This window comes from Citrobacter sp. MGH104 (genome assembly GCF_001034485.1).
GTDB lineage: Bacteria > Pseudomonadota > Gammaproteobacteria > Enterobacterales > Enterobacteriaceae > Citrobacter > Citrobacter freundii.
The window spans coordinates 3,534,350-3,590,648 of the sequence record NZ_KQ089818.1 but is presented as its reverse complement, the minus strand read 5'-3'; the positions used below and the strand labels follow the sequence as shown (position 1 = coordinate 3,590,648).

The 56,299-nt window shown below is 49.2% G+C and carries 58 protein-coding genes and 6 pseudogenes (2 of these 64 cut by a window edge); 30 read left to right on the top strand and 34 right to left on the bottom strand.

All coding sequences use genetic code 11. The annotated features are described in order from the left end of the window. On the bottom strand, positions 1–489 hold the beginning of the coding sequence (locus SK34_RS16935) for an MFS transporter (protein WP_032949099.1). 891 nt of this gene lie to the left of the window's left edge; the window shows 489 of its 1,380 coding nt (coding positions 1–489); its start codon is at positions 487–489; the stop codon falls past the left edge of the window. A 26-nt stretch (positions 490–515) separates the two neighbouring features. Next, a complete protein-coding gene (locus tag SK34_RS16930; RefSeq protein WP_044700068.1) occupies positions 516–1,592 on the bottom strand; it encodes a zinc-binding dehydrogenase in 1,077 nt (358 codons plus the stop codon). A gap of 296 nt (positions 1,593–1,888) precedes the next feature. Between SK34_RS16930 and SK34_RS16925 the strand changes: the two genes are divergently transcribed. Continuing rightward, the gene (locus SK34_RS16925; RefSeq protein WP_048233569.1) at positions 1,889–3,142 is read left to right on the top strand and encodes a chitinase ChiD; all 1,254 of its coding nucleotides are present in this window, start codon (positions 1,889–1,891) and stop codon (positions 3,140–3,142) included. Between the two features lie 93 nt (positions 3,143–3,235). Continuing rightward, positions 3,236–3,580 carry an HNH nuclease YajD gene (gene yajD / locus SK34_RS16920; RefSeq protein WP_003832478.1) on the top strand — a complete coding sequence of 115 codons (345 nt, stop codon included), beginning with the start codon at positions 3,236–3,238 and terminating at the stop codon, positions 3,578–3,580. Positions 3,581–3,624: 44 nt separating this feature from the next. Here the strand turns inward: yajD and SK34_RS16915 are convergent, their stop codons facing one another. After that, positions 3,625–3,900, bottom strand: coding sequence for a YeaC family protein (locus SK34_RS16915; protein ID WP_003030693.1), 276 nt, complete (start codon positions 3,898–3,900; stop codon positions 3,625–3,627). 42 nt (positions 3,901–3,942) lie between these two features. Next, the gene (msrB, locus tag SK34_RS16910; RefSeq protein ID WP_003846657.1) at positions 3,943–4,356 is read right to left on the bottom strand and encodes a peptide-methionine (R)-S-oxide reductase MsrB; all 414 of its coding nucleotides are present in this window, start codon (positions 4,354–4,356) and stop codon (positions 3,943–3,945) included. Between the two features lie 341 nt (positions 4,357–4,697). On the opposite strand from msrB, the gene gapA reads away from it, so the two are divergent. Both gapA and SK34_RS16900 read left to right on the top strand, forming a co-directional pair. Beyond that, on the top strand, positions 4,698–5,693 hold the full coding sequence (gapA, locus tag SK34_RS16905; RefSeq protein ID WP_003030697.1) for a glyceraldehyde-3-phosphate dehydrogenase: 996 nt from the start codon (positions 4,698–4,700) through the stop codon (positions 5,691–5,693). Between the two features lie 83 nt (positions 5,694–5,776). Next, positions 5,777–6,661: a D-hexose-6-phosphate mutarotase gene (locus tag SK34_RS16900; protein WP_003846660.1), complete on the top strand. Its 885-nt coding sequence runs from the start codon at positions 5,777–5,779 to the stop codon at positions 6,659–6,661. A gap of 196 nt (positions 6,662–6,857) precedes the next feature. On the opposite strand, the gene SK34_RS16895 is transcribed toward SK34_RS16900, so the two are convergent. Together SK34_RS16895 and SK34_RS16890 are read right to left on the bottom strand one after the other, a co-directional pair. Then, on the bottom strand, positions 6,858–7,712 hold the full coding sequence (locus tag SK34_RS16895) for an aldo/keto reductase (RefSeq protein WP_003846662.1): 855 nt from the start codon (positions 7,710–7,712) through the stop codon (positions 6,858–6,860). A 159-nt stretch (positions 7,713–7,871) separates the two neighbouring features. Continuing rightward, entirely contained in the window at positions 7,872–8,618 is a 747-nt protein-coding gene (locus SK34_RS16890; RefSeq protein ID WP_003030706.1) for a MipA/OmpV family protein, read from the bottom strand. Between the two features lie 433 nt (positions 8,619–9,051). On the opposite strand from SK34_RS16890, the gene yeaG reads away from it, so the two are divergent. Beyond that, complete coding sequence (yeaG, locus tag SK34_RS16885; protein WP_003030707.1) at positions 9,052–10,986, top strand: protein kinase YeaG; 1,935 nt, start codon at positions 9,052–9,054, stop codon at positions 10,984–10,986. 121 nt (positions 10,987–11,107) lie between these two features. Beyond that, the gene (locus SK34_RS16880) at positions 11,108–12,391 is read left to right on the top strand and encodes a YeaH/YhbH family protein (protein WP_003030708.1); all 1,284 of its coding nucleotides are present in this window, start codon (positions 11,108–11,110) and stop codon (positions 12,389–12,391) included. 65 nt (positions 12,392–12,456) lie between these two features. Here SK34_RS16880 and SK34_RS16875 read toward each other — a convergent pair whose 3' ends face one another. After that, complete coding sequence (locus tag SK34_RS16875) at positions 12,457–13,227, bottom strand: class I SAM-dependent methyltransferase (RefSeq protein WP_048233567.1); 771 nt, start codon at positions 13,225–13,227, stop codon at positions 12,457–12,459. Between the two features lie 163 nt (positions 13,228–13,390). Between SK34_RS16875 and dgcJ the strand changes: the two genes are divergently transcribed. The 3 genes from dgcJ (at position 13,391) to SK34_RS16860 (ending at position 16,013) form a co-directional block, all read left to right on the top strand. Then, complete coding sequence (dgcJ, locus tag SK34_RS16870) at positions 13,391–14,881, top strand: diguanylate cyclase DgcJ (RefSeq protein WP_003840869.1); 1,491 nt, start codon at positions 13,391–13,393, stop codon at positions 14,879–14,881. A gap of 43 nt (positions 14,882–14,924) precedes the next feature. After that, positions 14,925–15,428: a YbaK/prolyl-tRNA synthetase associated domain-containing protein gene (locus SK34_RS16865; RefSeq protein ID WP_003030712.1), complete on the top strand. Its 504-nt coding sequence runs from the start codon at positions 14,925–14,927 to the stop codon at positions 15,426–15,428. Between the two features lie 138 nt (positions 15,429–15,566). Then, entirely contained in the window at positions 15,567–16,013 is a 447-nt protein-coding gene (locus SK34_RS16860; protein ID WP_003832453.1) for a DUF441 domain-containing protein, read from the top strand. Here the strand turns inward: SK34_RS16860 and SK34_RS16855 are convergent. Then, positions 15,996–16,788: pseudogene (locus SK34_RS16855) on the bottom strand (AraC family transcriptional regulator); the annotation flags it as partial. The gene SK34_RS16860 and the pseudogene SK34_RS16855 sit on opposite strands and share 18 nt — an antisense overlap. Positions 16,789–16,887: 99 nt before the next feature. Between SK34_RS16855 and SK34_RS16850 the strand changes: the two are divergent. Beyond that, the gene (locus SK34_RS16850) at positions 16,888–18,075 is read left to right on the top strand and encodes a CynX/NimT family MFS transporter (protein WP_046670553.1); all 1,188 of its coding nucleotides are present in this window, start codon (positions 16,888–16,890) and stop codon (positions 18,073–18,075) included. Positions 18,076–18,111: 36 nt separating this feature from the next. Here SK34_RS16850 and SK34_RS16845 read toward each other — a convergent pair whose 3' ends face one another. Further along, positions 18,112–18,819, bottom strand: a complete 708-nt coding sequence (locus SK34_RS16845) for a CTP synthase C-terminal region-related (seleno)protein (protein ID WP_048233565.1) — start codon at positions 18,817–18,819, stop codon at positions 18,112–18,114. A gap of 177 nt (positions 18,820–18,996) precedes the next feature. Between SK34_RS16845 and SK34_RS16840 the strand changes: the two genes are divergently transcribed. Continuing rightward, positions 18,997–19,344: a DUF488 domain-containing protein gene (locus SK34_RS16840; protein WP_003030722.1), complete on the top strand. Its 348-nt coding sequence runs from the start codon at positions 18,997–18,999 to the stop codon at positions 19,342–19,344. 7 nt (positions 19,345–19,351) lie between these two features. Here the strand turns inward: SK34_RS16840 and SK34_RS16835 are convergent, their stop codons facing one another. Beyond that, entirely contained in the window at positions 19,352–19,600 is a 249-nt protein-coding gene (locus tag SK34_RS16835; protein ID WP_003840866.1) for a putative hemolysin, read from the bottom strand. 186 nt (positions 19,601–19,786) lie between these two features. Here SK34_RS16835 and SK34_RS16830 point away from each other — a divergent pair, with 186 nt between their 5' ends. Genes SK34_RS16830 through yoaJ form a run of 3 tightly spaced genes read left to right on the top strand, consistent with a single transcriptional unit; the run spans position 19,787 to position 21,035 of the window. Beyond that, positions 19,787–20,812 carry a sensor domain-containing diguanylate cyclase gene (locus tag SK34_RS16830; RefSeq protein ID WP_032936130.1) on the top strand — a complete coding sequence of 342 codons (1,026 nt, stop codon included), beginning with the start codon at positions 19,787–19,789 and terminating at the stop codon, positions 20,810–20,812. Positions 20,813–20,859: 47 nt separating this feature from the next. Next, complete coding sequence (locus SK34_RS24695) at positions 20,860–20,958, top strand: YoaK family small membrane protein (protein WP_156178940.1); 99 nt, start codon at positions 20,860–20,862, stop codon at positions 20,956–20,958. A gap of 2 nt (positions 20,959–20,960) precedes the next feature. Next, positions 20,961–21,035, top strand: coding sequence for a protein YoaJ (gene yoaJ / locus SK34_RS24690; protein ID WP_099530266.1), 75 nt, complete (start codon positions 20,961–20,963; stop codon positions 21,033–21,035). Between the two features lie 49 nt (positions 21,036–21,084). On the opposite strand, the gene SK34_RS16825 is transcribed toward yoaJ, so the two are convergent. Beyond that, positions 21,085–21,333 (bottom strand): GlsB/YeaQ/YmgE family stress response membrane protein, encoded by a 249-nt coding sequence (locus tag SK34_RS16825; RefSeq protein ID WP_003030729.1) that lies wholly within the window; start codon positions 21,331–21,333, stop codon positions 21,085–21,087. 359 nt (positions 21,334–21,692) lie between these two features. Between SK34_RS16825 and fdhF the strand changes: the two genes are divergently transcribed. Beyond that, positions 21,693–23,840 carry a formate dehydrogenase subunit alpha gene (gene fdhF, locus SK34_RS16820; protein WP_046670785.1) on the top strand — a complete coding sequence of 716 codons (2,148 nt, stop codon included), beginning with the start codon at positions 21,693–21,695 and terminating at the stop codon, positions 23,838–23,840. Positions 23,841–23,892: 52 nt separating this feature from the next. On the opposite strand, the gene SK34_RS16815 is transcribed toward fdhF, so the two are convergent. The 10 genes from SK34_RS16815 to SK34_RS16770 all read right to left on the bottom strand — a co-directional run bounded on the left by SK34_RS16815 (position 23,893) and on the right by SK34_RS16770 (position 31,753). Further along, positions 23,893–24,537, bottom strand: a complete 645-nt coding sequence (locus SK34_RS16815; RefSeq protein ID WP_003840864.1) for a hypothetical protein — start codon at positions 24,535–24,537, stop codon at positions 23,893–23,895. Between the two features lie 216 nt (positions 24,538–24,753). Beyond that, positions 24,754–24,936: a DUF1869 domain-containing protein gene (locus SK34_RS16810; protein WP_003840863.1), complete on the bottom strand. Its 183-nt coding sequence runs from the start codon at positions 24,934–24,936 to the stop codon at positions 24,754–24,756. A gap of 3 nt (positions 24,937–24,939) precedes the next feature. Further along, on the bottom strand, positions 24,940–25,302 hold the full coding sequence (yeaR, locus tag SK34_RS16805) for a DUF1971 domain-containing protein YeaR (RefSeq protein ID WP_003030735.1): 363 nt from the start codon (positions 25,300–25,302) through the stop codon (positions 24,940–24,942). Positions 25,303–25,476: 174 nt separating this feature from the next. Further along, entirely contained in the window at positions 25,477–26,115 is a 639-nt protein-coding gene (leuE, locus tag SK34_RS16800) for a leucine efflux protein LeuE (RefSeq protein ID WP_003840862.1), read from the bottom strand. Between the two features lie 139 nt (positions 26,116–26,254). Next, positions 26,255–26,905 carry a metal-binding protein ZinT gene (gene zinT / locus SK34_RS16795; protein WP_003840861.1) on the bottom strand — a complete coding sequence of 217 codons (651 nt, stop codon included), beginning with the start codon at positions 26,903–26,905 and terminating at the stop codon, positions 26,255–26,257. A gap of 87 nt (positions 26,906–26,992) precedes the next feature. Beyond that, the gene (locus SK34_RS16790; protein ID WP_048233563.1) at positions 26,993–27,583 is read right to left on the bottom strand and encodes an ATP-binding cassette domain-containing protein; all 591 of its coding nucleotides are present in this window, start codon (positions 27,581–27,583) and stop codon (positions 26,993–26,995) included. Further along, entirely contained in the window at positions 27,567–28,361 is a 795-nt protein-coding gene (locus SK34_RS16785) for an ATP-binding cassette domain-containing protein (RefSeq protein WP_003846680.1), read from the bottom strand. The genes SK34_RS16790 and SK34_RS16785 overlap by 17 nt, the downstream gene beginning before the upstream one ends. Then, positions 28,355–29,167 carry an ABC transporter permease gene (locus SK34_RS16780; RefSeq protein ID WP_044700048.1) on the bottom strand — a complete coding sequence of 271 codons (813 nt, stop codon included), beginning with the start codon at positions 29,165–29,167 and terminating at the stop codon, positions 28,355–28,357. Before SK34_RS16780 ends, SK34_RS16785 begins: the two co-directional genes overlap by 7 nt. Beyond that, positions 29,157–30,131, bottom strand: a complete 975-nt coding sequence (locus tag SK34_RS16775) for an ABC transporter permease (protein ID WP_046670781.1) — start codon at positions 30,129–30,131, stop codon at positions 29,157–29,159. The genes SK34_RS16780 and SK34_RS16775 overlap by 11 nt, the downstream gene beginning before the upstream one ends. Next, the gene (locus SK34_RS16770; RefSeq protein WP_048233562.1) at positions 30,131–31,753 is read right to left on the bottom strand and encodes an ABC transporter substrate-binding protein; all 1,623 of its coding nucleotides are present in this window, start codon (positions 31,751–31,753) and stop codon (positions 30,131–30,133) included. Before SK34_RS16770 ends, SK34_RS16775 begins: the two co-directional genes overlap by 1 nt. Positions 31,754–32,148: 395 nt before the next feature. Here SK34_RS16770 and SK34_RS16765 point away from each other — a divergent pair, with 395 nt between their 5' ends. Together SK34_RS16765 and waaZ are read left to right on the top strand one after the other, a co-directional pair. After that, positions 32,149–34,236, top strand: a complete 2,088-nt coding sequence (locus tag SK34_RS16765) for a TonB-dependent receptor (RefSeq protein ID WP_032936136.1) — start codon at positions 32,149–32,151, stop codon at positions 34,234–34,236. Positions 34,237–34,659: 423 nt separating this feature from the next. Further along, entirely contained in the window at positions 34,660–35,436 is a 777-nt protein-coding gene (gene waaZ, locus SK34_RS16760; RefSeq protein ID WP_003846683.1) for a 3-deoxy-D-manno-oct-2-ulosonate III transferase WaaZ, read from the top strand. Between the two features lie 31 nt (positions 35,437–35,467). On the opposite strand, the gene SK34_RS16755 is transcribed toward waaZ, so the two are convergent. Together SK34_RS16755 and SK34_RS24115 are read right to left on the bottom strand one after the other, a co-directional pair. After that, positions 35,468–35,665, bottom strand: a complete 198-nt coding sequence (locus tag SK34_RS16755; protein WP_003846684.1) for a hypothetical protein — start codon at positions 35,663–35,665, stop codon at positions 35,468–35,470. Positions 35,666–35,834: 169 nt separating this feature from the next. After that, positions 35,835–37,357: pseudogene (locus SK34_RS24115) on the bottom strand (EAL domain-containing protein). A 239-nt stretch (positions 37,358–37,596) separates the two neighbouring features. On the opposite strand from SK34_RS24115, the gene SK34_RS16745 reads away from it, so the two are divergent. Together SK34_RS16745 and SK34_RS25200 are read left to right on the top strand one after the other, a co-directional pair. After that, complete coding sequence (locus SK34_RS16745) at positions 37,597–37,869, top strand: hypothetical protein (RefSeq protein ID WP_032949082.1); 273 nt, start codon at positions 37,597–37,599, stop codon at positions 37,867–37,869. A gap of 105 nt (positions 37,870–37,974) precedes the next feature. After that, positions 37,975–38,075 (top strand): annotated as a pseudogene (locus SK34_RS25200) (cytochrome b); the annotation flags it as partial. Positions 38,076–38,135: 60 nt separating this feature from the next. Here SK34_RS25200 and SK34_RS16740 read toward each other — a convergent pair. From SK34_RS16740 to SK34_RS16725, 5 genes and pseudogenes are all read right to left on the bottom strand, one after another. Then, complete coding sequence (locus tag SK34_RS16740) at positions 38,136–38,390, bottom strand: hypothetical protein (protein ID WP_048233848.1); 255 nt, start codon at positions 38,388–38,390, stop codon at positions 38,136–38,138. A 502-nt stretch (positions 38,391–38,892) separates the two neighbouring features. Next, a pseudogene (locus tag SK34_RS24110) lies at positions 38,893–39,057 on the bottom strand (isocitrate/isopropylmalate family dehydrogenase); the annotation flags it as partial. Positions 39,058–39,349: 292 nt separating this feature from the next. After that, on the bottom strand, positions 39,350–39,775 hold the full coding sequence (gene arsC / locus SK34_RS16735) for a glutaredoxin-dependent arsenate reductase (protein WP_003030760.1): 426 nt from the start codon (positions 39,773–39,775) through the stop codon (positions 39,350–39,352). A gap of 12 nt (positions 39,776–39,787) precedes the next feature. Further along, the gene (locus tag SK34_RS16730) at positions 39,788–41,077 is read right to left on the bottom strand and encodes an arsenic transporter (protein ID WP_048233559.1); all 1,290 of its coding nucleotides are present in this window, start codon (positions 41,075–41,077) and stop codon (positions 39,788–39,790) included. Between the two features lie 44 nt (positions 41,078–41,121). After that, complete coding sequence (locus SK34_RS16725) at positions 41,122–41,442, bottom strand: transcriptional regulator (RefSeq protein ID WP_003030762.1); 321 nt, start codon at positions 41,440–41,442, stop codon at positions 41,122–41,124. Positions 41,443–41,527: 85 nt separating this feature from the next. Here SK34_RS16725 and arsH point away from each other — a divergent pair, with 85 nt between their 5' ends. Next, the gene (arsH, locus tag SK34_RS16720) at positions 41,528–42,226 is read left to right on the top strand and encodes an arsenical resistance protein ArsH (RefSeq protein WP_016150087.1); all 699 of its coding nucleotides are present in this window, start codon (positions 41,528–41,530) and stop codon (positions 42,224–42,226) included. A gap of 112 nt (positions 42,227–42,338) precedes the next feature. Here the strand turns inward: arsH and SK34_RS24105 are convergent. Beyond that, positions 42,339–42,535, bottom strand: a pseudogene (locus SK34_RS24105) (S24 family peptidase); the annotation flags it as partial. A 78-nt stretch (positions 42,536–42,613) separates the two neighbouring features. On the opposite strand from SK34_RS24105, the gene SK34_RS16715 reads away from it, so the two are divergent. Beyond that, positions 42,614–42,856 carry a DinI family protein gene (locus tag SK34_RS16715; protein WP_003840850.1) on the top strand — a complete coding sequence of 81 codons (243 nt, stop codon included), beginning with the start codon at positions 42,614–42,616 and terminating at the stop codon, positions 42,854–42,856. Between the two features lie 174 nt (positions 42,857–43,030). Next, the gene (locus SK34_RS16710; RefSeq protein ID WP_003030767.1) at positions 43,031–43,540 is read left to right on the top strand and encodes a DedA family protein; all 510 of its coding nucleotides are present in this window, start codon (positions 43,031–43,033) and stop codon (positions 43,538–43,540) included. Positions 43,541–43,675: 135 nt separating this feature from the next. On the opposite strand, the gene icd is transcribed toward SK34_RS16710, so the two are convergent. After that, positions 43,676–44,926: an NADP-dependent isocitrate dehydrogenase gene (gene icd, locus SK34_RS16705; RefSeq protein WP_003841892.1), complete on the bottom strand. Its 1,251-nt coding sequence runs from the start codon at positions 44,924–44,926 to the stop codon at positions 43,676–43,678. Positions 44,927–45,128: 202 nt separating this feature from the next. Here icd and rluE point away from each other — a divergent pair, with 202 nt between their 5' ends. The 8 genes and pseudogenes from rluE to SK34_RS16665 form a co-directional block, all read left to right on the top strand. Beyond that, a complete protein-coding gene (gene rluE, locus SK34_RS16700) occupies positions 45,129–45,746 on the top strand; it encodes a 23S rRNA pseudouridine(2457) synthase RluE (RefSeq protein ID WP_048233556.1) in 618 nt (205 codons plus the stop codon). 34 nt (positions 45,747–45,780) lie between these two features. Beyond that, a complete protein-coding gene (locus SK34_RS16695; RefSeq protein WP_053064282.1) occupies positions 45,781–46,713 on the top strand; it encodes a hypothetical protein in 933 nt (310 codons plus the stop codon). A gap of 9 nt (positions 46,714–46,722) precedes the next feature. Continuing rightward, complete coding sequence (locus SK34_RS16690; protein WP_048233554.1) at positions 46,723–47,184, top strand: NUDIX hydrolase; 462 nt, start codon at positions 46,723–46,725, stop codon at positions 47,182–47,184. A 53-nt stretch (positions 47,185–47,237) separates the two neighbouring features. Further along, positions 47,238–48,344 (top strand): tRNA 2-thiouridine(34) synthase MnmA, encoded by a 1,107-nt coding sequence (gene mnmA / locus SK34_RS16685; protein WP_003832402.1) that lies wholly within the window; start codon positions 47,238–47,240, stop codon positions 48,342–48,344. A 34-nt stretch (positions 48,345–48,378) separates the two neighbouring features. Further along, positions 48,379–49,020: a high frequency lysogenization protein HflD gene (hflD, locus tag SK34_RS16680; protein ID WP_003841885.1), complete on the top strand. Its 642-nt coding sequence runs from the start codon at positions 48,379–48,381 to the stop codon at positions 49,018–49,020. A 3-nt stretch (positions 49,021–49,023) separates the two neighbouring features. Then, complete coding sequence (gene purB, locus SK34_RS16675; RefSeq protein WP_048233552.1) at positions 49,024–50,394, top strand: adenylosuccinate lyase; 1,371 nt, start codon at positions 49,024–49,026, stop codon at positions 50,392–50,394. A 559-nt stretch (positions 50,395–50,953) separates the two neighbouring features. Continuing rightward, entirely contained in the window at positions 50,954–51,403 is a 450-nt protein-coding gene (gene aac(6')-If / locus SK34_RS16670; protein WP_048233550.1) for an aminoglycoside N-acetyltransferase AAC(6')-If, read from the top strand. A 117-nt stretch (positions 51,404–51,520) separates the two neighbouring features. Next, positions 51,521–51,700 (top strand): annotated as a pseudogene (locus tag SK34_RS16665) (DinI-like family protein); the annotation flags it as partial. A gap of 167 nt (positions 51,701–51,867) precedes the next feature. On the opposite strand, the gene SK34_RS16660 reads toward SK34_RS16665, so the two are convergent. The 4 genes from SK34_RS16660 to gpJ all read right to left on the bottom strand — a co-directional run. Next, positions 51,868–52,242 carry a CDI toxin immunity protein gene (locus SK34_RS16660; RefSeq protein WP_016150400.1) on the bottom strand — a complete coding sequence of 125 codons (375 nt, stop codon included), beginning with the start codon at positions 52,240–52,242 and terminating at the stop codon, positions 51,868–51,870. A 233-nt stretch (positions 52,243–52,475) separates the two neighbouring features. After that, positions 52,476–53,057: a tail fiber assembly protein gene (locus tag SK34_RS16655; RefSeq protein ID WP_048233548.1), complete on the bottom strand. Its 582-nt coding sequence runs from the start codon at positions 53,055–53,057 to the stop codon at positions 52,476–52,478. Further along, positions 53,057–55,777, bottom strand: a complete 2,721-nt coding sequence (locus tag SK34_RS16650; RefSeq protein ID WP_048233547.1) for a phage tail protein — start codon at positions 55,775–55,777, stop codon at positions 53,057–53,059. Before SK34_RS16650 ends, SK34_RS16655 begins: the two co-directional genes overlap by 1 nt. 40 nt (positions 55,778–55,817) lie before the next feature. Further along, a protein-coding gene (gene gpJ, locus SK34_RS16645) for a phage attachment tail tip protein J (RefSeq protein ID WP_048233545.1) crosses the window boundary here: on the bottom strand, positions 55,818–56,299 show its 3' end. Its footprint extends 2,923 nt past the window's final position; 482 of the gene's 3,405 nt are visible here — the last part of the coding sequence; its start codon lies off the right edge, out of view; its stop codon occupies positions 55,818–55,820.

The window sequence follows — 56,299 nt, the reverse complement described above, 5'->3', positions numbered from 1 at the left end:
ACAGAGTGGATAAGACCAGTTGCCGATAAACGAGACCCGACTCGACCATGTACCACGATTTCTGCCAGGCATATATTCGGTAAACCCGGCAAATAAGGTCACTAACAGCGCGCCTAATCCAACTCCCATTACAAAACGGCAGGCGATCAGAAAGGTCATATTGGGTGAAAACGCACCCACGATCATAGAAATAATATGAATCGCTTCATATAGAATAAATGCGTTTTTACGCCCGATTTTATCGCCAATAATTCCCCCACCGAGCGCGCCGAGAAACATTCCAGCCGTCGTAATGGCAGAGAACGTGGCGGTGGTGGAATTATCAGTCCAGCCAAGTTCTTTTAACTGCGCGAGAATTAATCCGCCGACGGCATTACTCCAGCAAACCAGTAATCCGAAGGCAACCATCGCAAACATTGACGTATGCCAGCGACAGTCAGGTAGCCTGTCCAGTCTGGCGCCGCAGTGCGGTTTTGCTATTTGTTCCATGCGATAACGTCCTTTTAATAAACATGTTATTCATCAAAGTCGTAAGTCATGATGACTTTAATCGCGGTTTTATTGACCATGGCGTCAAATCCTTCGCGCCATTGCGACAGGCCGATACGGTGAGTGATCATCGGTTTGACCTTGATCGCTCCGCTGGCCAGCAGGCGTATGGCGTTGCGCCAGGATGTAGAATCGTAGGCCATATGGCCAATGATGCTTTTGTTCCACGCGGTGATGTCGTTGATGGAGAAATCGAGAGGTTTAAAGCCCATGCCGACGCGAACGACTTCACCATTCGGGCGCAGCATTTCGATCGATTGTTTCAGAGCTATATTGGCACCAGAGCATTCAATGACTAGCCCCAGATTGTCTTTACCGCAGATTTCCTGGCAACGTGCAACCACATCTTCGGTCGAACCGTTAACGACAGCTGTCGCGCCCAGGTCTTTGGCGATGGGGAAGCGTACGGCAACATCCTCTTCCAGCCCGACCATCACAATATTAACGGCCCCCATAATGCGCGCCATTTGCACGGAAAAGAGCCCTAATGGGCCGGTGCCGAAAACCACGACGTCCTGGCCGGGAAGGAATTTGGATTGCTGAGCAATAGATTTGTAGGCGTTACAGATAGGATCCAGCACCGCCGCTTCTTCATAATCAACGCCTTGTGGGATTTCCCACAGCGCATGGCGGTGAATTTTGAGGATTTCCCCCGGCACCAGGCAATATTTAGAGAACCCTCCGCCCCATGTGTTGTTGTCGAGACCTAAGTTCACTTTTTCTGTACAACACAGAAAATCGCCTTGTTCGCAGGCCGGGCAAACACCGCAGACATGTCCACTATTGTCAGAAACCACCCGCTGACCGACTTTCCAGTCCTTAACTTTGTCGCCAACGCGGACAATTTTACCGGCGAACTCATGGCCGCGGATGGAGTTAAATTGATCAGATCCGCTATCAACATTGTAGTGTTTCATGTCCGCGCCGCAGATAGCCGCCGCTTTGATTTCAATCACGATGTCATCCGGGCCACAAACTGGTTCCGGTACATCAATCATCTTATAGCCGCCAAAGGCCTTGCCAAATCTTGCCAGTGCTTTCATTGAATTTTCCTTTGTGTTCAGTTTTGCATCAGTGACAATCATACTTATCCATATAATTTTTGAGGTCAACATCAAATCTTTAAAACACAGATTATTATCTGCATTTCACAACCAAGATCACAAATAAATGCAAAGATGAATTGAAAACCAAGTGAACCTGGCAGCCGCTTCGCTAAAATGGCGTGAACCCCTTCGCATTTTTCCTGTTATGAAACTGTTAACCTGCGGATGCTTTTTTTTTCGCCACGCCATTTCCGTGGCGTGTTTACTTGTTTAAATGTCAAAGAGGAACACCGATGAAACTATTGCCTTTGTTGGCAGCATTACCCTTGCTCTGCGCCAGCGTTGTTTCCGCCAATTCACTGATGTCAGTTGGCTACTTTAATGGCGGTGGCGACGTCACTGCCGGTCCTGGCGGCGACATCAATAAACTGGATGTTCGCCAGATAACTCATCTCAACTATTCGTTTGGCCTTGTCTACAACAACGAAAAAGACGAGACCAATGACGCCTTAAAAGACGCCAGCAAACTGCATCAAATTTGGCTTTCACAGAAAGTGCAGGATGATTTGCTGAAAATTCCACAGCTGCGTAAACAAAATCCAAACCTGAAAGTGTTACTTTCCGTCGGCGGTTGGGGAGCGCGTGGATTCTCTGGTGCGGCGGCAACGAAGGATACGCGCGCAGTGTTTATTCAGTCTGCGCAAGAGATAATTGCGAAATATGGTCTGGATGGCATCGATCTCGACTGGGAATATCCGGTTAACGGCGCCTGGGGACTGGTCGAAAGCCAACCGGCTGACCGCGCTAACTTTACCGCGCTGCTAACAGAACTGCGGGCCGCATTGGGGCATAAAAAACTGCTGACCATCGCCGTGGGCGCAAATGCAGAAAGTCCGAAAAGCTGGGTAGATGTAAAAGCCATTGCACCATCGCTCGACTACATCAACCTGATGACCTATGACATGGCTTACGGCACCCAGTATTTTAACTCGAACCTGTATGATTCGACGCAATGGCCGACGGTCGCCGCGGCGGATAAGTACAGCGCCGATTTTGTGGTCAGTAACTATCTTGCTGCCGGTCTGAAACCGAGCCAAATGAATCTGGGCATTGGCTTTTATGGACGCGTACCAAAACGCGCCGTTGAACCAGGCATTGACTGGAGCAAACCTGACGCGCAGAAAAATCCTGTTACCCAGCCCTATTTCGAGCCTGCGCAAATTGAGTTGTTCAAATCACTGGGCGTCGACCTGAGCAAAGATACCTACGTGAAGTACAACGATATCGTGGCGAAGTTGATCAACGATCCGCAAAAACGCTTTAGCCAACATTGGGATGATGAAGCGAAAGTGCCGTGGCTGTCGGTGCAGTCTGCGGATGGAAAAACACTCTTTGCCCTCTCCTATGAAAATCCGCGTTCGGTGGCGATCAAAGCCGACTACATCAAAAGCAAAGGGTTGGGAGGCGCCATGTTCTGGGAGTACGGCGCAGATGACAATAATCAGTTGGCGAAGCAGTTAGCCGATTCGTTAGGCATCAAACACTGATCCCAACGCCTGACACAATAGGTTATGATTAGCACATTCTGCTGCGCCAGCTTTTGGCGCAGCTCTTCATTTTCTACTGGAGGCATGAGCTTTATGGCTTTTATCCCTAAAAATTACGCCCGTCTGGAAGTCGGATATCGGGAAAAGGCGCTAAAGCTCTTCCCTTGGGTTTGTGGACGTTGTTCCCGTGAGTTCGTGTATTCAAATTTGCGCGAGCTGACAGTACATCACATCGATCACGATCACTCCAATAACCCGGAAGACGGTAGCAACTGGGAAATGTTGTGCCTGTACTGCCACGATCACGAGCATTCCAAATATACGGAAGCGGACCAGTATGGTTCAACGGTGGTTGCAGGAGAAGATGCGCAAAAGGCCGTAGGCGAAGCGAAATACAACCCGTTCGCCGATCTGAAAGCGATGATGAATAAGAAATAACATCAACTGCAGGCCCGACATCGATGTCTGCCGGGCCAGGGTAATCAGGATTTAAACGTCGCAATCGGTTCGGGCGTAATACCAAACTCAACCTTCAACTGCTGCTTGCTCTTCATCACCATCTCACCGTTGGTATCAATCGTCATATGCTGCGCGTCAATATTGTTACGCGCCTGCCATAACATCACCAACTGTAAGCTATTCTCTTTTTGTTCTGCTGTTAGCGCTACCCCATCCGGCCACTTTCCGAGCTCAACGGCAGTCGATAAGCGCTGATAAACTTCCGGCGTCATACTGTTGATCATCTCATCAAGATTCATGTTAAATCCACTCTCCGTAGAATAATTTGCTGAATCGTTTCTTCAACCCTTGGTTTGCTCACCGTTTTCACTATCAGCGAAGTTCAAAGACGCTGAGTTAACGCAGTACCGTTCACCGGTAGGTTTCGGACCATCCGGGAAGACGTGTCCCAGGTGCGCATCGCAGTTTCCGCAGCGGATTTCTATGCGCTGCATGCCGTGTGACGTATCTTTTATGTAATGGATAGCCTCATCGCTGACAGGCTCGTAAAAGCTGGGCCAGCCGCAGCCAGAGTCATATTTTGTCTCGGAACGAAATAGCGGTTTATCGCAGATCAGACAGTGGTAGATGCCGTCACGCTTGTTATGCAGCAAACGCCCGGTAAATGGCGGTTCTGTCCCGTGATTCTGCGTCACGTAGAACTGCATTTCGGTTAAATTTTTTTTCAGTTCTTCTGGAGAAGGTTGATTAGCCATTTGCTCACATCTCGCTTTATCTAAACTCACATCGCGAGACAGATTCTAACAAAACATTAACACCGGAGTGCGAACTTTTGTTCTAAACTTGATCCTTGCGAAATGGCAGCCTGCAATTCGTGATCAGAATCACGTTTTTATCTTGATTGCCCTTTAAAATTCGGGCCGCCGACCCCATGTGGTTTCAAGCCCAAAGGAAGAGTGAGGCGAGTCAGTTGCGCAAAGCTTAGGCAGCAGATTGATTTGTCGCAATGATTGACACGATTCCGCTTGACGCTGCGTAAGGTTTTTGTAATTTTACAGGCAACCTTTTATTCACTAACAAATAGCTGGTGGAATATATGACTATCAAAGTAGGTATCAACGGTTTTGGCCGTATCGGTCGCATTGTTTTCCGTGCTGCTCAAGAACGTTCTGACATCGAGATCGTTGCAATCAACGACCTGTTAGACGCTGACTACATGGCTTACATGCTGAAATATGACTCCACTCACGGCCGTTTCAACGGTACCGTTGAAGTGAAAGACGGTCATCTGATCGTAAACGGTAAAAAAATCCGTGTTACCGCTGAACGTGATCCGGCTAACCTGAAATGGGACGAAGTTGGTGTTGACGTAGTAGCTGAAGCTACTGGCCTGTTCCTGACAGATGAAACCGCTCGTAAGCACATCACTGCTGGCGCGAAAAAAGTGGTTCTGACTGGTCCGTCCAAAGATAACACTCCGATGTTTGTTAAAGGCGCTAACTTTGACAAATACGAAGGTCAGGACATCGTTTCTAACGCTTCCTGCACCACTAACTGCCTGGCTCCGCTGGCTAAAGTTATCAACGACAACTTCGGCATCATCGAAGGTCTGATGACTACTGTTCACGCGACCACCGCTACTCAGAAAACCGTTGATGGCCCGTCTCACAAAGACTGGCGCGGCGGCCGCGGCGCATCCCAGAACATCATCCCGTCCTCTACCGGTGCAGCTAAAGCTGTAGGTAAAGTACTGCCAGAACTGAACGGCAAACTGACTGGTATGGCGTTCCGCGTTCCTACCCCGAACGTATCCGTTGTTGACCTGACCGTTCGTCTGGAAAAAGCTGCTTCTTACGAAGAAATTAAGAAAGCAATCAAAGCTGCTTCCGAAGGCCCGATGAAAGGCGTTCTGGGTTACACCGAAGACGACGTAGTATCTACCGATTTCAACGGTGAAGTTTGCACTTCCGTGTTCGATGCTAAAGCTGGTATCGCACTGAACGACAACTTCGTGAAACTGGTATCCTGGTACGACAACGAAACCGGCTACTCTAACAAAGTTCTGGACCTGATTGCTCACATCTCCAAATAAGTTGAGATGAGTATCTGATCCAAAAAGGCGACTTCGGTCGCCTTTTTTTATGACCAAAATATTCACATACCAAGGATTGCATCATGATTAACAAAATTTTCGCTCTCCCGGTCATTGAACAGCTTACCCCTGTCCTCTCCCGCCGTCAGCTTGATGAGCTTGAGGTTCTTGTTGTCGATCACCCCCAGGTTAAAGCGTCTTTCGCGCTACAGGGCGCACATCTTCTTTCCTGGAAACCAAACGGCGAAGAGGAAGTCCTGTGGTTAAGCAACAATACCCCGTTTAAAACCGGCGTAGCGCTGCGTGGCGGCGTACCAATTTGCTGGCCGTGGTTTGGTCCGGCTGCTCAGCAGGGCCTGCCTTCGCATGGTTTTGCCCGTAACTTGCCATGGACGCTGAAAGCGCACAACGAAGACGACAATGGCGTGGTGTTGACGTTTGAACTGCAGAGCAATGCCGAAACGCGTCAGCTTTGGCCGCACGAGTTTTGCCTGCTGGCCCGTTTCAAAGTGGGAGCCACCTGTGAGATGGAGCTGGAAGCTCACGGTGAGTTTGAAACCACCTCGGCACTGCATACCTATTTCAACGTTGGTGACATTGCGGCAGTGAAAGTTAGTGGTCTCGGCGATCGCCTGATCGATAAAGTGAATGATGCTAAAGAAGATGTGCTGGCTGATGGTATCCAGACCTTCCCGGACCGCACCGATCGTGTCTATCTGAATCCGGAAGCGTGCAGCGTGATTCATGATGATGCGTTGAATCGCAATATCGACGTTGTCCACCACCACCACCTGAATGTCGTGGGCTGGAACCCTGGCCCGGCGCTGTCCGTCAGTATGGGCGACATGCCGGATGATGGCTACAAAACGTTTGTTTGTGTAGAAACGGCTTACGCGACCGCTCCGCAGAAAACCACCGAAGAAAAACCATCTCGCCTCGCGCAGACTATTCGTGTTGCTAAACGCTAAGACAACTCTGCACAACATGCCGGATGCGGCTAACGCCTTATCCGGCCTACAAACACACGCAGTCGTAGGCCTGATAAGCGCAGCGCCATCAGGTAAATCAGTGCAACATGCCGGATGCGGCTAACGCCTTATCCGGCATGCAAACCACACGCAGCCGTTGGCCTGATAAGCTGCGTGAGCATCGTCATTTGGCAAATCAGGCCATATCCAGCGCTGTTTTACCTTTTGGCGCCGGATACGCCTTATCTAACTGCTTCAGCTCATCTACAGAGAGCGTTATCTGCAGCGCGGCGGCATTTTGTTCGACATGCGCTACGCTTGCGGCTTTCGGAATTGCTATTACACCCGACTGACGAATCACCCACGCCAGCAAAATCTGCGCAGCACTAACATTGTGCACGCGCGCAATGTCATTCACCACGGAATTAGAAAGCAAATCGCCACGCAGGCGTCCCGCCTGGGCCAGCGGACTGTATGCCATAACCGGCATCTGCTGCTGCTGGCACCACGGCAGTAAATCATATTCAATACCGCGCGAGGCTAAATGATAAAGCACCTGGTTAGTCGCACACTCCCGTCCACCGGGTACCTGCCATAACGCCTGCATATCATCATAATCGAGATTTGAGACGCCCCAACGGCGGATTTTCCCTTGCGCAATCAGTGTTTCCATGGCATCGACGGTCTCTGCAAATGAAAAATCGCCCATCCAGTGCAGCAAATAGAGATCCAGATAATCAGTTTTCAGTCGACGCAGGCTGGCTTCGCAGGCGGCAATGGCTTTCTCTCCACCGGCATTCCATGGGTAAACTTTCGAGACTAAAAAAGCGCTATCACGCCGTCCCGTTAATGCTTCACCCACCACCTCTTCCGCTGCACCATCAGCGTACATTTCTGCGGTATCAATCAATCGCAGGCCGAGATCCAGTCCGGCCTGCAGCGCAGACACTTCATCCCGGCGTCGGCTTGGATCCTCGCCCATGTACCATGTTCCCTGCCCAATAGCAGGAAGCGATACCTGGTTTGTAAACGTCACCTGTTTCGCTGTCATCGCACCCTCCTGTGTTAATGCACCACAGTAAAGCAAAACAACGTGCATGTGTCCTGTTAGGGTGCACAAATTGCACCATCATGATCTGGGGGTTGTCTTAAATTTAATGACGTAAAAAAGCCCGCAGAGATGCGGGCTAGTGTTTGACACGCAGTGGCATCAGAACTTATAGGTCACACCTACCGAGAAGATGCCAGACCAGGACTTATCGACCATCGGGCTGTCTTTCACTTCATCACTCAAACGCACATAACGGCCAGTGCCGTACACGTTCCAGTTGCCAAGGAAGTTATAGCTCGCGGTCAACTCCAGGTACGGATCCCATCCATCGTCAGCGTTGTAGCTATTCAGACCACTGCGGCGAGACTCGTGATTGGACACACCATAATAGTAGTCGTTGTAGTTTTCGCTGCTGTACTGCACACCGATACCCGGCGTCAGGGTCAGACCACCATTGGTGTAACGGTAGAGCCAGGCCAGATCCCAGATAAAGCCGTTGCTGTTATCCAGGGTATCACCCGCCAGCGCGGTACGCAGGAAACCATACTGGGTGTTATGTACATATGATAGGCCAGCCATCAAGCTGCTTTTACGCTTGTCGAGTTGGCGTAAAGCATGGCTATCGCTATCACCCGGCTTGAAATGCGTCGGATCATAGTACGCCATGATGGAAAGCTTATCTGCCGTATCATTCCACAAATAGTAACCGCCACCCAAGCCGCGGAACCACACATTATCGCCTTCATAGGTGACAACCGGAACAGGGTAAACATCGCGGTCATACTGTTTGTACGGGCTGTTAATCACACCAACACCCGCGCCAACAGTCCACTGACTTTCCGCCTGTGCGGTGCTAACTGCGGTTGCGGCAAGGACGCCAAGTGCCAGAAGTTTGAGTTTGGTCACAATCCATAATTCCTTATTCAAATGTGTAGCGGTCAAAGTGTAACCGCCAATACGCTTCAGCCCAACTATTTTACGTATTCACCCCAGAATGTAACCCCCTAATTTCTCAGCGAGTGATGACATTTTGCTTGCAGCACGGTGAACACCGCATGAATCCCGCTCCAATTCTTTACATAAGATGTGCTTTTTTTGCTGATGAGTTATTGATATGCCATTGAAATTCATTTGCGCACACAGGCAAGTTTTGCAAATGCCATCTACGCTTAATTTTAGAAGGTGTATCACCGAATACGTTGATCTCCTGACCACTAAAATGGCATGAGAGTTGCTTATTTCTTCAGCAGCGACGTCGTTCAGTTTACCTCTTCAGGGGCCTCTACTATTCATATGAACGGCTCTTAACATGTGCTAAAAAACGAAAGGACGGCATACCATGAATATATTCGATCACTATCGCCAGCGTTATGAAGCTGCCAAGGACGAAGAGTTCACGCTGCAGGAGTTTCTTACCACTTGTCGGCAAGATCGCAGTGCTTATGCCAACGCGGCAGAGCGGCTATTAATGGCTATTGGTGAGCCTGTCATGGTTGACACTGCCCATGAACCTCGACTTTCTCGACTCTTTTCGAATCGGGTAATTGCACGCTATCCCGCTTTTGAAGAGTTTTACGGCATGGAAGACGCCATTGAGCAGATTGTTTCTTATTTGAAGCATGCGGCTCAAGGTCTGGAAGAGAAGAAGCAGATTCTGTATCTGCTGGGGCCTGTGGGAGGGGGGAAATCATCTCTTGCTGAGCGGCTGAAGTCGCTGATGCAACGAGTACCGATTTATGTCCTGAGCGCCAATGGCGAACGTAGCCCGGTCAACGATCATCCGTTATGCCTGTTTAATCCGCAGGAAGACGCGCAGATCCTGGAAAAAGAGTATGGGATCCCGCGTCGTTATCTCGGTACGATCATGTCGCCGTGGGCTGCTAAACGTCTGCATGATTTTGGCGGGGACATTACAAAATTCCGCGTCGTCAAAGTCTGGCCGTCTATTCTGGAGCAGATCGCTATCGCTAAAACGGAGCCTGGTGATGAAAACAACCAGGATATTTCTGCGCTGGTCGGGAAAGTGGATATTCGTAAACTCGAACACCACGCCCAGAACGATCCTGATGCCTACGGTTATTCGGGCGCACTGTGCCGCTCAAACCAGGGGATTATGGAGTTCGTTGAGATGTTTAAAGCACCGATTAAAGTGCTGCATCCTCTGCTGACCGCCACCCAGGAAGGAAACTACAACGGGACAGAAGGTATCTCCGCCCTGCCGTTTAACGGGATTATTCTTGCCCACTCGAACGAGTCTGAATGGGTAACGTTCCGTAATAACAAAAACAATGAGGCGTTCCTTGACCGTGTTTACATCGTCAAAGTGCCTTATTGCCTGCGGATCTCTGAAGAGATCAAAATTTACGAAAAACTGCTTAACCACAGTGAGCTGACCCATGCGCCTTGCGCACCGGGCACGTTGGAAACGCTCTCTCGCTTTACTATTCTTTCTCGCCTGAAAGAACCTGAGAACTCGAGCATTTACTCGAAGATGCGCGTTTACGATGGCGAAAGCCTGAAAGATACCGATCCAAAAGCGAAATCCTATCAGGAGTATCGTGATTACGCCGGGGTTGATGAGGGAATGAACGGTCTGTCCACGCGTTTCGCGTTTAAGATCCTCTCTCGCGTATTTAACTTTGACCATGCTGAAGTGGCAGCTAACCCGGTTCATCTGTTCTACGTACTGGAGCAGCAAATCGAGCGTGAACAGTTCCCGCAGGAGCAAGCTGAGCGTTATCTTGAGTTCCTGAAAGGCTATCTGATCCCGAAATATGCTGAATTCATCGGCAAGGAGATCCAGACAGCTTATCTCGAATCCTATTCCGAATACGGACAGAACATTTTCGACCGTTATGTCACTTATGCGGATTTCTGGATTCAGGATCAGGAGTATCGCGATCCAGATACCGGGCAGCTGTTTGATCGCGAGTCACTGAACTCAGAACTGGAGAAAATTGAGAAGCCGGCGGGTATCAGTAACCCGAAAGATTTCCGTAACGAGATCGTCAACTTTGTTCTGCGTGCCAGAGCGAATAACAGCGGTCGCAATCCAAACTGGACCAGTTACGAAAAACTACGCACGGTTATTGAGAAGAAAATGTTCTCCAATACCGAGGAGCTGCTGCCGGTCATTTCGTTCAATGCTAAAACCTCGACTGACGAGCAGAAAAAACACGACGATTTTGTCGACCGTATGATGGAAAAAGGCTACACGCGTAAACAGGTGCGTTTACTGTGCGAATGGTATTTGCGCGTACGTAAATCGTCTTAACATAAGTGCCCGGTGGCGCATGCGCTTACCGGGCTTGCAAAACAATGTTCCGTAGGCCGGATAGCGACAGCGCCATCCGGCACTTACAGACATGGCGAACAGTTGGCAGTACGGGGGGCTTATGACCTGGTTTATTGACCGGCGTCTTAACGGCAAAAACAAGAGCACGGTAAACCGCCAGCGCTTCTTACGCCGTTATAAATCGCAAATTAAACAGTCGATCTCCGAGGCCATTAACAAGCGTTCGGTGACTGATGTGGATAGCGGCGAATCTGTCTCTATTCCGACTGATGATATTAGCGAACCAATGTTTCATCAGGGACGTGGTGGCCTGCGCCATCGCGTACATCCGGGTAACGACCATTTTGTGCAGAATGACCGCATTGAACGCCCACAAGGCGGCGGTGGCGGCTCAGGAAGTGGACAAGGCCAGGCCAGCCAGGATGGTGAGGGTCAGGATGAGTTCGTCTTTCAGATCTCTAAAGATGAATATCTTGATCTGTTGTTCGAAGATTTAGCACTTCCTAACCTGAAGCAGAATCAGCAGCGTCAGTTAACGGAGTATAAAACACACCGGGCAGGTTTTACCTCTAACGGTGTGCCTGCCAACATTAGCGTGGTGCGATCCCTGCAAAACTCACTGGCGCGCCGTACGGCGATGACAGCGGGTAAGCGTCGCGAACTGCATGCTCTCGAAGCGGATCTGGAAACCATCGCGAAAAGCGAACCAGCGCAGTTGCTGGAAGAGGAACGGTTACGCAAAGAGATTGCCGAACTGCGGGCAAAAATCGAACGCGTGCCATTTATCGACACCTTTGATTTACGCTACAAAAATTATGAAAAACGCCCCGACCCTTCCAGCCAGGCGGTGATGTTCTGCCTGATGGACGTCTCTGGTTCGATGGACCAGTCGACCAAAGATATGGCTAAACGCTTTTATATCCTGCTGTATCTGTTCTTAAGCCGGACCTATAAGAACGTGGAGGTGGTTTATATTCGCCACCATACCCAGGCGAAAGAAGTGGATGAACATGAGTTCTTCTACTCTCAGGAAACCGGGGGAACCATTGTCTCCAGTGCGCTGAAGTTAATGGATGAAGTGGTGAAAGATCGCTACAACCCTGCCCAGTGGAACATCTATGCTGCACAGGCATCGGACGGTGATAACTGGGCAGATGATTCACCGCTGTGTCATGAGATTTTGGCGAAAAAGCTACTGCCAGTGGTACGCTATTACAGCTATATCGAAATCACTCGCCGCGCCCACCAAACCTTATGGCGTGAATACGAACATCTGCAATCAACCTTTGATAACTTTGCGATGCAGCATATCCGCGACCAGGATGATATTTACCCGGTATTTCGCGAACTGTTTCATAAGCAAAGTACGACCAGTAACAATTAATCTAAACAAATCAGTCAGCGCGTAGATGTGCTGACTGATTTTATAAATAGTGCCCCATCCTGTTTTTATTTTCCCTTAACAGAGCAGCAGGCAATGTAGTTTAGCTGATGACGTTGCGAACGGAAGAAGCGAAACATTTTCAGGAACCGACGACGATTTTCGCTCGTGCGTAAGCCGTTAAACACAATTTTAACTGCCCCTGTAAGCCCTTCATCACGAATTAATCCGCGCGGTGACATCAGCGACATGTTGCCATTCTGCTGCAAGACCTGTTCGAACCCGCAGTTAAGAAACAAATCACGCCAGCCTTGTCTGGTCATTGGGCTAACGTTTGATTTCACCACATCGACAAGCTGGCCCTGTTCGCCCGCGCCCAGTTTTTGGGCGGTGAACATAATATCGTGGGTGAGCAGGCGCCCACCGGGCTTCAACACGCGATAATATTCGGCAATTAACTTCGCCTTCGCTTTATCGGCATACATTGTCAGCATGGCTTCGTTAATCACAACATCAAAACTGTTATCCGCAAAAGGCAGGGTACTGGCATTCGCAGCCATCACATGGATGTGATTTTCCAGACCATTTGCTGCCACATTATTTCTGGCATTAGACAGCGCGGTTTTATCCATATCGATAGCGTAGACCGTACAACCAAAGCGTTGAACTATCTCTATTGCCGTGGTGGCCATATTACAGGCCACTTCCAGAACCTGGCTGCCGGGCGTCAGTTGTGACTGGCTAAACAACCATTCTGTTGCTTCAACGCCGCCCGGACGCAGACGGGTTTTGCCCAGGCTGGCTAAAAATGTATGACCCGCTTTTTCAGTCGCGCTCATTGGCCTGTCTCCCTTTATAAGCTGCATTATAAATACAACATTAAGAGTTAAAGGTGAAGCGCGCGAATGATTTTTATTACAAAATGTCCTTGCCCGTAGCGTTAGAGCGGATGTATGCCGTGTGATAGACTGAACTATCAGACTTACAGGGCTGTAAATCATTATGAAATTGCATCATAAAGCGCTCAGGCTCTTTATCTCCGTCAGCGTAATTGTTTTGACGTCTTCTTTTTTGGTTTATGAGCTCATTGCCAGCGATAAAGCAATGAATGCGTACATGCGCTATATCAATGAGAAAGCCGACTCATCGTTTCTCTATGATAAGTACACAAATCAGAGCATCGCAGCCCATCTGATGCGTACATTTTCGTCCCCCCATGAACCAGCCTCTCTCGAACAGCAAAAAGCACTTTGCACCGCTTTCGACAGCGTTAACGGCGCTCATGGGCTCAACCTTACTAAGCACAACTATCTGCCATTGCACGGTACGTTGCAGACCACCTCAACAAAATGTAGTGAACAGCTTGATGACATTTTTCTGCTGCCTTCTTTTGACCGGGCGGTCAATGTTAATCGTCAGCAGAAAGATTACGGTCAGGGATTAGGGACGTTAGAGTATAAATTTCGATATTACGTCGATCTCAAAAATAACTACGTCTATTTCTATGATTTGATCGACTCGCGGAAATTTGCGATACACAACTGGTCGTTTTTGCAAAAAGGTACGCTGGGAATCGACCAGAATGATATTGATGGTATTTTCACCGGCCGCACGGTGATTTCCAGTATTTATGAAGATAATCTGACCGAGAAAAAAGTGATGAGCTTTTTAACACCGGTCTACTACACCGGTAAGTTAAAAGGTGTGGTGATGGTAGATATTAATAAAGAGAATTTACAGAATATTTTCTATACCAGCGACCGCCCTCTCGTCTGGCGCTATCTTAACGTAACGGTCTCGGATACCAGCTCCGGTAAAGAGATTCTCGTTCATAAAAGTGAAACCGATCTGTTCCGCTATGTTGACTATGAGAAGGACATACCCGGTGGTATACGCATCACACTCTCACTCGATGTTATGTATTTTATTGTCTCGTCCTGGAAGATATTCGCATTCTATTTACTGGCAACGATATTACTGCTGAATATGGTCAGAACGCATTTTCGGTTGTATCACAACGTCACGCGGGAAAATGTCAGTGATGCGATGACCGGGCTCTACAACCGTAAAATTTTAACGCCGGCGCTTGAGCAGCGTTTGCAACAGTTGGTGAACACGGGAACGCTCGTCACCTTTATCGCCATCGACTGCGATAAACTGAAAGTCATCAATGACACGTTAGGGCATAAAGAAGGCGATCGGATTATCACCCATCTGGCCAAAGCCATTCAAAGCTCTATTCGCAAAAGCGACTACGCCATCCGCCTCGGCGGCGATGAGTTTTGTATTATCCTCATCGACCACCCCAGTGATTTAACGCCCCGCCTGCTGGAAAGAATTCGCTATAACTTACAAATTATTGCGCATGATATATCCATCAGCTTCTCCGCCGGGGTTTATAATATGCAGCCGAACGACACTATTGATGATGCTTACAAAGCATCTGATGCACAGCTCTATCTGAACAAACAGAAAAAACACGCCGGTGCGTGATTATTTTTCTGCAGGATTTTCATTGTTGTACCAGGAGTAAGTCATGACGGAAGTGAACAAAGGTAACGCAACGCATCAGCGTTTAATTTCGCTGTTGTCAGAGCAAGGCGCAACGTACCGCGTGGTAAGCCATGAAGCCGTCGGCAAATGTGAGGCAGTTTCTGAAATTCGTGGTACCGCACTGGGCCAGGGAGCAAAAGCGCTGGTCTGCAAAGTAAAAGGCAACGGCGTCAATCAGCATGTTCTGGCGATCCTCTCTGCCGATCAGCAGGCCGACCTGAGCCGGTTAGCCAGCCATATTGGCGGGTTGAGAGCGTCTCTTGCCAGCCCGGCGGAGGTAGATGAACTGACTGGCTGCGTATTTGGCGCTATCCCACCGTTCAGTTTTCATCCTAATCTCAAGCTGGTCGCTGATCCGCTATTGTTTGAGCGTTTTCATGAAATTGCGTTTAATGCCGGGTTGCTGGAAAAATCCGTGATCATGGATACCGCAGATTACCTGCGTATCGCGCAACCTGAATTAATCCCTTTCCGCCGCGAACAATAATAGTCTGCGTTAGCAGTAAAAAACGTCGCATCGTGCGTTAGCCCAAAAAAAATCATAATCATTAAAAAAAGCCTGTTCCGTCACGCATTTACGCGTACAGTAAGCAGGCTTATTTTTTCTTTTGGCAAGGAAACTACGATGTTTGATGTCACTCTGCTGATCCTCCTCGGACTGGCAGCTCTGGGCTTTGTCAGCCACAACACCACTGTCGCTGTTTCAATTCTGGTGCTGATCATTGTCCGTGTTACCCCTCTGAATACTTTCTTCCCCTGGATTGAAAAACAGGGCCTGACCGTCGGGATTATCATTCTGACCATTGGCGTCATGGCACCGATCGCCAGCGGAACGCTACCGCCCTCCACGCTCATCCACTCCTTTGTAAACTGGAAATCACTGGTCGCTATTGCCGTCGGGGTATTTGTCTCATGGCTCGGCGGACGCGGCGTTACGCTAATGGGCAGTCAGCCCCAGCTTGTTGCCGGATTACTGGTGGGCACGGTACTGGGCGTGGCGCTGTTTCGCGGTGTGCCGGTGGGGCCGCTTATTGCGGCAGGCCTGGTCTCGTTGATTGTTGGGAAGCAGTAGCCAGCCCGTTCAGATAACGGCCTGGCGTCTGCCCCAGGCCTTTTTTGAACATAGTGATAAATGCCGTGGTCGAATCGTACCCGAGCATTTGCGCGACCTGTTGTACATTGCGGCCATCGATCAACGCCTGCAGCGCCAGAATCAGCTGGAGCTGGTGACGCCAGCGGCGAAAACTCAACCCCGTTTCTTTGACGACCAGACGAGCAAGGTTACGTTCACTCATCGCAAATACGCTGGCCCATTGTCCCAACGTCTGCCATTGTGCAGGCTCTTTCGCCATCGTTGCGACCATTCTGCGAATTTTCGGGTGATCGGAAACCGGTAACTGCATCTGCTCCTGGGGTTGCTGCGGGAGTTCATCAAACAACACTTGCGTCAGCCGCTGAGTTGCCGGTTCCAGTCGCTGAGCATCCGATTTGGACGCCAGCGCCAGAATGAGTTCCCGACATAACGGGGCGATTTTCAGCGTGCAGCAACGTTCAGGCATCACGACAGCCTGCGGCTCAATAAATAGAAAACACAATTGCGCGCCCACGGTAACGTGGTTGCTGTGTGGAATTTCGCCAGGGATCCACACCGCATATTGCGGAGGCACCATCCACATAGCGTTTTCAACTTCACAGGTGATCGCGCCATGCAGCGCCAGGATCAACTGTCCCTTACGATGCTGATGCAGCGGACTGAAAAGTTCATCTTCCCGAGCCTGAATACAAAATGCTACCGCCGCATCGTGGTGCAAATCGGGCTCATATCCATCCAGTCTCAGCCCCAACATAAGAATGTCCTATTTTAGCGATAATCTGTCATTTTAGCTTGATTCATCCATAGTGTAAAAACGCTAAAGTATCGCCTCGCCTGACGATATGAGAAAAAAATGATTACTACACCTTCCTCCCGTGGCAAAAATGCAGCGTTGCTGATCGCGGGGATCCTGATGATTGCCACCACACTGCGCGTCACCTTTACCGGCGCAGCCCCGTTGCTGGATGCCATTCGCGCCGACTACGGCTTGAGTACCGCCCAGACTGGGCTTCTGACTACCCTGCCGCTGCTGGCCTTCGCGCTGGTATCACCCCTGGCTGCCGCCGTTGCGCGCCGCTGGGGCATCGAACGTAGCCTGTTTGCCGCGATGCTGTTGATTTGCGTAGGTATTGCGATTCGTTCGCTGCCTTCCTCAGGGTTCCTGTTTAGCGGTACCGCCATCATTGGTTGCGGAATCGCGTTGGGAAATGTGCTGTTACCCGGATTGATTAAGCGTGATTTTTCCCAGCATGTGGCGAAACTCACTGGCGCATACTCGCTGACCATGGGCGCGGCGGCGGCACTGGGCTCGGCAATTGTGGTTCCATTGGCACTAAATGGATTTGGCTGGCGCGGTGCGTTGATGGTGCTGATGGCCTTCCCGCTGCTGGCGCTGATTATCTGGTTGCCCCAATGCCGCCAGACTGCTCATGCCAGCCTGAGTAACTCGCGCGCCTTGCATTCCCGCGCGATCTGGCGCTCTGGCCTAGCCTGGCAAGTGACGCTGTTTCTGGGGATCAACTCCCTTGTCTATTACGTCATCATCGGCTGGCTACCCGCCATTTTAATTAGCCATGGCTACAGTGAATCTCAGGCCGGTTCGTTGCATGGTTTACTGCAGCTGGCGACTGCCGCGCCGGGAATATTGATCCCTCTCGTCCTGAACAGATTTAAGGATCAGCGCGCCATCGCCGCTCTGGTTTCGTTAATGTGCGCTGTCGGCGCGGCGGGATTCGCCATAATGCCCGAACAGGCATTGCTATGGACCATCCTGTTTGGCTTTGGCTCAGGCGCGACGATGATCCTCGGCTTAACCTTTATTGGCCTGCGCGCAAGCTCAGCGCATCAGGCTGCAGCGCTCTCCGGCATGGCACAGTCTGTCGGATATTTACTGGCCGCCTGCGGGCCACCGCTGATGGGGAAAATTCACGACCTCAACGGTAGTTGGCTGATTCCATTAACGGGTGTCGCCGTGTTAGCGATGCTGATGGCGGTGTTTGGTTTGTGCGCGGGGCGCAATCGGGAGATCGCGATCGCATAATGCAGAGGGCAGGTTCGCGGACAACCTGCCCAATATTTATCCGCGCGCGGCGCGCAGCATCGCCTGAACCAGAGGTACGGGTTTTCCCGCCAGCGCTCCGCGTTCATGCTGAAAGAGCGTGCCGACATAAAATGGATGTGTCACCAGCTCAATGGCACGAATATCACCAGCCTCATCCCAACCGGTCACACGGAGATCGCCGCGCTCCAGCTCAGCGGCAAAATCTTCCGATACGCCGTAGTTGCAGTGATATCCCTCCGAGATAACATCCCGTCCGTAGGCTTTGGCAATCAGCGTATTGGCCCGAAGCTCAATATCATCCGTTTTTTCTACCAGCGAGCAGGTCAACGGTGCTATCACCATCCGACCCGTGGTGTCCGTCTCCGCGTGGGCGGCGTCGATCCAGCCCAGCACGTTGTGGGCATACTCCAGAATGGCATGTTGAAAGCCGCCACAGGTACCCAGGAATGGGATGCTGTTTTCACGCGCATAGCGTATCGCGATCAGCGCCCCTTCCAGGTGGCGATAAGGACTGCCTGGAACGACCCAAATGGCATCATAACCTACCAGGTCCTCACTGCTGCTGATATCAGATGTGGTTAGCCAGTCATAATCAGCCACTAATTCCAGGACGGCAGCGGCATCATCAATGGCAAGAGGAATAGCCTGATGCGCCACAATATCGGGGTTGTAATCGCCCACCAGCGCAATGCGAAGCGTATCTTTAATCGGGGAAATTTCCATTAAACGTTCCTTATGTCCAGACAATGAGGGACACTATAAGGAGCCTCAGCCTACCGATTTTTTGTTGGTATCACAATCCCTTAAATTGGGAGTCAGGGCTGGCGGAATGCTATAATGGTCACGTTTTACGATCTTATTTAACCGTAATAGCGATAGCTTAATGGAGCGGATGAAGAGATGAATATTCAGTGCAAACGTGTGTATGACCCGGCAGAAAAAAGCGATGGTTACCGCGTGTTGGTCGACCGGTTATGGCCTCGCGGGGTGAAAAAGAGCGATCTTATTTTCAACGAATGGAATAAAGCACTTACCCCGTCATCTGATTTACGTAAGGCATTCCACGCAGAGTTGATTGATTTCTCGCATTTTTCTGAGCAATATCGCGCTGAACTGGCTCAACAGCAGCAAGAAGGAAAGCGCCTCGCAGAGATTGCCCGACAGCAAACCTTAACGCTACTGTATGCGGCGAAAAATACCCAGCAAAACCACGCGCTGGTGCTCGCTGAGTGGCTACGTCAATGCTGACCGCGTATCACTTGCCCGCTGTCGGATGATCTCTACGCCAGAGCGCCCATTCATCAATCACTTCCCCTCCGGGTAGTTTGCAGTCTGACCTTACGCCTTGCGGAGTCTGCACCGCAACCAGCGTACCGCCCTTTTGTTCGCAATACACCGATGCCGGATTCGCCATGCCGATTTTTGGTGGTTTAGGGGCATCAGGCTGCGTGGTACACCCCGCCAGCACCAGCAAGCCGGGCAAAATAATAGACGCTAGTTTCATCTCTACTCCTGTTTAAAAGCATTATTCCGGCAGGTTACCCCGACTTCCCTTCTATCTCCATGTTTTACGTTCTAATTTCAATTTTATGATTACATTTCAGCCAGAAACACGTGTTTCATCTTGCTCCCTGATGTTCTATCATGCGCCCACGCCAGCCTTGTCATCACTCAGGAGTATTTACACCTCATGTCGGACATGATCCTTGCCAGAGTCTCACAATCCTTAGCCACGGAGCAGTCAGTTGAGAGTCTGGTACGCCAACTTCTGGAAATGCTGGAAGTAGTGACTGAGATGGAATCTACATACTTGACCAAGGTCGATCTGGATGCCCGTCTGCAGCATATTCTGTATGCGCGTAATAGCTGCCAAATGCAGATCCCCGAAGGGCTGTCCGTACCGTGGGATGAGACGCTGTGCAAACGCGCTATTGAGGAAAACTGTCTGTACAGCGACAACGTGCCCGTACGATGGCCGGAATGTACCACCGCTCGCGCACTGGACATCACCACTTTTCTGAGTACTCCCGTTCATCTTCCGGACGGAACGTTTTACGGTACGCTCTGCGCCACCAGTCGCCGCCAGCATGCGTTAAGCGAACGTGGTGAACAGGTGTTGCATCTGTTTGCCGGACTAATCGCCCAGTCTATTCAAAAAGAGTCGCTGGTTGCTCAGTTACGTGAAGCGAACGCTGCGCTGATTGCTCACTCCTACACCGATGCCCTGACCGGATTACCGAATCGGCGCGCAATTTTTGAAAATGTAGAGACCCTTTTTTCGCTCGCCCGCCACCTCAGGCAGAAGATAGTTGTCGCCTATATCGATTTGGATGATTTCAAATTGATCAATGACCGCTTTGGCCACGAGGTTGGCGACCAGTTCCTGATCCAGATTGGCCACCGCCTGCTGCGTAAATGTAGTGATAATGACATTCTCGGTCGACTGGGCGGTGACGAATTTTTAGTCGCTCGCCTGTCGCCGGAAGATGACAGGGAGCAACGTGTTCGTCTGCAGCAGGTGAAACATCAGTTGCAGCAGCAAATTTGCGGCGACTATCACCTGGGCGATATTCATCTGTTTTATCCTGGTGCCAGTCTGGGCGTGGTGGAAATTGATCCGCTGGAGACTGATGTAAACTGTGCGCTTCATCTCGCAGACAGCGCAATGTACAAGGATAAAAAGCGTCAGGATAAAACCGCTTTTGTCGTACATTAACCCCTGCTATGCTGACTCGTCTTTAAATAACTCTGGTAGATAATCGTATGCGACTCGGTATTATTTTCCCTGTCATTATTTTCATTTCCACTGTCGTTTTCTTATCCTGGTTTTTTATTGGCGGTTACGCTGCGCCTGGAGCATAACGATGAAAAAAACAACGCTTATTATGATTGGCGTGGCTATCATCGTGGTTCTGGGCACGGAACTGGGGTGGTGGTAACCAAAGAAAAAGGCCACTTATCAGTGGCCTCTATTGTCTGCATGTTTACTTAACTTTTGACTTTTCTATAGATAAACAACACCACAATCGCACCGATAACCGCTACGACAAAACTGCCAAAGTTGAAACCATCAACTTTACCAAAACCAAAGAAGGTACTGATCCAGCCACCCACTACCGCACCGACAACCCCTAAGATGATGGTCATAAAGAATCCGCCGCCATCTTTACCCGGCATAATCCATTTTGCCAAAATCCCAGCGATAAGACCGAAAATCACCCATGAAATAATGCCCATAATATCCCTCACTTATGTTTTTAAGTTAACGATTCGCTCGTTGTATAAAAGCATAGCATAGCGCTGAAAAATTAAAATTTGTGATCGGTATCACCTGCTATTTTCATCTTTTTCTGATCTTTCATAAGGTTAAACCATTCGATGCGACATTTTCCCTGACGTAGCTCGTCATTAATGTCGAATCGTCAGTCATTCTGCTTTACTCATTCGCCCTCAGTCCCTGCAATTACTGGGTTTTCACTTCTGGCACGATTTATGCTTAAACAGCCGGTCACTATGACAAATCGTAGTCCGCGATGCGTATCGCGCGGCTCCGTTTACAATTCGCGCTATTTCAGCATTTAACAGGTCTGTTATTGATGAAAAAAATCACCAGTGTATGCCCATACTGTGGGGCCGGGTGCAAGCTCAAGCTTGTTGTTGAGAATAACAAAATCATCCGCGCCGAGGCCGCAGAGGGTGTAACGAACCAAAATCAGTTATGCCTGAAAGGCTACTATGGTTGGGATTTTCTTAACGACACTCGCCTTCTGACTCCCCGTCTGACTCGCCCGATGATCCGTTATGAAAAAGGTGGAAAATTCACTCCCGTTAGCTGGGATGAAGCCATTCGTTACACCGCAAAACGCTTATCTGAAATCAAAAATACCTATGGCCCCCGCGCCATTATGACCACCGGGTCTTCACGTGGAACAGGGAATGAAACCAACTACGTGATGCAAAAATTCGCACGTGGCGTTCTCCATACCAATAATGTCGATTGCTGCGCCCGTGTCTGTCACGGCCCTTCCGTTGCCGGGTTACAGGAAACATTAGGCAATGGCGCCATGAGCAATTCCATCAGCGACATTGAAAACTCAAAATGTCTGCTGATCTTTGGCTATAACTGCGCCGACTCGCACCCGATCGTGGCTCGCCGGGTAATTAAAGCTCGCCAGAATGGCGCAAAAATCATTGTCTGTGACCCACGTCGTATTGAAACTGCTCGTATCGCTGACCAACATTTGCAGTTAAAAAACGGTTGTAATATGGCACTGGTTAACGCCTTTGGCCATGTCCTCATCGAAGAGCAACTCTACGATCGCGAGTATGTACAAAAGCATGCGGAAGGACTGGAAACATACTGGGAAACCGTGAAGGACTATGCGCCTGAAGCCGTTGAACATTTAACGGGTGTTCCCGCACAGCAGGTTCGTCAGGCGATGCGTACATTTGCCGCAGCGCCATCGGCAACCGTGATGTGGGGAATGGGCGTCACCCAGTTTGGCCAGGCCGTTGACGTGGTTCGTGGTTTGTCGAGCCTGGCGTTGCTGACCGGCAATCTGGGACGTCCTAACGTCGGCGTTGGGCCGGTGCGTGGGCAGAATAACGTGCAAGGCGCGTGCGATATGGGGGTACTGCCTAACCAGTTCCCTGGGTATCAGGACGTGACCGATTTCACCATCAGGGAGAAATTCGCCAACGCCTGGGGCATTGACGTTAATCAGATGGATGACAAGGTTGGGACGCGCATCACCGAAGTTCCGCATCTGGCTATTGAAGGCAAAATTAAAGCCTACTACATCATGGGGGAGGATCCGTTGCAAACCGAGGCCGATTTAGGTCTGGTCCGCGAAGGGTTTAACGCGCTCGATTTTATTGTCGTGCAGGATATCTTCATGACCAAGACAGCGGAAATGGCCGACGTCCTCCTGCCGGCCACCTCCTGGGGTGAACACGGTGGCGTCTTTACCTGCGCCGATCGTGGATTCCAGCGTTTTGAAAAAGCGATTGAACCCTCAGGTGATGTCAAGCGTGACTGGGAGATCATCAGCCTGCTGGCCAGTGAAATGGGCTATCCCATGCGGTATCAAAGTAACCAGCAAATCTGGGATGAGATGCGCGAGCTGTGCCCGCTGTTCTACGGCGTAACCTATGAGAAAATGGGTGAAATGGGGCATGTTCAGTGGCCATGTCCGGAGCTCGATCACCCCGGCACACCTTACCTTTACGCGAACAGCCAGTTTGATACCGCCAATGGCAAAGGCAAACTGTTTGCCGCACAATGGCGAGCGCCCGCAGAAGTTCCTGATGAAAAGTATCCGCTGGTCCTGTGTACAGTGCGTGAAGTTGGGCACTACTCTTGTCGTTCAATGACCGGCAACTGCGCAGCGCTGCAAGCCCTGGCAGATGAGCCTGGGTATGTGCAAATCAATACTCATGATGCAGAAAAACTGGGTATTCGTCATCGTGACCTGGTATGGGTCAGCTCGCGTCGTGGTAAGGTCATCAGCCGCGCGGATGTATCCGAGCGTATCAATACCGGAACGGTGTATATGACCTATCAATGGTGGATTGGTGCGTGTAACGAGTTAACCCAGGATAACCTCGATCCTATTTCGAAAACGCCGGAAACCAAATATTGCGCCGTAAGTATTGAGCACATTAGCGATCAGGGATGGGCTGAAAAGTATGCCGCACAGACGTATAGCGACATGAAATCACGCTTGTGCGAGGCCATTGCGTAAGTCACCTCGCTAACCGCCTGAGTCTGGTCATCCAGACTCAGGTATTTTCTCGTTACTTCGCCAGCTGTGGTTCACTAAAGCGAATAGCAGCAGATTCTTCCTGCTTATCCCGCTGCATAAAACCGAGGTTCATCAGGAACAATCCTACCATAAACGGGAGTTCATACAGCTCTTCAATGAGATCGCCGTACTGCGCGTTGTGCAAAAAGACAGGGGCCAGCAGACGATGATGCTCTACCGTATCGGAGATCAAAAATGCACAGGTGGTGATCGCTAACAGCCATAGCGGCAGCGGTTCATTGCGTAAGCGACGGGCAATATCCTGGCGTAAGCGTTTTGATATCAGGACAGGCAGAATAATCATTGCAATCAATACCACTGAGATAACTCTGAACAGAAGTTTAGGGTGCTCGGGGAAATAATCACGGCCCCAACTGGTACTGCGACCCAGCAACACCAACCACCACACAGCCGCCCAAAGCCAAAATTGTTTCTCGCCTTCAGGACGTGATAAAGGCCGGATGTAGCTGAGAGTAAAAAGCGCTCCAAACAGCAGCCATAACGCCTGGCCATTCTCAATCCATCTGACGACAGTACCGTTGAGCAAAGGTAGATTCCAGTTCGCAGTGAACGGGATCGCTACGATGATCAGCCCAAGAATGAAAGTGGGTAATGTTAGTCGGGTATTCAGTTTCATAAGCGAGGTTCTGTATTGTGACTGTTTCACGATCATAACCCCTGTGAATGATCCAACATTAGCAATCAATGCGGATTTCTTAAGGTATTCTTAAGAAATCTTTTTCCGGATATTTCCAGGTTTAACACGGATAAAAAAACCGCTCTGCGCCAGAGAAACGCAGTGCGGTTTATAAATCAAAAACGAAAATATGCAATCAGAGGCAGAGGCTAACATCTACCAGCCGCAGACGTCGTGCTCATTCTCGGTATCGTATGAACGTACCGTATTGACCAGGTCTTTAACCACTTCAGCGGCCACATCCGGAATCAACAGCGTCATCGGCGCTTCAGTTTCATAATCGACTGACACGCCGTTGCTGTTATTGGTCACTGTTACGGTATAGGTTGCTTTGCCCATGATTTACTCCTTGCCGGTGCGCACGACTTTTCGTTGATTCGCGCTCTCCATCAGAACTTCCGGGGCAACGAAAAAATCGATATTAAAGTAAGTGTCGTCGGTCATCACTTCGATGTTATGCCATTTTTCCGGTGGAAAAACGCCAAACTGACCGGCTTCAATAACCATCACCTCTACGGGCTCCGGGCTATGTTCATCTGCGTATCCGAGATATTTGACCGCCCCCTGCATAACCGAAAGTCGAGGATAAACCCCGGCACGGGTTCCTTTATCAAGGTGGCGTTCGAAAATTCCGGCAGGTGCCGTTTCTTTGTTCCAGAATGGAGTAGAGCGTGTATGGATATGGTTCTGTGGAATTTGAAGCATTTTTCTTCCCTTTTCCAGTCGACAACCAGCGAGTTCTTACTGAACCGCTGCTGTACACAGGGTACGCCTCATAATATACATTTAAAATACCATTTATTGGTTATAACAATACAATTATAAATGAATTGCAGGGTGTAATATTGAAGGCCCGCCGTAACCAACGGGCCAATGGCGTCACGACTGAAGCGTGGCCAGACGAGCGGCAAAACCAACAAAAATCAGACCAATAAGGGAATTACCCACTTTGGCCAGCTTTTTCTTCGTACGGATATACTGCGTCACGAACGCGCCGGAGAAAATAAGAAAGCTCAGATAGAAAAAGCTCACTATCTCAAGCGTAATAGCCAAAATAAAGAATGACAGCCCTGAGTGCGGCGCATTGACATCAATAAACTGCACGAAGAACGACACATAAAACAAAATAGCTTTAGGATTCGTCAGGCTCAGAATTAACGCACGTTTAAAAATAGCGCCAAACGGGACTTCTTCAGGCGCGGCATCGCCAGCTTTCGATTTCAGTGTTGCATACAGGATCTTCGCACCGAGGTACAGCAGATAAAACGCGCCAAGATAGCGAACGATGTTGAACAAAACGGGCGTTGTTTTGATCAATGCGGCAACTCCGGCATAGGCCAAAAACATTAACACGGCATCGCCGATAAACACACCGCTTGCGGCGAGATAACCGCCCTTCACTCCCCGACCAACGCTGTTCTTCAACACAAATATCGTATTTGGCCCCGGTACCAGCACGATAAAAATAGCCCCCACCAGATACGTCCAGTAATTCAGAACTCCATACTCTGCGAACACGTTAACCTCTTCCTGAAAAAACACATGCACTTGCTGCGAGACAATATGCTAACGAATGCATCGGGTGATGGAAAGAGAAGGTTATGAATTAAAAAACCCGCCACTGGTGACGGGTGTGTACAGATAAGGTTAGCCCGGATTAATGGTGCAGCATCTCATCCACAACCTCTTCTCCCTTCAACTGGTAAGGGTAGTAGGTAGGCCAGTTTTCCATCTCTTCAAGCAAGGCTGCCTGCGAGGTATTTCCCATAAAAATATGGAAGTGGCTCGATTTACGCGGCGCGATAATATGATCGCTGAATTGCACGTATTTAGGTGCTTTGCTGTTAGCGTCTTTACACTCAAACAGATAACGTACACCTTTCTTGCCTGACTTATAGTGCAGAATTTTATAACCGGCGTAGTCGTATTTACATGATGCAACCTGATTACCGGTGTGAAATTCCATTACGTCATTTTCGATGCCGATGGTGTCTACGTTGGTTGCATAACCTTTACGGTAGTAATCTTTAATTTGTTCTGCCGTTTTGCTTTTGTCTTTCTCCGCTTTCTTTTTGAAGACCGGATCAAGCTCGCCGCTGACCAGATACGGATAGACAGATTGCCACATGCCATCCCAGTCGGTCAGCGCCCTATTTTGCACCTGGTTATCATCAAAAACCCCTTCCGACGCCTTTTGTTCTGCTTCGCTCATCGGCGCACCATGGGAATGATGACCGTGCGCCATAACCGAACCACTGACTACAAGCATCCCCAGAGCAATTGTCAGTTTTTTAATACAAATAGCCAAAATTTCACCCTCAAATCATTTGCGAGTGAATGTTATAATATAACATATCAATTTAATCAATAGATCAGCTACAAGCCTTATCTCATTTCACGTTACAAGGAGTTTGCTGGAACAAAGCTGCTCAAGCAGGGCCTGTTGATGGCTGATAATCAGCATAGCCAATGGCCGACGCTGGCATTCTTCAAGCATCAGCGCCCAGATATCCCGTTGAATGGAAGGATCGAGCTGGGCGGTAATTTCATCAGCAATAAGAAAACGTGTCCGCGGGTCCAGCGCACGAAGTAAAGCAATTCGCGCCAGTTCACCGCCAGAAAGTTGTCCGGGGCGGCGAGTTAACCACTCTGGGTTGATGTGAAGACGGGTAAGCATTTCAGCATCCGGTCGCCAGGCATCATGAACCGCATCACCGGTGCTGCGTCGGGGGTTAAAAGTTAATTCCGGATGCTGTGGCACCAGTTGCACCGGGCAATACTGGTGCATCGGTAACGGTTGTTCATCAACCAGAATGTCACCCGAAGTTGGTTTCTGCCAGCCCGCCAGCACGCGTCCCAGCGTCGTTTTGCCCGTCCCACTTGGCGCACAAATCCCAATACGTTCTCCAGGGTGTAGAGAGAAGGTCAGATTTTGCCACAGAACCTTTTCTCCCTGACGGATTGTTACATCACGACAGCACAACATCGCGCTCTCCAAAAAGTTGATTTCTTTCAGGCAGCGCCCGCCATTGTCGTTGCAGATGTTCGCTAATCTCTCCGCGTAACAGCTGTTCCCGGCTGACGTTATCCGACACCCTTCCCTGATGCAGCGCGACAATACGATCCGCATGGCGGGCCGCCAGCGTGAGGTCATGCGTTACCCATAAAACGCCAGCCCCTTGCTCACATTGCTCACGCAACTGTTCAAGGAGTTGATTAGCCAGAGGTGCATCAAGCCAGGCGGTAATTTCATCCGCCAGAATATAGCGAGCCTGACTCAGAGACGCATGACAGGCCAGGACACGTTTCGCCATACCGCCTGAAAGCTGGCGCGGAAAAGCATCTAATACGCGACTTTCCAGTCGGCTACGCTGGAGCAATCGTTCAATTTTTCCGGCATTCCATTGTTGGCCAGAAAGCTGGCATGCCCTGCGCAGATGCTTTTCAATCGAGAGCAGCGGGTTAAGCGCCTGAACGCCTTGCGGGACATAGCTGAAGGTATCGCCACGACATTTGCGAATATCATCGCTGTTCAGCGTTTTGCCCTCCAGTGTGATAGTGCCCTGGAAGCGCAAATTCTCCGGTAAGAGATCGAGCAGGCATTGCAGCAGCAGGCTCTTACCCTCCCCGCTTCCTCCCACTAACGCCACCATTTGACCCGGTGCCACGTCGAAAGAGATATCCTGCAACAGCGAAGACCAGTTTCTCGCGCCGTACCAGCGATAACGCGCCACCTCCAGCGAGACCTGTCTTAAACTCAACATGCGTCACCTTGTAACCATAAACGATGTACCGCCCTTGCGAGCTGATCGAATAACATCACCAGACTGAACAGCATCAGTCCCGGAAACAGCACCAACCACCAATCGCCATGACTGATAAATCTCAGCGCATCCGCCAGCAGCAGTCCCAGTGACGGTTCATGCGGTGCCAGCCCAAAACCGAGGAAGCTTAACGCCGCACTGTGCAACACCGCGTGGGGAAACATCAGTAGTGTTCCCGTTAGCCATTGAGGTAATAAGGCGGGTAGATAGTGATGTCGCCAGCAGTAAAAATGGCCGTGCCCCAGGCGCCAGGTCAGCGTCAAGTAGTCACTGTGGGCCACGCGCTGCGCTTCAGCACGCAGGATTAGCGCCAAACGCGGCCAGTGGGTCAGCGCAACCGCCATAATCACGCCGTTTTTCCCACCGCCCAGCGTAAAACAGATCAAAATGAGCAACAGCAGATGCGGCATCGACAGCATGGCATCGGTAATCAGGCGCATAAGCACATCCAGACGCGGATGTATGCGCGAAACCGCCGCCATCACTAACGCGATGAAACCGCTGCACAATGCCGCGCCAATACCAATTTGCAGACTGGTTAGTGCCCCCTGAAAACAACGGATCCACAGGTCGCGACCAAGGTTATCGGTGCCAAACCAGTACAGCGCATCAGGCGGTAAATGCCGGGCAAGCAGATTAACGCTCAACGGGTTATCCAGCATTGCGGCACCATACACTGCAATGAATAACAGGCAGCTAAAAGAAAGCAAAAGACGAATCAGCGTCGGCGTCGGGTTATAGAGCATCAGGTCGTTCCAGAGCACGGTTCAACATACGGACAAGCCAGGTAGACAGCGAGTTACCAATAAACACCAATACGGTACTGAACAATACAATTCCCATCAGTAACGGCAGATCTCCACGTAATCCGGCATCAATAGTGGCCTGCCCCAGTCCCGGGTAAGCAAAGACTTTTTCGGCCAATAATGCGCCTCCCAACAGCTCCCCCAGCGAGGCAAACTGCAAACACAGTGCAGGCGTAATTGCATGACGCAGAACCTGATGGCGTAACAGTGACCAGCCTTTATCTCCCTGAGAACGCGCAAAACGGACAAAATCGCTTTTCATCACGCTGGCGATGCTTTCCCTCGTATGAAGCGTAATTTGTCCCAGTCCCAGCAAACTGAGCGCGCAAACGGGAAGCACCAGATGGCGCAGACGCTCAGTCAGCGTCGCCATATCGCCGCTATTGCCCGGCTCCCACGCGCAGCAGACCGGAAATACCGGCCAGCGCACGGCAAATAATGCCAGCAACAGCATGCCAATCCAGAAGGTCGGCAGCGAAGAAAGCAGATAACTGAGGCGACAGATTGCTTTATCCGGCCAGCGATTCAGGTAGCGACCCGCGACAAACCCCATTGCCGTTCCCAATATGCCAGAGAGTAGCCACGCGCCACCAAGCAGCGCAAACGAAGTCGCAAAGCGCTCCTTGATCACGCTGGCAACCGGTGCGTTAAACAACATTGAATAGCCGAGATCGCCCTGTAATACACGGACAAACCAGTGACTAAAACGCTCCCATAGCGGTTGGTCCAATCCCCAGCGAGCCGCGATACGCGCATATTGCTCCGGCGGCACATGCAGGAGATCGTTGCCGATATAAGCCCGAATCGGATCGACCGGAGAAAAGCTGAGCAGCACAAAAGTGCCAGCCGCAACCAGCACTAATAACACTATCAGCCGTAGAAAATGGCCCACAACAGACTTCATCAACGGCAGGTCCAGGTCCATTCATCCAGATTATTGAGCAGTGACCAGCTACCGTGAATCTCCGGTGCGCCTTTACCTAAGTCAATACACGGATTTGCCAGGTAGGTATGCTGAATATTCAGCAGCCATGCCCAGGCAGCATCGCCCTGCACGCCAGCCCCTTGCTTGCCATCCCACTCAACTTGTTGCCAGAACGGCAACGCTTTTTGCCAGTCCGGAGCGTCAATTGCCTGTTTAAGATGCTGCTCAACGACAGGATTGCTGTAATAGCCTGGATTGTAATATTCCACGCCCGCAGCCTGATTACTGTAGTGATGGAAAAGCTCCATCGGATCCAGACTTCCCCAGCCAAACAGCGTCGGGTTGGCATGCATATGCCGCTCAACAGTTTCCCAGCTCCCGGATTGCAGAGAAATTTGAATACCCACTGGCTCCAGCATCGCACGTACGGCTTCGGCTAAATCCCGGCGTGTACTGTCACCGCTGGCGTACCACAACGTTAAGCGAGCCTCTTTACCGTCCTTCACACGTACGCCATCTTTACCCACCTTCCAGCCGGCTTCTTCCAGAATCGTTCGCGCTTTTTCACTATCGCCATCTTTGAACGCAACTGATTGTCCCTGCCATGGCAGCCCCTGAACCGCGCTATACGCCGGAATCGCATGACCTTCCATGACCTGATCGGCAAGCTGCTTACGGTCGATGGCGTAGTTGATGGCGCGCCTGATGGCAACATCGGCAGTGATATCGTTCCCAATCGGATAGCCATTGGCGTCTTTTTTACCTGCAGGAACCATCGGGAACACAATGCCCCGGTTTTCCACGCTGTCGCGTACCCAAAGTTTCAAATTTTTCTGCTGAGGAGCGACCGCCATCGACGGTGCGATACGTACGAGTCCCAGTTGGCCGCTACGCGCTGCGGCATAAGCGTTATCTTCATCAAGGAAGACAAACACCAGCTTACTGAAATCATTTTTCTTACCGGCATACCAGGGGTTAGCCTCAACGATCAACTGCTGCCCCGGCTGAAAACTCACCAGTCGATACGGACCCGCGCCAATCGGATTTTTAGCGAATGTTTTTTCGTCATACCGTTTTTGCGGAACAATTCCTAATGAACCCAGCACGTTCACAAAGGTACTTTGCGGGCTACGCAACGTAATTTCTACCGTGCGGTTATCTTTCAGACTGGCATGGGTGAAGTTTCCCATGTCGATTTTGCCGCCGCTTTTTGCTGCTTTGTTATAGGTGAACACCACATCTTCAGCGGTTAACGGCGAACCATCAGAGAATTTAAGGTCAGGTTTTAACATCAACGTCCAGGTTTTGCCGTCTGCGCTGGTCTCTACTTTTTCCGTCAGCAGGTTTCCCCAGCTCATATCTGCATTTTGTTTTAATAATGGTGCATGCAAAAGCAGATAGCTGCCATGACTCCAGCCCAGCATCGGGTCAAAACCTTCCGTTGGCTCCGGTCCAATTGCCAGTTTTAACGTCTGCCCTTCGCTCGCATTTTGCGCGGCGAGAAGTGGTGAGGTTAATGCGAGAGTCAATGCGCACGTAAGCAGTGCCAGCTTGCCTTTGATCATTATGTTATCCAGATTTACGTTATTTTTATGCTGCATAACGATTTACAGTCGTTAAGCAGTCTCCTGGGGAAGGGATTATGGCGGACAGAAATGACGAAAAAAATGATGCGGCGCAGAAAAGTATGACGATTTTCTAAAATTATCATACTTTTTTCTGATACTCCGTTATGAGTACGATGTGAATCTCAAAATATAGATTAATCCCTCGCCATTTATTCAAAGGAATATTAATCCCTATCTAATAATTACTCATGCGGACTATCTACCCTTCCTGCTATTTCCTTATCTAAAATTCATGACAATTTATGTATATTTATTCAAAAAAAACACCAGAAGTGACAAGTTATGTAAATTTGTAATGATAATTATTTGTATTATCATTACGATCACTTATCTTACTGCCTTTGATTTTTAACAAAGGAAGTTTGACTATGCGTTTAAAACCTGTTGCCTCTGTCGTTCTGTCCTGTTTAGGATTTTCCAGCCCCCTAGTATTTGCTGAAGATGTCATGGTGGTAACCGCTTCCGGTTACGAAAAGAAAATCACCAATGCCGCCGCCAGCGTCTCTGTTATTTCGCAGCAAGAGTTACAAACCAATAAATATAATGACTTAGGTGAAGCCCTGCGTTCTGTTGAAGGGGTAGATGTTGAAAGCAGCACCGGTAAAACTGGCGGTCTGGAGATCAGCATCCGTGGCATGCCCGCCAGCTATACCTTGATCCTGATTGACGGTATTCGTCAAAACGGCAGCAGCGACGTGACGCCAAACGGCTTCTCTGCCATGAATACCAGCTTTATGCCCCCGCTGGCGGCAATCGATCATATTGAGGTTATCCGCGGCCCGATGTCGACGCTTTATGGCTCCGACGCAATCGGTGGCGTGGTGAATATCATCACCAAAAAAAGCACCGATAAATGGAGCACTTCCATCAATACCGGCGTTAACCTGCAAGAGAGTAATAAATGGGGTAACAGTACGGTCGCCAACTTCTGGTCAAGCGGCCCGTTAATCGCGGGCGTACTGGATATGCAGGTTCGGGGGAGCACCACCCAGCGTCAGGGTTCCAGCGTCACTTCGCTGAGCGATACCTCTTCCACCCGCGTACCTTATCCAACCGAGTCGGAAAACTACAATATTGGCACGCGATTCGATTGGAAAGCCAACGAAAGCAATACGCTGTGGCTGGATCTCGACTCCGCCAGACAGCGTTATGACAACGATGACGGTCAGTTGGGTAACCTGACGGGAGGTTATGATAAAACGCTGCGCTATGAGCGTAACAAAGTGACCCTCGGCCACGATACAGCCTTAACGTTCGGCACCTGGAAATCCTCCCTCGGCTGGAATGAGACCGAGAACAAAGGCCGACAACTGGTCTCCTCCGCACTCACGCCAGAGAACGCAGGTCGTGCCGGTGACGCGCGTGAACTGAAGAACACCAACGTCATACTAGACTCAGTGCTACTGACACCATTAGGTGATTCGCACCTCTTAACCCTTGGCGGGGAATACTGGGATGCACGAATGAAAGATGGTGTGGTGCTGGCCAATACCGGCGAGACGTTCCACCAAAAAACGTGGGCAGCCTATGCGGAAGATGAATGGCATATTCTCGATTCGCTGGCCTTAACCGCAGGAACACGCTATGAGCATAACGATGTCTTTGGCGGTCATCTCAGCCCACGAGCCTATATGGTCTGGGATGTTTCCGACGAATGGACGCTCAAAGGCGGCGTAACGACCGGTTATAAAGCGCCATCACTTAGCCAGTTGCATAACGGGATCAGCGGCGTAACCGCACAAGGAACGGTGAATACGGTCGGGAACCCGGACCTCAAACCAGAGGAAAGCATCAGCTACGAAACCGGGCTGTATTACGAGAACAACGCCGGGCTTAACGCCAACATTACCGGCTTCTATACTGAATACAAAAATAAAATTGTCTCGTATTCTATCGATGATAATACCAACAGTTATACCAACAGCGGCAAGGCGAGGACCGATGGCGTTGAATTTGCCAGCACCTTCCCTCTATGGTCGGATGTGCTGACCTTATCTCTCAACTACACCTACACTCAGAGCAAGCAAAAAGATGGTGACAATAAAGGCGCGCCGTTAAGCTATACACCAAAGCATATGGCTAACGCCCGTCTGAACTGGCAGGCAACGGAAGATATGAACGCCTGGCTGAGCGCACGTTATCGCGGTAAGGCCCCACGCTTCACGGAAAATTACGACAATCTCAGCGCAGTACAAAAAGCCGTCTATGACGATAAAGGTGCTAATTTAAAAGCCTGGACCGTCCTGGACATGGGAATGTCTTACAAACTGACCAAAGATCTGACACTTAATACGGCAGTTAATAACGTGCTGGATAAAGACTTTAGCGAGGTTAAACTTTACCAGGTGGGCCGTAATAGCACCTACGCAGGTGATTATTATCAGACTGCACAATCCACTACCGGATACGTAAACCCGGGCCGTAACTACTGGGTATCGTTAAACTATCAGTTCTAATGTTGTTTTCCCTTCCTGACGGACTGGAATTGATAGCCCGTCAGGAATTATGTTACATCAAATAACAGGCGGATGATGTTATAAAATCGCACTCTTTATAAGGATATGATTAAAACACTCTCAGCCACCTGTAACTAAAAGTAACTAATTTTCATGTTAAATTCTTACCAGGCAAGAACACCAGAATCAGATTTATTCACACAACAAATGCCTAGATTTTAAAAACCGAAAAACAAAAGCCAACATCATCATATTTTTCTGAGTTACCAGACCTTACTCTCAAAAAACATTTATCAAAATAATAATAAAAATACATTCACATAATCAATTCTTCAAGTTTAAAAAACAAAAAGAAACATCTTCTTTGATTTGGAACGGATACTCAATGTTATTATTTCAAAAATAACATCCACGGTAACCGCCATGCTCATCACACACGAAATACTTAATGGAATAATGGGTGAAAGAGTTTCCGATGATTGTATTATTTACTTGTCTGGACCTTCATCATTAGATACGCCCCTTGAGATAATGCGTAGTAAAAACTGCATTTGCGTAAATGGTAGCGCAGGCTATTTAATTAACAACAATGTCCCTGTATTTATCTATGTTGTTTGTGACGGTTCTTTTTATGAAAACAACAAAGAATTATTTTATAAATATAGCACCTATGCCCAGCATACCTTTATTAGTGAAGATGTTATTAAAAGAGCTGATTCAACAGAGGCAGGGAACTTGCTCAACACATGTTTTCTGTTAAAGGACATTTGCAAATCCAGAGGTGGTATCGGTAGAAAGATTCGCTATAAAATAAAAACAATGACTAACAGGAATCTTCGAATTAAATGCTCTGCATTCAGAAAAGTGAAAACAATTGCATTTTCAACTGATGTAACACATGGTCATTTTGGTAGTGCTACGGTCGCATTTAGCGCGTTACAAATAGCCATTAGTCTAAAATTTGAAAGAATAATTTTTTCAGGTTTAGATTTGAAAGGTGGCTGTAAACGGTTTTACAATGAAGTTAACGCTCAACCCACGACTCTACCCGCTGATCTTAGCTTTATATTAAGGTCATTTTCTTATGTAAGTAGCCACTATGACGGTAAGATCTACAATCTTTCTCCACAAACAGCTATTCCCTACGATGTTATTCCATTCATCAATACAGAAGAAGTAGCTTGTTCCACCTCCTACTAGCAATACACCAACGGTAAGAATATTTAAACAATTAATACAGAAACACCCCTTCTTGCGCCATGAGATACAATGCCAAAACAATAACCCCGACGACACCACCTAAAAACAGTACTGCGGCAATCGCAAGCTGGTTGCGGTTTGTGTACTTCGTATTGTTTCGCACATCCAACTCTTTTTTCGCTGCACTGTGACTTGAATCACGCTCCATCGCGAATGTTATATCTGCCATGCCATTATCCAGTTGCTGTATATGAAAACACAAATAACCACCACATCGATAAGGGTATAGATTTTAAATAACAGAATCTGAGATTTGTCTCACGATAAAGATAATCATCGGATTTTTACTCCCGAAGCAGATTTCATACCCCCTTTTCATCAATAAGGTTATCCTGTACTTATTCGACAAAAACCTTCACTTTAGGCTTTGCCAGCAGAATCATGACGAACTCAGTGAAGGTTACTGGTTTATAGAAATAGTACCCTTGCAGGAAAACAATGTTGTTTTTGTTGAGATAATCGAGCTGAGCCTTCGTTTCAACTCCTTCTGCAACGATGCTTAAAGACAGCTTGCGCGCCAGGTCGAGAACACAATCCAAAATTCGGGTTGAATCGGGAAGCTCATTAACCCTTCCCACAAAGCTCTGATCGATTTTAATGTAATCAATGTGCAGGTCATGCAAATAAGAAAGCCCAGAATAGCCCGTACCAAAATCATCAAGCGCAATCACAAAGCCATTTTCATGCAGGATATTGAGCCTCTGCACAAGTTCTTCATCTACATGTAATGGCTCACGCTCAGTAACTTCAATCACCAGGTTGAGATCATGGCGGCTGAAGCTATCTTTGAATTTCAGACACTCTTCAACAAATGTAGGGGAAGTGATATGGGATGCGCTGAAGTTAATACCAACATGGAATCCAGATGGCAGTTTGCTGGCAATGGCGTTCATATTCGCCGCAACCTGCCTCATCAGACTTTGAGTTAGTGGCACTATCAGGCTTGATTTTTCGGCGACGGGAATGAAGGAGGCAGGAGAGATATATCCGGCTTTTGGATGTTTCCATCGGGCCAGTACTTCAACACCGCGTAACGTCCCTTCACGACCATTTACGATAGATTGATAAAAAGGCACGATCTCTCCTTTTACTATCGCTCTGCGCAACGTTTCTTCTGGGGTATCGTTCTTATTTAGATATTTATCAATGGCATAAGCGGCTGCGAAAGATATTAACAGGATAAAAACCAGAATCCCTGAACCTTGTGTAACCAGCCTTTTTGCACTAAACAATGGCGGTTCATTATAAATAATGCTGAACGGATACTTTGCGGAATTCTCCTGACCAGACATCTGTGAGCTTGCTGTAACGGTTTCCACATCGCCCAATAACCAAGCACTTCGTCACCTACGAGTAGTGAATATGTCACCCCCTTTAACGGAACATTCAATGCTCCACGGATATGCACCCCGCTAATGGTGACAATGATGTGGTTGGTTTGAAAACGAGTTTGATACAGCAGAACGGGTATCTCATTTTCCGTATTTCTTGCGGGAGTAAGCAGCAAATTTGTATCAGCAATCACCGGAATTTGCTTAAGCAAGATCCGATTACCTGGCAGTGACGTACACCAAAGCTTCCCCTGTCGGATAATGATCAGCGTCCGCAAATGAGGGCGAAGTGCAGCTTCAGTTCCAAGTTGGTATTGACCCTCCAGATCGCATTTTTTTTCGGCGATGTGCATAGCGGTTCGAGTTGCCTGGAAAGCTTCATCCAGTATGTTATCCATATTTTTGGCGGCATATCTGGCTCCTCCAAGGGTTTCTGTCGAAGAGGAATACCAAAGCTGCATATTAAGAATAAAAACACCTATCAAAAAAAGACACACCGCAGCGGTTACCGGTAAAAGTACTTTGCGCATTCTCATGTCCCGTGGCGAAAACTGATCAGTCGTTGCGATGAGCATTGACGTGTTCTAATTTATCTCTACAGAGCATGGTAGATAGAATCAAAAGTCGCCATGCGCCCAGTCACACTTCCAAAGCCACAACATAAGGAATTGATTTTTATATAAAATTAGCCCAAGAAAGATCATAACAATAATGACATCCCTCCTTCCGATTTTGCTATCATATAAATGTACTAATAAGAGGTAAGCAAATGAAAATCTTTATCACTGACAATGAAGGGAATCTCATTCCTGTTGACGGAAAAAGCGTCGTGATCGAATTGAATAGCGGCGGAACTATTGAGATCGCCGAGGAGTACAGTCGGGACGATGTTCCTGAAGGTATTAATCTGTGGGGAGGACGAGAACCTTCCCCTTCACTCTCATTCGAGGAAATTAAAGCTCGAACAGAAGGCCTTGGTGTTTACCCCATTGCAGCCAATGCCCTGCACGTATTCCCGTACAAATTTTCATCAAAAGAATGATTGCATACAGCAGGCGAAGCGTTTTTCTCAAACCAAATTAAGGCCATTGTTATCATAAATACCTCTGGCCTTGGGGGGGAGTCAACTCGCCAATATCTGTTACTTCTGATTGCAGTCCATGCTGGCGCTGCATTATTTCATCACTATATACAGAAAAAAATACGCTTTTGAGAGTGATTCCTGAACATAAGCATTTGAATAATTAATAAATGATTATAATGTTAAGAACATAAACACTCAAGACAGTATGTACGTGGTCTAAAATATTAATCGTCATCATTATGCTTATGTTTCTTGCGATCACTCATAGACTCTTTAAAAGCATCTGCTTGTGTATTAGCAGCCTGCAGTCGACTCATGTTAGCACTGTAATTATTCCAATATTCTTTTTCTTCGTGATAACAAACATCACGGCTAATTCCCTTCGCTTCGCACTTTGCTAAGCGTTGTTCTTCTGATACGCAACCAGACATCAAAGAAACAGTAGAAAACGCAACCAGTATTATCATTAATTTATTCATATAGTAAGTTACATACATAACAAGGAGTCATGCTTTGAATTTTATTTCTCAAACATGTCGCCAAGATAAAAACAGAAAGGTAATAAAAAATCAATCGGGAAAAATGTTCTTTTTTGGACATTATTAGCATTCAGAATAATAATTTATCATAACATGTTGATAAAAACGGATTTAACATTAGAGTAAAATAACATTAAAACGCCACCACCTTTAATATACCCCCAATATTTTCTTGTTTTCAAAACGACTGTTTTACATATAATAATTAATAATATACAAACTCCGCTCAATTATATTTAGTTCTCATACCCGGATCGGTTTAAATAAATATTGAAAGATATGGATATTTTTTATCAATAAATAGAATTGTAATGACAAAGATAAAAATTAAATCTTTAGTGCTATTAAAATGAGTTTAATAGTCTGAGTGCCAGGAAAGCACTTTGCAGGTAAAAAAACGGGAACCAATCGGCTCCCATTCTTATACAACTCAGAATCTGGATTACATGTTTTCGATGATCGCGTCACCAAACTCTGAACATTTCAGCAAATTAGCGCCGTCCATCAGACGTTCGAAATCATAGGTTACGGTCCTGGCGTTGATCGCACCTTTCATACCTTTAACAATTAAGTCAGTCGCTTCGGTCCACCCCATGTGGCGCAACATTTCATTGCTAAAATCATAGCAACCATTTGATAAAGTCGAAATTATCATCCTCTCTACTTTCAAATCAGCCAGTAGCTACCATTTTAAACTCATTGATTATCTAAACTTTGGTTTTAGTTTTGGGGAAGAGTTTTCGCCAAGAATCCAAGTTTTTCACGCCAGCGCATTCAACACACTACCACTAATGGCAAGCCTCGATGGTAAAGCTGTTGCTGCCGCAGAGGTCCGATTTGAGCGAAAACCGGATGCCCGCATAGCGTGTACAGGCGTCCGATATTTTGAAGTGGGCAGATTACTTAATCTGCTTACCCGTTTCGTCAATGACCTTCTCGCCATCCTCTTTGGTAAACGCTCCTTTCTGACCTTCCGGTAGAATATCCAACACTATTTCTGAAGGACGGCAAAGACGAGTGCCAAGCGGCGTAACGACTACCGGCCGATTAATCAGGATCGGATGTTGAAGCATGAAATCAATTAACTGCTCATCACTAAATTTCTCTTCATCAAGACCCAGGTGTTCATAAGGCTCAACATTCTTACGCAGTAATGCACGCACCGTAATTCCCATATCTGAAATAAGTTGAATCAGCTCATCACGGGTCGGTGGCGTATCGAGATAATAAATTATCGTTGGTTCGTTGCCGCTGTTACGGATCATCTCCAGCGTGTTGCGAGAAGTGCCGCAGGCAGGGTTGTGATAGATGGTAATGTTGCTCATATCTGTATCTCATTACAAAGTGATGGAGAGCCGCAACGCCAGCGCGGCCAGAGTGACAAACAGCACGGGCAGAATCATGATAATACCCGTACGGAAGTAATATCCCCAGGTAATCGTTATATTTTTCTGGGCAAGCACATGCAGCCAAAGCAGTGTTGCCAGACTGCCAATCGGGGTGATTTTCGGGCCTAAATCGCAGCCAATCACGTTGGCATAAATCATTGCCTCTTTGACGATGCCAGTCGCCGTGCTCCCGTCAATCGCCAGTGCACCAATCAGCACCGTCGGCATATTGTTCATCACCGACGACAGGAACGCGGTCAGGAAGCCGGTGCCGAACGTTGCTGCCCATAACCCCTTTTCTGCCAGTAGGTTCAGCACGTCAGACAGATACTCCGTAAGCCCTGCATTGCGCAGGCCGTAGACCACCAGGTACATACCCAACGAAAAAATAACGATCTGCCATGGCGCACCGCGGAGGACTTTTCCGGTGTTGATGGCATGACCTCTTTTCGCCACTATAAACAGTATTGCTGCGCCAGTAGCCGCTATCGCACTGACCGGGATCCCCAGTGGCTCCAGAACAAAGAAACCGACAAGCAGCAATAACAGGACAATCCAGCCCGCCCTGAACGTTGCCGGATCCTTTATCACACTGGCAGGCGTCTTCAACAGCGAAACGTCATACTTCGCCGGAATGTCCCTGCGAAAGAAGAGATGCAGCATGACCAGAGTGGCCGCAATCGCTGCCACATCTACGGGGATCATAACGGAGGCATACTGCGTAAAGCCCAGACCGAAAAAGTCCGCCGAGACGATATTCACCAGGTTAGAAACAATTAGCGGCAGGCTGGCCGTATCTGCAATAAATCCTGCGGCCATGACAAACGCCAGTGTCGTGCCCTGGCTGAATCCCAGTGCGAGCAGCATCGCAATTACAATCGGCGTCAGGATCAGCGCAGCGCCGTCATTGGCAAACAACGCAGCAACAGCGGCACCAAGCAAGACTATCCAGGTAAACAAAAGGCGGCCACGTCCGTTACCCCAGCTGGAGACGTGCAGTGCGGCCCATTCAAAGAAGCCGGACTCATCAAGCAACAGGCTGATGATAATGACCGCAATAAATGCCGCTGTCGCGTTCCAGACGATATTCCAGACAACGGGAATATCTGCGATATGGATGACTCCGGTTCCCAGCGCCAGCGCAGCTCCAATACTCGCGCTCCAGCCAATACTCAGGCCTCTGGGTTGCCAGATAACCAGTACCAGCGTCAGTAAAAATATACTCCCTGCCAAAAACATTTCAGACTCCGTTATATATGATTATGTAAATATGTTTTCCTGCCTCAGCAGGAGGTACAGGCCGACTTTGCCAACCATTCCCGCACATCCTCCCGAAGGCACAGCCAGGATGTCGTGATTGTCTCAGCGGCCCACGCCGGAATATGAGGTGACAGACGATAGTGGATCCATTTCCCTTCCCGACGATCAAGAACAAGCTTTGCCTCGCGCAGGACGGCCATATGGCGTGATATTTTAGGCTGTGATTCGGCGGTAGCTGCACAGATATCGCACACGCACAGTTCTCCGGACTCCCGCAGAAGCATGACAATGGCGAGACGAGTTTCATCTGACAAGATTTTGAAAAGCTGAACAGGTTGTAGCATTTTTCTCTCCGTTCCCTTTAGAATACACATATGATAAATCATATGTATCAACTTTGAAATCATCAGCTCTCTCTGGAGGAGAAAAATGGAACAATTTCCTGCCTTGAATACTAAATGCTTTGATCAACACATCGCTGAACGCCTGAACGTGCAGGAGCCACCACGGATTCTGATCCTGTATGGTTCAGTGAGAGAGCGCTCCTACAGCCGCTTTGCCGCGGAGGAAGCCGGTCGCCTGCTGACGGCGATGGGCGCGGAAGTGAAACTGTTTAACCCCTCCGGTTTACCCCTGCCGGATGATGCGCCGGACACGCATCCCAAAGTCACCGAGCTGCGCGGTCTGGTCAGATGGTGTGATGGGATGGTGTGGAGTTCTCCGGAACGGCACGGTGCTATGAGCGCAGTCATGAAGGCGCAGATTGACTGGATACCCTTAAGTGAAGGAGCGATTCGTCCTTCGCAGGGCAAAACACTTGCGGTAATGCAGGTCTGCGGCGGTTCACAGTCCTTCAATGCCGTGAACCAGATGCGTATACTTGGTCGCTGGATGCGGATGTTTACGATCCCCAACCAGTCCTCTGTAGCCAAGGCATGGCAAGAGTTCGACGAAAACGGACGAATGAAACCTTCTTCATGGTATGACCGCATCGTCGATGTAGCCGAGGAGCTGTTTAAAATCACGCTGCTGCTTAAGGGACAAACCAGTTATCTTGCAGATCGTTACAGCGAGCGAAAAGAGAGCCATCAGGAGCTTTCATCCCGTGTCAATCAGGACAAAATATAACGTATGTTCTTCGTGAATCCATACTGCATGAGCTTACCAATGTCCGCTTTGGCAGATTGATTATGCCGGATGATCTCTAAGAGTGAATGGCACGATTATGCGGGCTACTTACAATTGCACATATCAGCAATGAGCCATCGCAGGCAGTAAGTGACGCATCCACAACAAGCAGCCCCCCTGAAGTATTCCTTCCCTGAAATGTGAACGCGATGCCCGCATGAAATAAGTCGCTGCGGGCTGGCTGATTAGTTGCTGATCGAGGGAGATTCGTGTTTCAACATAATCTGCCGCAGGTGAAGGAAAGCCCATGTTTATGCCCTCTCTTGAATACCGGATAAAAACACAGTATAAATACTGTATATCCATCCAGCAAAGAGACGATAAGCAATGTTCGTGGAACTCGTTTATGACAAAAGGAATTTTGATGGGCTGCCCGGTGCAAAAGATATCATTCTGGGCGAATTGACCAAGAGGGTTCACCGGATTTTCCCCGACGCTGATGTCCGTGTTAAACCGATGATGACATTGCCGGCGATCAACACTGACGCCAGCAAGCACGAGAAGGAACAGATAAGCCGTACTGTCCAGGAAATGTTTGAAGAGGCTGATATGTGGCTGGTTTCAGATTAAGTGCGTTCGATTCATCTTCCTTTACCCTATCCCGCTCAACTGTATTCTGCTGCTATACGCAGACAGCTGTCACAGCCGGGATTAAGTGCAGCAGTCAGTAATTCATCTGTGTTGAGGCCTGATTAAGCCGTATCGCGGTTAAATAGCCAAGGAACCTTAACTGGAGAAGCATTGATGGAGTGGGTAAACGCGTTGATGAGCCATTTCGCGCTTCATCCTTTCAGCCTGTGGGGCCTGCTTTTTGGAATAGCATTCGCAAAATCTACGTTCCTCATTTCAGCTGTATTACCGCCAGCATCTGTTATGTTGGTTGCTGTAATTTCCGTCGGCAAGGCGACTATTGCGCCATGGGAAGCGGGAATTGCTGTAATGATTGGCGCATGGTGCGGGACAATTGTTAATTATCACCTTGGAATGATGATGGGACATCTACCCTGGCTGGCACGCATCATGTCGCGTCATGCCGATACAGTAGTACGGGTTCGACGCCGGTTGCAAAACAGTTCTGTACCGATACTTTTTACTTCGCGCTTTATTGCCGTGCTGCGTTACATTGTGCCATTAGTTGCTGGAATGTTGCATCTTCATCCAGTGAAAGTGTATGCAGTCAGTCTGATCTCTGCGGCGACCTGGTCAGCGCTTTATGTCGGAGGCTTTAGTCTCGTTTTGCCTTTTTTTAGCTAAACCAAACATAAATAGACCACAACAAGCCCTGATACCCCCTGGTATTGGGCGGATAAAAAGACAGGGAAAGAATTTATCAGACACAAAAAAACGGGAACCACCTGGCTCCCGTTCACTTACAACCCAGAATCTGGATTACATGTTTTCGATGATCGCGTCACCAAACTCTGAACATTTCAGCAGCTTAGCGCCGTCCATCAGACGTTCAAAGTCATAGGTTACGGTTTTCGCGTTGATCGCGCCTTCCATACCTTTAACAATTAAGTCAGCCGCTTCGGTCCAACCCATGTGGCGCAGCATCATTTCTGCAGACAGAATGATAGAACCTGGGTTCACTTTATCCTGACCTGCATACTTCGGTGCAGTACCGTGAGTTGCTTCAAACAGTGCGCATTCGTCACCAATGTTTGCACCCGGCGCGATACCAATACCACCAACCTGTGCGGCCAGCGCATCGGAGATGTAGTCACCGTTCAGGTTCATACAGGCAATCACGTCATACTCAGCCGGGCGCAGCAGGATCTGTTGCAGGAACGCATCGGCGATAACATCCTTAACTACGATCTCTTTACCGGTTTTCGGGTTCTTGATTTTCACCCATGGACCGCCATCGATCAGTTCGCCACCAAATTCTTCACGCGCTAACTGGTAACCCCAGTCTTTGAACGCGCCTTCGGTGAACTTCATGATGTTGCCTTTGTGTACCAGGGTAACTGAATCACGATCGTTGGCGATGGCGTATTCAATCGCTGCACGTACCAGACGTTTAGTCCCTTCTTCAGAACACGGTTTGATACCAATACCGCAATGTTCCGGGAAGCGTATTTTCTTCACACCCATCTCTTCGCGCAGGAATTTAATCACTTTCTCAGCATCGGCAGAGTCAGCTTTCCACTCGATACCCGCGTAGATATCTTCGGAGTTTTCACGGAAGATGACCATATCGGTCAGTTCAGGGTGTTTAACCGGGCTTGGTGTACCCTGATAATAACGCACCGGACGCAGGCAGACATACAGGTCAAGTTCCTGACGCAGAGCTACGTTCAGAGAGCGAATACCGCCGCCAACAGGAGTGGTCAGAGGGCCTTTAATGGCAACACGATATTCACGAATCAGATCTAAGGTTTCAGCAGGCAGCCAGACGTCCTGGCCATAAACCTGAGTGGATTTCTCACCGGTGTAGATTTCCATCCAGGAGATTTTACGCTCGCCTTTATAGGCTTTCTCGACAGCAGCATCGACAACTTTGATCATCGGTGGGGTTACATCAACGCCGATACCGTCGCCTTCAATGAACGGGATAATCGGATTTTCAGGAACGTTGAGTTTGCCGTTTTGCAGGGTGATCTTCTTACCTTCCGCCGGAACAACTACTTTGCTTTCCATTCACCTCTCCTTCGAGCGCTTCTGGTTCTGCTCGTCTGTCATCGCGCTGCATGTGCGTTTGCGTCCTGCTGCACGAATGCGTTAGAGCAATTTTTTGTTAATGTTTTGTAATGAGCATGTCAATACTACCCTAATGTTCGCCGCCATGAAAGACACTCGTTCTTAGGCTATAATGCGGCAATTGATATAATCTGAAAATACCATGCAAAAAACTTCTTTTAGAAATCACCGGGTTGAGCGATTCAGCTCACGACAAGTCACTAAGCAGCGTAAAGAAAACCAGCCAAAACGCGTGGTTTTGTTCAATAAACCCTACGATGTTTTGCCACAATTTACTGACGAGGCTGGCAGAAGCACGTTAAAAGATTTTATTCCCTTGCCGGGAATTTATGCGGCGGGCCGACTCGACCGGGACAGCGAAGGGCTTTTGGTGCTGACCAATGACGGCGCACTGCAGGCGCGGTTAACGCAACCCGGTAAGCGTACCGGGAAAATTTATTACGTCCAGGTTGAAGGCGAGCCGACAGCAGAAGCGCTGGACGCCCTGCGTACCGGAGTAACGCTCAATGATGGCCCCACGCTACCCGCAGGCATTGAGGTAGTAGAGGAACCTGTATGGCTGTGGCCGAGAAATCCGCCGATTCGGGAACGAAAAAACATTCCCACCAGCTGGTTGAAAGTCACCTTATATGAAGGCCGCAACCGCCAGGTTCGCCGTATGACAGCACATGTTGGATATCCTACGCTGCGTCTCATTCGCTATGCTATGGGGGATTACACGCTGGATAATCTCGCCAACGGCGAGTGGCGGGAGCTCTAGCATCAGGCCTTTACAGCGCCATTAACAAGGAAGAATGAAAGAAATGGACAAACGACTCATCGCGCCACTCATTCTGTGTGCCGTATCGCCATTGGGTTATGCCGCGCAGAATTGTGAAGCGACAGCAGGTATCGCGGCAGGCGCGGCTGATTATCTCTATGAAACCGCTCAGGTAAAAACAACCTCCCGACTACACTTCAACTCCGCACCAGATGTTGAATGTCAGCTCCCTGCTTTCCTGGTCAACGGCAATACGGTAGAGGTGTTAAGAGAAGCGCGATCGGCCCAATCAGCAGACGCTCCCGTTCATACTTTTCGCTATGTTCGATACCGTGATGCCAAAGGCATGTTCGCCACAGGCTGGGTCGCGGCTGAAGGTCTGGTACCTCTGACGACTCCCTTATCCGTAAATCCGGCCTGTAAGAAATGGGCGCACAAAGAGATGCCGCAACGCGAAAGAATGCCCCCCGTTGCTGATAATCATTATCAGGTTACAGGCAACGATCGCGCCTGGTTTTATACCATGCCAACGGAACAGTGCCGCAGCCAGTCCGTTTTTTTGGTTCCCGGCGACATTATTTCCACACAAGAGCAGTCAAAAGATGACTTTATTGAAGCGGTTTATTACACCACCGATCGCCATATCGTACGCGGCTGGTTGAAAAAGTCACAACTCCAGCCTTTAAACAGCGGTGATAACTACCGCTATGATATCAATCCATTATCGACAGACGAAGCTACACGAGTCGCGACCCTCAGCCTTCGCCCGGACTATCAATGCATTTTTTATGAAAGCTGGAATGCTAAAAAGGCCATTGAGATTATCGTACGCGAGGATCATCAAACTGCATTGTGTCGCGGAGGGGCCGACCCACAAACGTCGCCTCCTGTGGCTTATATTAGTATCGACAAGACCAGCGGTGAAATTAGCTGGCCAGATGTTGCCGAAGGTTTTGCTGAGGAATAAGGGGGAAACATGTTCAAACCGCACGTCACGGTCGCCTGCATTGTGCATGCAGAAGATAAATTCTTGGTCGTTGAAGAAACGATCAATGGCAAAGCCTTGTGGAATCAACCCGCAGGACACCTGGAAGCCGACGAAACGCTGGAGCAAGCCGCAGCACGCGAACTATGGGAAGAAACGGGCATTAAAGCACAGCCACAGCATTTTGTTCGTATGCATCAATGGATTGCACCGGACAGAACGCCCTTTTTGCGTTTTCTTTTCGCTATCGAGCTTGCCAATATGTGCGCTACTGAACCCCATGACAGCGATATTGATTGCTGTCGTTGGGTCAGCGCAGAAGAGATTTTCTCTGCGCCAAACCTGCGTTCGCCGTTGGTTGCAGAGAGTATTCGCTGTTATCAGAGCGGCCAGCGCTACCCGCTGTCCATGATCGGTGAATTTAACTGGCCATTTACAGAGGGTGTCAAGTAAAGGGCTGCGTGCTAGAATATGCCGCCTTGAAGTTCAATGTTGTGAGTATTCCTATGTCTGAAAGCCCAAAAAAAGTGATCGTCGGCATGTCCGGCGGTGTCGATTCCTCCGTTTCTGCCTGGCTGTTACAACAACAGGGCTATCAGGTAGAAGGCCTGTTCATGAAGAACTGGGAAGAGGACGATGGCGAGGAATACTGCACAGCGGCCGCCGACCTTGCGGATGCACAGGCTGTTTGTGACAAACTCGGCATTGAACTGCATACCGTCAACTTTGCCGCAGAATACTGGGACAACGTCTTTGAACTGTTCCTTGAAGAGTACAAAGCGGGTCGTACGCCGAACCCGGATATTCTGTGCAATAAAGAAATTAAGTTTAAAGCCTTCCTTGAGTTTGCCGCCGAAGATTTAGGTGCCGATTACATCGCCACCGGTCACTACGTGCGTCGCGCAGATGTCGACGGCAAAAGCCGACTGCTGCGTGGGCTCGATGGTAATAAAGACCAAAGTTATTTCCTCTATACGCTCGGCCATGAGCAAATCGCGCAAAGCCTGTTCCCGGTCGGTGAACTGGAAAAACCGCAGGTGCGTAAAATTGCCGAAGACCTTGGTCTGATTACGGCCAAGAAAAAAGACTCCACCGGCATCTGCTTCATTGGCGAACGTAAGTTCCGCGAGTTTCTTGGTCGCTACCTGCCGGCTCAGCCAGGCAAAATCATCACCGTTGATGGTGAAGAGATTGGCCAGCATCAGGGGCTGATGTACCACACTCTGGGTCAGCGTAAAGGTCTGGGTATTGGCGGAACGAAAGAAGGGACAGAAGATCCATGGTATGTAGTGGATAAAGACGTTGAGAACAACATTCTGGTTGTCGCTCAGGGTCATGAACATCCACGTCTGATGTCTGTTGGCCTGGTGGCGCAACAGCTGCATTGGGTCGATCGCGAACCGTTCACTGGTACCATGCGCTGTACGGTGAAAACCCGCTATCGTCAGACCGACATTCCGTGCACCGTTAAGGCACTGGATGCTGAGCGTATTGAAGTCATTTTCGACGAGCCAGTCGCGGCGGTTACGCCGGGTCAGTCGGCTGTCTTTTACAATGGCGAAGTGTGCCTCGGCGGCGGCATTATCGAACAACGATTGCCTCTGCCGGTATAATTACTTACACATTTGATACAAGGAAGCAGTGAACGTGGCAAAGAATTATTATGACATCACCCTCGCCCTGGCAGGCATTTGCCAGTCGGCACGCCTGGTGCAGGAACTGGCGCACCAGGGGCATTGTGATGCCGATGCATTACACGTTTCACTGAACAGTGTCATCGACATGAATCCCAGCTCTACGCTGGGCGTGTTTGGCGGCAGCGAGGCCAACCTGCGTTTGGGGCTGGAAACAATGCTCGGCGTACTGAACGCCAGCAGTCGCCAGGGACTGAACGCTGAACTCACTCGTTACACGCTAAGCCTGATGGTGCTGGAGCGTAAGCTGTCAGCGGCCAAGGGCGCTATGGACACGCTGGGAGATCGTATCAGCGGCTTGCAGCGCCAGCTGGACCATTTTGATTTGCAGTCAGAAACGTTGATGAGTGCGATGGCTGGCATTTATGTTGACGTCATCAGCCCACTCGGCCCGCGTATTCAGGTCACGGGTTCCCCGGCCATCCTCCAGAGCCCGCAGGTTCAGGCTAAAGTACGCGCTTCGCTGCTGGCTGGCATCCGTGCTGCCGTGCTCTGGCATCAGGTTGGTGGAGGCCGTCTGCAACTCATGTTTTCTCGTAATCGCCTGACGACTCAGGCAAAACAAATTCTTGCTCATTTAACCCCGGAGTTGTGATCTATGGAATTATCCTCACTGACCGCCGTTTCCCCTGTCGATGGACGCTACGGCGAAAAAGTCAGCGCGCTGCGCGGGATTTTCAGCGAATACGGTTTGCTGAAATTCCGCGTACAGGTTGAAGTACGCTGGCTGCAAAAATTGGCCGCGCACGCAGCGATCAAGGAAGTTCCTGCTTTTGCTGCCGACGCAATCGGTTACCTTGATGCGATCGTCGCTAACTTCAATGAAGAAGATGCTGCGCGTATCAAAACCATTGAGCGTACGACCAACCATGACGTGAAGGCAGTTGAGTATTTCCTGAAAGAAAAAGTGGCGGATATCCCGGAACTGCACGCCGTTTCCGAGTTTATCCACTTCGCATGCACCTCAGAAGACATCAACAACCTGTCTCACGCGCTGATGCTGAAAACCGCACGCGACGAAGTGGTTCTGCCGTACTGGCGTCAACTGATTGATGGCATCACCGCGCTTTCAGTTGAATATCGCGATATTCCTCTGCTCTCCCGTACTCACGGCCAACCTGCCACCCCATCAACAATGGGCAAAGAGATGGCAAACGTGGCGTACCGCATGGAGCGTCAGTATCGCCAGCTCAACCAGGTTGAAATTCTTGGTAAAATCAACGGTGCCGTGGGTAACTATAACGCCCACATTGCCGCTTACCCGGAAGTAGACTGGCATCAGTTTAGCGAAGAGTTCGTCACCTCGCTGGGTATCCAGTGGAACCCCTACACCACGCAGATTGAGCCGCACGACTACATTGCCGAGCTGTTTGATTGCATCGCCCGCTTTAACACCATTCTGATCGATTTCGATCGCGACGTCTGGGGTTACATTGCATTGGGTCACTTCAAGCAGAAAACTGTCGCGGGTGAAATCGGTTCTTCCACCATGCCGCATAAAGTTAACCCCATCGACTTCGAAAACTCCGAAGGTAATCTGGGTCTGTCCAATGCGGTTCTGCAGCACCTGGCGAGTAAACTGCCGGTTTCCCGCTGGCAGCGTGATCTGACAGACTCTACCGTTCTGCGTAACCTGGGTGTGGGTATCGGCTATGCGCTGATCGCCTATCAGTCCACGCTGAAGGGCGTGAGCAAACTGGAAGTGAACCGCGATCATCTGCTGGATGAACTGGATCATAACTGGGAAGTTCTGGCAGAGCCGATTCAGACCGTGATGCGTCGCTACGGTATTGAGAAGCCATATGAGAAGTTGAAAGAACTGACCCGCGGCAAGCGCGTTGACGCCGAAGGTATGAAGCAGTTTATCGATGGTCTGGCACTGCCGGAAGAAGAGAAAACTCGCCTGAAAGCAATGACGCCTGCCAATTATATTGGTCGCGCCATCACCATGGTTGATGAACTGAAGTAATCAGCAACTCCCCAGATGCTGAACAGAAGCCGGATAAGCGTAAGCGATTCCGGCTTTTTATCACCCGCTACATTATCCCTTCCCCCGGTTTATTAAATGTTTATCCCCACAGCCACATAATCAGCGTTAGACTATAAAATTGATTTTAAAAATTCAGAAAATACAGTTAATCACCATAAAATCAAGCAGTTAATAAAAAATCGTTTTGGACAATCTCGGTCAATATGGGTCATTTCATCGCCCCAAACCATGCCCCTAACTGATTTTTGCCCCCAAATTTGCCCCTATTTAAGGGGCTTCCCCGAGCATAGTGGAAAACCTTTTCAGTACGCCATGATCAGCCTCCCGTAGTGTAACATCACACTTCCACTGACTGTCCTTGCAGAGGCCGGAAGATATCCTGCATCAGGAGTTTTGTAGAATCCCACTGGGAGGAAAAACAGGTTAAGAAAATACCAACTTAAAATATAAAGATTGATGAGAGTGCTTTTTTGAGACTAAATAGTGGTTACAGGCATGATTTTGTTTCGAACTTCGTTATGGCTGATGGGAGTGTACCTTGCAAATTCGACTAATGGATGAAGCTTCTTTGAGCATGTGGGTTGGGCTTCGAAGTCAGCTATGGCCAGACCATAGCTATGAAAATCATATTCTGGATGGCCAACACATTTTATCTTGTCCCGATAAATATGTTTCATTCCTGGCACTAAATAACCAGAGTCAGGCAATAGCGTTTGCCGATGCCGCGGTTCGCCATGATTATGTGAATGGTTGTGAAAGCAGTCCGGTGGTTTATCTTGAAGGGATTTTTGTTATTCCTGAGCAGAGAGGCCATGGCGTTGCCAAACTACTGGTTGCAGCCGTACAGGATTGGGGAGTGGCGAAAGGTTGCACCGAGATGGCAAGCGATGCGTCTTTAGATAACCATATATCCTATCAAATGCATCAGGCTTTAGGCTTTGAAGAAACCGAACGCGTGGTATTTTTCAGAAAAAGAATAGCTGGTTAAAAGTCGCCACCACAAAAGGGGAAGGCCTGTACTTAAATAATATCAATGAGAGGGGTTATGTTCATTGAACTGGTTTACGACAACGGACATGTTGAAGGTTGAGTTGGTGCCAGACAGCTCATTTTGCCCGAACTAACGAAGCGAGTGTGCCAGATTCTCCCTGATGCAGATTCTAAGGTTGAACTAATGCAGATTAACGGTTTGAATAGCGATGTCAGCAAATGCGACCAGGAAAAGCTGAACCGTATGCTGGAGGATATGTCTGAAGAGGCTGATATGTGGCTGTTTTCAGATTAAACGCCTTGAACGGCCATATTGCTTAAATTGTATTAATTCATACCTGATCTGGCACTCTTATGGCACAGAGCGAAACCTAATCTGACAGTCCGCTGTGTGCCATTAGCGGAGGTTGTCAATAACAAGTCTTAGTTGAACAACGGGGAGCTGGTCAGTATTTCTGCTCATCACTTTCGCAGACCAAACCGTATATAATTATGAGGGAATAAAGGTTTAATCATTATTTTATCATTAAAAATAAATAGGTTAGGTGATATGGCGATGACGTCGTAGATATTATCGACAATGAGTTGTAGATGGGTTCTGAACACGGGTACATTCGCATCATCCGCTATGACAAATACAGTTTCATTGCCTAAACCGCCCCCGTTAAACATATCATGACTAAGTTCATAATCGCTGAAGTCCATTTCCGACCATCTGAGATTACCGCTATGCCATGGATATTGATGAAAAATATCCATTATCGCGCTCAAATCATCCCCTTCCACAACATTAAAATCTGTCTTGAGCAGTTCCTTACATTCCTCAAACAATGTCATGTCCACTCCCTTTATGCTTTATGGCTGTATCTTTTATCATAACCTCCCTGGAGGATTGTCTAAAGGGATTACGAACTTCTGCTCCTCGCTCAAAGCGGACTGTCGGTTTGAATCTGAGTTAGTACACTTGCATACAATTCACCGCGACTCGAAATCATTCAATATTCGCACTATCGAACGTTCGCCAGTTCGCCGCCGCCCGTTCTTGCATACGACGAAGCGGTGGCACCTTATCAACTGGCTTTAGTATCCGGGAGTGGGGGCCATTCCGGCTTTGAGGTATCTACTCGATTAAGCAAGACACGGCATTTTTTCCACGCCAGTAAAAGTTCCACTTCCGCTTTAGTTGCAATATCCAGATCAACTGCATCCTGTAAAGGTGCGATTTTTGAAGCTGCCAGAGCAAGAAGGCTTTCTTTTTGCTGTGTCGCCTGCGTAATCTGCGCTGTTTTTTCTGCGTCAGCATCATGCACCCATTTTTTTCCATCCCATTTAACAAAATGGCCTTCGGGCGCAATGGAAACAACATCATCCGGTAGTGCGCCTAACTGATTAATTGTGGTTGCTTCCCCCGAGTGGATGCTGTAGACAATTTTCCCGCGATGGTCTTCAACCAGTGACCATTTAGTAGAATCAGAATTAAATACTGCAATAAATCCCTCCGGTGCTGACGGTGGGGCAATATCTGTACTGAAAGCAGGCAATCCGGTATTTGCCGGAATATAACCATCACCCTGACCGATAAATTCATTCGTCGAAGATGAAAGGTTATAGATTGTAATTACCCGGTTTGAATCAGTCATTTTAAAAGCCATTATGCAAGCCTCACTAAATAATTAAATGCGGTATTTTTTACGGTGTTTTCTGCATGACCAGACGGCGAAACGGTCACGCCGTGGCTGTGCGCACCAATGTAGACAGAGTGGGCATGCGCTCCGATTCCTACAATGTGGTCGTGCGCACCAATACCAACAGAATGAGCATGCGCCCCACCTGCATAAGTTCCCTGAGTTCCCACCCCGCCAGCCCACTGACCACCGGCACCGACTTTCGCTGCCTGCTGGGAGGTGTTGAGAAAATAAACATCTAACGAGTGGGCGTGTTCGCCTCCGCTGTTTGTTGATTTCGTGCCATAGTCAAAAGCCGAAACAGATTTATTACCGTAATCAAATCCCGTTGTATCGCGGTTTCCGAGGTCGGTAGCTGCGACCGTTGCGCCGTGGTCGTGTGACTTAATGCCGTCCAGCTCCTGAGACAGGACAGCACGACCATCAGGTTTGCCCTTAATCATCTGGCCACGCATATCAGGAATAACACCCGTTGGATATGCCACAGCAAGTAATGGGTAGGCAGATTTATTAAACGCCTGCCCCTGCATAAGCACATGGTTTGCAGGCGGTATATCCGAAGGCCATGGTATGGGGGCGCCTACGGGGTAATACTCATAAGGAGGATTTGCCGTGTTAAAATCCCTGCGCCAGCCTGGCAGGTAACCATCGCCATGATTGAGGTAGGTAAACTGGGCAGAGGGCGTTCCATTTCCTGCGGTGGTAGTTGGCGTGGTGACACGAATAGTCATCGCGCCACGCACTCCCATAACCTCAACTACTGAACCAGCAAGACTGATATTCCCGCACCCGGTATCAGTAATCACCCTGTTATCTGCGTATGACCAGGAACCTTTACATACCCAATACGGATGGTTAAACACCCCCTGGGATTCGAGCCAGACGATAAACTCCGCTGTTGTCCAGTTACCGCCCCCACCAATGCTTACCGTTCCGCTGAAAGCACGTGCAGCTCCGATGTTTCTTACAAACCAGTCAGGTTGTGGTACATCCGCGCCATTCTGTTTTTTTTGCAGCGATCCGGCAGCGCGATTTATCGTTTCTACTAAACCAAAGTATTGGAGAAGACCTGCTACATCTTTTCCACTCAGATTTGTCAACGTACCATCAAGGGGTTGCTTACCCGCTAACGCATTAAGTATCGTCGTTGCAAAGTTGGGATCATTGTTTAATGCATTAGCTAACTCAGCCAGGGTGTCCAGGGCTTCCGGGGATGAGCCAACCAGCGCTGCAACAGCTGCGTGAACAAACTCAGCATTAACAATTTGTTGGTTGTTAATGGTCAGTGGTGGAGTGGGAGTGATTGGCGTTCCCGTCAGTTCAGGGCTGTCCAGCGGGGCTTTTAGGTTCGTCAGATCTTTGACTTTTTTAACGGCTTTCGGTGTCGCTGCAAGGGCTTCACTGTCGCTGTCGTCATCGCTGCTTAACTGCACAAGCCCTTTCTGCGTTGTGCTGGCATCTCCCAGCTTCAGACTTTCAGCAATATCCCTCGCTTCATCACGATATCCCTGTGAGGCTTCAACTGCACTTTCAGCACCAGTCATCGCGGCTTCCGCGCGCTGAGTATCATCGGCTACAGCAGCTTTCAGTTGCGCCGAAACCTTGCCGGCAGCTTTCTCTGCAGCGTCTGTCGCAGCTGTTTCAGCGGCTTCCACTGCCTCGTTCCGGGAAGTCAACGCATCATCTTTGGCCTGTTCTGCGCGGTTGGCACTCTCAGTGGCTGCATTTTTCTGATTCTCAGCCGTTTCGGCTGACTGCAGGGCTGATGCTTCACTTGAAGATGCCGATTTAGCACTGGCTGATGCCGCAGCCTCTGATTTAGCAGCCTTTTCGCCGGACTCTCTGGCATGCTGTTCACTCAGAGCCGCAGCTGCCGCGCTGTTATTACCCTGCTCTGCAGCCTGCGTGGCCGTGAGGGCGCTTTCACGCGCTGAGGCTTCAGATGCGGCTGCATTGCCGGCATGCTCACCTGCTGTTTGTGCTGACGCTGCTGCGCTGCCGGCACTTCCCGCAGCAGACTGTGCCGAAACTCCCACTTCCTCCTGCGCTTTCTGTGCCGTCTCAGCGGCGATTTTAGCCTGACCGGCCTGCTCCGTCGCTGTCTGTGCAGACTTTGCCGCACTATCAGCATCCGCTGCACTGGCCAGAACATCCTGTGCTGTCTGTCGGGCATTATCGGCAGCTGAGCGGGCTGACGCATCAGCAGCATCTGCAGAGAGTGCCGCCTGCCGCTGTGACTCTGCCGATGCCGTTGCAGACAATACCGCTGAATCCTTACTTTGTTCCGCTGACTGTGCGGCCTGTTCGGCGCGTTCTCGATCCTTCTCTGTTGCACCGCTCAAATCCACTACGCGGTTTACCATTTCCTCAAAGCGTTTCATCACCTCCGGACGCAGGTCCGCGTCCTTCGGCGCATCGAGAAACGCATTCAGGGTATCCGGCGCATCGGTCGGAACCACGTAAATGTCACCGGCCACGGAGGGAGGAAAACCTTCCCGCAGCAGTGACACACTGTAATAACCCGGTTCAGCCTCAATGCTGTAGTGGCCACTCGCGTCGGTGACAGTGGATGAAACCACCTCCACAACAACTGTCGGGCTGGTTTTCTTAGCGCTCAACTGAATGGTGCAGTCCTGTACGGGTTTTCCCGCACCATCTCTGAGAATGCCTGATATGAGTACCGGCATAGTACCTCCATAAAAAAACCGCCCGGAGGCGGTTCTGTCATTAACTTATTGTTATCCCGGCTGATGACTTTTTCGTCACAATAACCAGCAGGTCACTGATTCTGGAATGTGGCCAGCCGCTGTCGTTGCCGCGAGTACTGACGCTGAAGCTCAGCGTCATCCTTCCGCTCCCGGCTGGCATATCCAGTGTTTGCGAAAAAACGGCCGGTACACCTATGCTTGTCTGGTTGTATATCTCCACCCCGTTTTTCCTGACAATCAGCGTACAGGCATCCCATACATCATTACTGGTCTGGCTTTCATACGCTGCTCCCTGAAAGGCAATAGCAGGAATGGAAACCTGTCGGTCAAAAGACTGATCATCGTCAATCACGACTGTCAACGTCCCGTTGGCGTACCGTTTTTCACCTGTGTTGGGTATACGGAAGTAAGGAAACTCCCTGCCCGCTGCCTTAACAATATCCCCAAGAATGCGCTCGGCCCGGAGCGTCCCCTTGATGGTGCAGTTTTCCTCAATCGTCA

What these genes read in the sequence shown, in the direction of transcription:
- SK34_RS16930 (WP_044700068.1), bottom strand. Translation starts at nt 1,592, where the DNA reads ATGAAAGCACTGGCAAGATTTGGCAAGGCCTTTGGCGGCTATAAGATG.
- SK34_RS16925 (WP_048233569.1), top strand. Translation starts at nt 1,889, where the DNA reads ATGAAACTATTGCCTTTGTTGGCAGCATTACCCTTGCTCTGCGCCAGC.
- yajD (WP_003832478.1), top strand. Translation starts at nt 3,236, where the DNA reads ATGGCTTTTATCCCTAAAAATTACGCCCGTCTGGAAGTCGGATATCGG.
- SK34_RS16915 (WP_003030693.1), bottom strand. Translation starts at nt 3,900, where the DNA reads ATGAATCTTGATGAGATGATCAACAGTATGACGCCGGAAGTTTATCAG.
- msrB (WP_003846657.1), bottom strand. Translation starts at nt 4,356, where the DNA reads ATGGCTAATCAACCTTCTCCAGAAGAACTGAAAAAAAATTTAACCGAA.
- gapA (WP_003030697.1), top strand. Translation starts at nt 4,698, where the DNA reads ATGACTATCAAAGTAGGTATCAACGGTTTTGGCCGTATCGGTCGCATT.
- SK34_RS16900 (WP_003846660.1), top strand. Translation starts at nt 5,777, where the DNA reads ATGATTAACAAAATTTTCGCTCTCCCGGTCATTGAACAGCTTACCCCT.
- SK34_RS16895 (WP_003846662.1), bottom strand. Translation starts at nt 7,712, where the DNA reads ATGACAGCGAAACAGGTGACGTTTACAAACCAGGTATCGCTTCCTGCT.
- yeaG (WP_003030707.1), top strand. Translation starts at nt 9,052, where the DNA reads ATGAATATATTCGATCACTATCGCCAGCGTTATGAAGCTGCCAAGGAC.
- SK34_RS16880 (WP_003030708.1), top strand. Translation starts at nt 11,108, where the DNA reads ATGACCTGGTTTATTGACCGGCGTCTTAACGGCAAAAACAAGAGCACG.
- SK34_RS16875 (WP_048233567.1), bottom strand. Translation starts at nt 13,227, where the DNA reads ATGAGCGCGACTGAAAAAGCGGGTCATACATTTTTAGCCAGCCTGGGC.
- dgcJ (WP_003840869.1), top strand. Translation starts at nt 13,391, where the DNA reads ATGAAATTGCATCATAAAGCGCTCAGGCTCTTTATCTCCGTCAGCGTA.
- SK34_RS16865 (WP_003030712.1), top strand. Translation starts at nt 14,925, where the DNA reads ATGACGGAAGTGAACAAAGGTAACGCAACGCATCAGCGTTTAATTTCG.
- SK34_RS16860 (WP_003832453.1), top strand. Translation starts at nt 15,567, where the DNA reads ATGTTTGATGTCACTCTGCTGATCCTCCTCGGACTGGCAGCTCTGGGC.
- SK34_RS16850 (WP_046670553.1), top strand. Translation starts at nt 16,888, where the DNA reads ATGATTACTACACCTTCCTCCCGTGGCAAAAATGCAGCGTTGCTGATC.
- SK34_RS16845 (WP_048233565.1), bottom strand. Translation starts at nt 18,819, where the DNA reads ATGGAAATTTCCCCGATTAAAGATACGCTTCGCATTGCGCTGGTGGGC.
- SK34_RS16840 (WP_003030722.1), top strand. Translation starts at nt 18,997, where the DNA reads ATGAATATTCAGTGCAAACGTGTGTATGACCCGGCAGAAAAAAGCGAT.
- SK34_RS16835 (WP_003840866.1), bottom strand. Translation starts at nt 19,600, where the DNA reads ATGAAACTAGCGTCTATTATTTTGCCCGGCTTGCTGGTGCTGGCGGGG.
- SK34_RS16830 (WP_032936130.1), top strand. Translation starts at nt 19,787, where the DNA reads ATGTCGGACATGATCCTTGCCAGAGTCTCACAATCCTTAGCCACGGAG.
- SK34_RS24695 (WP_156178940.1), top strand. Translation starts at nt 20,860, where the DNA reads ATGCGACTCGGTATTATTTTCCCTGTCATTATTTTCATTTCCACTGTC.
- SK34_RS16825 (WP_003030729.1), bottom strand. Translation starts at nt 21,333, where the DNA reads ATGGGCATTATTTCATGGGTGATTTTCGGTCTTATCGCTGGGATTTTG.
- fdhF (WP_046670785.1), top strand. Translation starts at nt 21,693, where the DNA reads ATGAAAAAAATCACCAGTGTATGCCCATACTGTGGGGCCGGGTGCAAG.
- SK34_RS16815 (WP_003840864.1), bottom strand. Translation starts at nt 24,537, where the DNA reads ATGAAACTGAATACCCGACTAACATTACCCACTTTCATTCTTGGGCTG.
- SK34_RS16810 (WP_003840863.1), bottom strand. Translation starts at nt 24,936, where the DNA reads ATGGGCAAAGCAACCTATACCGTAACAGTGACCAATAACAGCAACGGC.
- yeaR (WP_003030735.1), bottom strand. Translation starts at nt 25,302, where the DNA reads ATGCTTCAAATTCCACAGAACCATATCCATACACGCTCTACTCCATTC.
- SK34_RS16790 (WP_048233563.1), bottom strand. Translation starts at nt 27,583, where the DNA reads ATGTTGTGCTGTCGTGATGTAACAATCCGTCAGGGAGAAAAGGTTCTG.
- SK34_RS16785 (WP_003846680.1), bottom strand. Translation starts at nt 28,361, where the DNA reads ATGTTGAGTTTAAGACAGGTCTCGCTGGAGGTGGCGCGTTATCGCTGG.
- SK34_RS16780 (WP_044700048.1), bottom strand. Translation starts at nt 29,167, where the DNA reads ATGCTCTATAACCCGACGCCGACGCTGATTCGTCTTTTGCTTTCTTTT.
- SK34_RS16775 (WP_046670781.1), bottom strand. Translation starts at nt 30,131, where the DNA reads ATGAAGTCTGTTGTGGGCCATTTTCTACGGCTGATAGTGTTATTAGTG.
- SK34_RS16770 (WP_048233562.1), bottom strand. Translation starts at nt 31,753, where the DNA reads ATGCAGCATAAAAATAACGTAAATCTGGATAACATAATGATCAAAGGC.
- SK34_RS16765 (WP_032936136.1), top strand. Translation starts at nt 32,149, where the DNA reads ATGCGTTTAAAACCTGTTGCCTCTGTCGTTCTGTCCTGTTTAGGATTT.
- waaZ (WP_003846683.1), top strand. Translation starts at nt 34,660, where the DNA reads ATGCTCATCACACACGAAATACTTAATGGAATAATGGGTGAAAGAGTT.
- SK34_RS16755 (WP_003846684.1), bottom strand. Translation starts at nt 35,665, where the DNA reads ATGGCAGATATAACATTCGCGATGGAGCGTGATTCAAGTCACAGTGCA.
- SK34_RS16745 (WP_032949082.1), top strand. Translation starts at nt 37,597, where the DNA reads ATGAAAATCTTTATCACTGACAATGAAGGGAATCTCATTCCTGTTGAC.
- SK34_RS16740 (WP_048233848.1), bottom strand. Translation starts at nt 38,390, where the DNA reads ATGAATAAATTAATGATAATACTGGTTGCGTTTTCTACTGTTTCTTTG.
- arsC (WP_003030760.1), bottom strand. Translation starts at nt 39,775, where the DNA reads ATGAGCAACATTACCATCTATCACAACCCTGCCTGCGGCACTTCTCGC.
- SK34_RS16730 (WP_048233559.1), bottom strand. Translation starts at nt 41,077, where the DNA reads ATGTTTTTGGCAGGGAGTATATTTTTACTGACGCTGGTACTGGTTATC.
- SK34_RS16725 (WP_003030762.1), bottom strand. Translation starts at nt 41,442, where the DNA reads ATGCTACAACCTGTTCAGCTTTTCAAAATCTTGTCAGATGAAACTCGT.
- arsH (WP_016150087.1), top strand. Translation starts at nt 41,528, where the DNA reads ATGGAACAATTTCCTGCCTTGAATACTAAATGCTTTGATCAACACATC.
- SK34_RS16715 (WP_003840850.1), top strand. Translation starts at nt 42,614, where the DNA reads ATGTTCGTGGAACTCGTTTATGACAAAAGGAATTTTGATGGGCTGCCC.
- SK34_RS16710 (WP_003030767.1), top strand. Translation starts at nt 43,031, where the DNA reads ATGGAGTGGGTAAACGCGTTGATGAGCCATTTCGCGCTTCATCCTTTC.
- icd (WP_003841892.1), bottom strand. Translation starts at nt 44,926, where the DNA reads ATGGAAAGCAAAGTAGTTGTTCCGGCGGAAGGTAAGAAGATCACCCTG.
- rluE (WP_048233556.1), top strand. Translation starts at nt 45,129, where the DNA reads ATGCAAAAAACTTCTTTTAGAAATCACCGGGTTGAGCGATTCAGCTCA.
- SK34_RS16695 (WP_053064282.1), top strand. Translation starts at nt 45,781, where the DNA reads ATGAAAGAAATGGACAAACGACTCATCGCGCCACTCATTCTGTGTGCC.
- SK34_RS16690 (WP_048233554.1), top strand. Translation starts at nt 46,723, where the DNA reads ATGTTCAAACCGCACGTCACGGTCGCCTGCATTGTGCATGCAGAAGAT.
- mnmA (WP_003832402.1), top strand. Translation starts at nt 47,238, where the DNA reads ATGTCTGAAAGCCCAAAAAAAGTGATCGTCGGCATGTCCGGCGGTGTC.
- purB (WP_048233552.1), top strand. Translation starts at nt 49,024, where the DNA reads ATGGAATTATCCTCACTGACCGCCGTTTCCCCTGTCGATGGACGCTAC.
- SK34_RS16660 (WP_016150400.1), bottom strand. Translation starts at nt 52,242, where the DNA reads ATGACATTGTTTGAGGAATGTAAGGAACTGCTCAAGACAGATTTTAAT.
- SK34_RS16655 (WP_048233548.1), bottom strand. Translation starts at nt 53,057, where the DNA reads ATGGCTTTTAAAATGACTGATTCAAACCGGGTAATTACAATCTATAAC.
- SK34_RS16650 (WP_048233547.1), bottom strand. Translation starts at nt 55,777, where the DNA reads ATGCCGGTACTCATATCAGGCATTCTCAGAGATGGTGCGGGAAAACCC.